The sequence below is a fragment of the Micrococcus sp. 093350064-1 genome (assembly GCF_053627955.1).
In genome coordinates this window covers 223,556-278,064 of the sequence record NZ_JBSEYU010000002.1, presented here as the reverse complement: position 1 = coordinate 278,064, position 54,509 = coordinate 223,556, and the positions used below count along the sequence as shown (strand labels likewise).

General features: G+C 70.6%; 63 protein-coding genes, 1 tRNA gene and 1 pseudogene (2 of these 65 running past the window's edge). 7 read left to right on the top strand and 58 right to left on the bottom strand.

Going from position 1 to position 54,509, the window contains the following annotated elements:
• The 6 genes from ACUW6W_RS03415 to galE all read right to left on the bottom strand — a co-directional run.
• Positions 1 to 477, bottom strand: the beginning of a protein-coding gene (locus tag ACUW6W_RS03415; RefSeq protein ID WP_101967420.1) for an NAD(P)H-hydrate dehydratase. Its footprint begins 1,101 nt before the window's first position; the window shows 477 of its 1,578 coding nt (coding positions 1-477); the start codon lies at positions 475 to 477; the stop codon falls past the left edge of the window.
• Entirely contained in the window at positions 474 to 854 is a 381-nt protein-coding gene (locus ACUW6W_RS03410; protein ID WP_010080417.1) for a holo-ACP synthase, read from the bottom strand. The genes ACUW6W_RS03415 and ACUW6W_RS03410 overlap by 4 nt, the downstream gene beginning before the upstream one ends.
• Positions 851 to 1,582, bottom strand: coding sequence for a hypothetical protein (locus tag ACUW6W_RS03405; RefSeq protein ID WP_101967419.1), 732 nt, complete (start codon positions 1,580 to 1,582; stop codon positions 851 to 853). The genes ACUW6W_RS03410 and ACUW6W_RS03405 overlap by 4 nt, the downstream gene beginning before the upstream one ends.
• Complete coding sequence (gene glgX, locus ACUW6W_RS03400; protein WP_063190075.1) at positions 1,579 to 3,708, bottom strand: glycogen debranching protein GlgX; 2,130 nt, start codon at positions 3,706 to 3,708, stop codon at positions 1,579 to 1,581. The genes ACUW6W_RS03405 and glgX overlap by 4 nt, the downstream gene beginning before the upstream one ends.
• Before the next feature lie 157 nt (positions 3,709 to 3,865).
• Positions 3,866 to 5,737, bottom strand: a complete 1,872-nt coding sequence (gene glmS / locus ACUW6W_RS03395) for a glutamine--fructose-6-phosphate transaminase (isomerizing) (protein ID WP_063190073.1) — start codon at positions 5,735 to 5,737, stop codon at positions 3,866 to 3,868.
• Positions 5,738 to 5,787: 50 nt separating this feature from the next.
• Positions 5,788 to 6,843 (bottom strand): UDP-glucose 4-epimerase GalE, encoded by a 1,056-nt coding sequence (galE, locus tag ACUW6W_RS03390; RefSeq protein ID WP_144825608.1) that lies wholly within the window; start codon positions 6,841 to 6,843, stop codon positions 5,788 to 5,790.
• Between the two features lie 74 nt (positions 6,844 to 6,917).
• Between galE and coaA the strand changes: the two genes are divergently transcribed.
• Genes coaA through mscL form a run of 3 tightly spaced genes read left to right on the top strand, consistent with a single transcriptional unit; the run spans position 6,918 to position 9,157 of the window.
• On the top strand, positions 6,918 to 7,928 hold the full coding sequence (gene coaA, locus ACUW6W_RS03385) for a type I pantothenate kinase (protein ID WP_036383009.1): 1,011 nt from the start codon (positions 6,918 to 6,920) through the stop codon (positions 7,926 to 7,928).
• Between the two features lie 3 nt (positions 7,929 to 7,931).
• Entirely contained in the window at positions 7,932 to 8,675 is a 744-nt protein-coding gene (locus ACUW6W_RS03380; protein ID WP_186313104.1) for a M15 family metallopeptidase, read from the top strand.
• A gap of 59 nt (positions 8,676 to 8,734) precedes the next feature.
• Positions 8,735 to 9,157, top strand: a complete 423-nt coding sequence (gene mscL, locus ACUW6W_RS03375) for a large conductance mechanosensitive channel protein MscL (RefSeq protein WP_063190071.1) — start codon at positions 8,735 to 8,737, stop codon at positions 9,155 to 9,157.
• 94 nt (positions 9,158 to 9,251) lie between these two features.
• Here mscL and ACUW6W_RS03370 read toward each other — a convergent pair whose 3' ends face one another.
• Both ACUW6W_RS03370 and glmM read right to left on the bottom strand, forming a co-directional pair.
• Complete coding sequence (locus tag ACUW6W_RS03370; protein WP_010080407.1) at positions 9,252 to 9,479, bottom strand: hypothetical protein; 228 nt, start codon at positions 9,477 to 9,479, stop codon at positions 9,252 to 9,254.
• Positions 9,480 to 9,487: 8 nt separating this feature from the next.
• Positions 9,488 to 10,843 (bottom strand): phosphoglucosamine mutase, encoded by a 1,356-nt coding sequence (gene glmM / locus ACUW6W_RS03365; protein WP_029248315.1) that lies wholly within the window; start codon positions 10,841 to 10,843, stop codon positions 9,488 to 9,490.
• A 160-nt stretch (positions 10,844 to 11,003) separates the two neighbouring features.
• On the opposite strand from glmM, the gene ACUW6W_RS03360 reads away from it, so the two are divergent.
• Positions 11,004 to 11,804, top strand: coding sequence for a peptidoglycan recognition protein family protein (locus tag ACUW6W_RS03360; RefSeq protein WP_063190069.1), 801 nt, complete (start codon positions 11,004 to 11,006; stop codon positions 11,802 to 11,804).
• 71 nt (positions 11,805 to 11,875) lie between these two features.
• Here the strand turns inward: ACUW6W_RS03360 and ACUW6W_RS03355 are convergent.
• The 48 genes and pseudogenes from ACUW6W_RS03355 to ACUW6W_RS03120 form a co-directional block, all read right to left on the bottom strand.
• A pseudogene (locus tag ACUW6W_RS03355) lies at positions 11,876 to 12,828 on the bottom strand (polyphosphate kinase 2).
• 140 nt (positions 12,829 to 12,968) lie between these two features.
• Positions 12,969 to 13,457, bottom strand: coding sequence for a 30S ribosomal protein S9 (gene rpsI / locus ACUW6W_RS03350; protein WP_036381561.1), 489 nt, complete (start codon positions 13,455 to 13,457; stop codon positions 12,969 to 12,971).
• A gap of 41 nt (positions 13,458 to 13,498) precedes the next feature.
• Positions 13,499 to 13,942: a 50S ribosomal protein L13 gene (rplM, locus tag ACUW6W_RS03345; protein WP_002857519.1), complete on the bottom strand. Its 444-nt coding sequence runs from the start codon at positions 13,940 to 13,942 to the stop codon at positions 13,499 to 13,501.
• A gap of 276 nt (positions 13,943 to 14,218) precedes the next feature.
• Entirely contained in the window at positions 14,219 to 15,112 is an 894-nt protein-coding gene (locus tag ACUW6W_RS03340; protein ID WP_454179799.1) for a tRNA pseudouridine synthase A, read from the bottom strand.
• A gap of 114 nt (positions 15,113 to 15,226) precedes the next feature.
• The gene (gene rplQ, locus ACUW6W_RS03335; protein WP_041103274.1) at positions 15,227 to 15,955 is read right to left on the bottom strand and encodes a 50S ribosomal protein L17, sunset domain variant; all 729 of its coding nucleotides are present in this window, start codon (positions 15,953 to 15,955) and stop codon (positions 15,227 to 15,229) included.
• Between the two features lie 75 nt (positions 15,956 to 16,030).
• The gene (locus ACUW6W_RS03330) at positions 16,031 to 17,029 is read right to left on the bottom strand and encodes a DNA-directed RNA polymerase subunit alpha (protein WP_041103317.1); all 999 of its coding nucleotides are present in this window, start codon (positions 17,027 to 17,029) and stop codon (positions 16,031 to 16,033) included.
• A gap of 132 nt (positions 17,030 to 17,161) precedes the next feature.
• The gene (rpsK, locus tag ACUW6W_RS03325) at positions 17,162 to 17,566 is read right to left on the bottom strand and encodes a 30S ribosomal protein S11 (RefSeq protein ID WP_002857513.1); all 405 of its coding nucleotides are present in this window, start codon (positions 17,564 to 17,566) and stop codon (positions 17,162 to 17,164) included.
• A gap of 83 nt (positions 17,567 to 17,649) precedes the next feature.
• Entirely contained in the window at positions 17,650 to 18,018 is a 369-nt protein-coding gene (gene rpsM / locus ACUW6W_RS03320) for a 30S ribosomal protein S13 (protein ID WP_017487821.1), read from the bottom strand.
• 274 nt (positions 18,019 to 18,292) lie between these two features.
• Entirely contained in the window at positions 18,293 to 18,406 is a 114-nt protein-coding gene (gene rpmJ / locus ACUW6W_RS03315; RefSeq protein WP_002857509.1) for a 50S ribosomal protein L36, read from the bottom strand.
• A 35-nt stretch (positions 18,407 to 18,441) separates the two neighbouring features.
• Positions 18,442 to 18,663, bottom strand: coding sequence for a translation initiation factor IF-1 (gene infA, locus ACUW6W_RS03310; RefSeq protein ID WP_010080397.1), 222 nt, complete (start codon positions 18,661 to 18,663; stop codon positions 18,442 to 18,444).
• Between the two features lie 204 nt (positions 18,664 to 18,867).
• Positions 18,868 to 19,710: a type I methionyl aminopeptidase gene (map, locus tag ACUW6W_RS03305; RefSeq protein WP_036381552.1), complete on the bottom strand. Its 843-nt coding sequence runs from the start codon at positions 19,708 to 19,710 to the stop codon at positions 18,868 to 18,870.
• Between the two features lie 4 nt (positions 19,711 to 19,714).
• On the bottom strand, positions 19,715 to 20,332 hold the full coding sequence (locus tag ACUW6W_RS03300) for an adenylate kinase (RefSeq protein WP_036381548.1): 618 nt from the start codon (positions 20,330 to 20,332) through the stop codon (positions 19,715 to 19,717).
• A 51-nt stretch (positions 20,333 to 20,383) separates the two neighbouring features.
• On the bottom strand, positions 20,384 to 21,691 hold the full coding sequence (secY, locus tag ACUW6W_RS03295; RefSeq protein ID WP_036317778.1) for a preprotein translocase subunit SecY: 1,308 nt from the start codon (positions 21,689 to 21,691) through the stop codon (positions 20,384 to 20,386).
• 165 nt (positions 21,692 to 21,856) lie between these two features.
• On the bottom strand, positions 21,857 to 22,309 hold the full coding sequence (gene rplO / locus ACUW6W_RS03290) for a 50S ribosomal protein L15 (protein WP_036317776.1): 453 nt from the start codon (positions 22,307 to 22,309) through the stop codon (positions 21,857 to 21,859).
• Positions 22,302 to 22,526: a 50S ribosomal protein L30 gene (rpmD, locus tag ACUW6W_RS03285; RefSeq protein WP_002857502.1), complete on the bottom strand. Its 225-nt coding sequence runs from the start codon at positions 22,524 to 22,526 to the stop codon at positions 22,302 to 22,304. The genes rplO and rpmD overlap by 8 nt, the downstream gene beginning before the upstream one ends.
• A 3-nt stretch (positions 22,527 to 22,529) precedes the next feature.
• A complete protein-coding gene (gene rpsE / locus ACUW6W_RS03280; RefSeq protein WP_002857500.1) occupies positions 22,530 to 23,279 on the bottom strand; it encodes a 30S ribosomal protein S5 in 750 nt (249 codons plus the stop codon).
• Positions 23,276 to 23,650 (bottom strand): 50S ribosomal protein L18, encoded by a 375-nt coding sequence (gene rplR, locus ACUW6W_RS03275; RefSeq protein ID WP_002857498.1) that lies wholly within the window; start codon positions 23,648 to 23,650, stop codon positions 23,276 to 23,278. Before rplR ends, rpsE begins: the two co-directional genes overlap by 4 nt.
• Positions 23,650 to 24,183, bottom strand: a complete 534-nt coding sequence (gene rplF / locus ACUW6W_RS03270; RefSeq protein WP_036381545.1) for a 50S ribosomal protein L6 — start codon at positions 24,181 to 24,183, stop codon at positions 23,650 to 23,652. The genes rplR and rplF overlap by 1 nt, the downstream gene beginning before the upstream one ends.
• Positions 24,184 to 24,213: 30 nt before the next feature.
• Positions 24,214 to 24,612, bottom strand: a complete 399-nt coding sequence (gene rpsH / locus ACUW6W_RS03265) for a 30S ribosomal protein S8 (protein ID WP_002857494.1) — start codon at positions 24,610 to 24,612, stop codon at positions 24,214 to 24,216.
• Between the two features lie 73 nt (positions 24,613 to 24,685).
• Positions 24,686 to 25,261, bottom strand: a complete 576-nt coding sequence (rplE, locus tag ACUW6W_RS03260) for a 50S ribosomal protein L5 (protein WP_036317773.1) — start codon at positions 25,259 to 25,261, stop codon at positions 24,686 to 24,688.
• A complete protein-coding gene (gene rplX, locus ACUW6W_RS03255; RefSeq protein ID WP_036317770.1) occupies positions 25,261 to 25,602 on the bottom strand; it encodes a 50S ribosomal protein L24 in 342 nt (113 codons plus the stop codon). The genes rplE and rplX overlap by 1 nt, the downstream gene beginning before the upstream one ends.
• Positions 25,603 to 25,606: 4 nt before the next feature.
• A complete protein-coding gene (rplN, locus tag ACUW6W_RS03250; RefSeq protein ID WP_002857487.1) occupies positions 25,607 to 25,975 on the bottom strand; it encodes a 50S ribosomal protein L14 in 369 nt (122 codons plus the stop codon).
• 342 nt (positions 25,976 to 26,317) lie between these two features.
• A complete protein-coding gene (gene rpsQ, locus ACUW6W_RS03245; RefSeq protein WP_036317768.1) occupies positions 26,318 to 26,599 on the bottom strand; it encodes a 30S ribosomal protein S17 in 282 nt (93 codons plus the stop codon).
• A complete protein-coding gene (gene rpmC / locus ACUW6W_RS03240) occupies positions 26,596 to 26,865 on the bottom strand; it encodes a 50S ribosomal protein L29 (RefSeq protein ID WP_036317766.1) in 270 nt (89 codons plus the stop codon). Before rpmC ends, rpsQ begins: the two co-directional genes overlap by 4 nt.
• Before the next feature lie 4 nt (positions 26,866 to 26,869).
• Positions 26,870 to 27,286: a 50S ribosomal protein L16 gene (gene rplP / locus ACUW6W_RS03235; protein ID WP_036317764.1), complete on the bottom strand. Its 417-nt coding sequence runs from the start codon at positions 27,284 to 27,286 to the stop codon at positions 26,870 to 26,872.
• Positions 27,286 to 28,104 (bottom strand): 30S ribosomal protein S3, encoded by an 819-nt coding sequence (gene rpsC, locus ACUW6W_RS03230; protein WP_002857479.1) that lies wholly within the window; start codon positions 28,102 to 28,104, stop codon positions 27,286 to 27,288. The genes rplP and rpsC overlap by 1 nt, the downstream gene beginning before the upstream one ends.
• A gap of 2 nt (positions 28,105 to 28,106) precedes the next feature.
• Entirely contained in the window at positions 28,107 to 28,472 is a 366-nt protein-coding gene (gene rplV, locus ACUW6W_RS03225) for a 50S ribosomal protein L22 (protein WP_017487837.1), read from the bottom strand.
• Between the two features lie 51 nt (positions 28,473 to 28,523).
• Entirely contained in the window at positions 28,524 to 28,805 is a 282-nt protein-coding gene (rpsS, locus tag ACUW6W_RS03220) for a 30S ribosomal protein S19 (protein WP_002857475.1), read from the bottom strand.
• 15 nt (positions 28,806 to 28,820) lie between these two features.
• Positions 28,821 to 29,660, bottom strand: coding sequence for a 50S ribosomal protein L2 (gene rplB / locus ACUW6W_RS03215; RefSeq protein ID WP_010080386.1), 840 nt, complete (start codon positions 29,658 to 29,660; stop codon positions 28,821 to 28,823).
• Between the two features lie 37 nt (positions 29,661 to 29,697).
• Positions 29,698 to 30,003 (bottom strand): 50S ribosomal protein L23, encoded by a 306-nt coding sequence (rplW, locus tag ACUW6W_RS03210; RefSeq protein WP_002857471.1) that lies wholly within the window; start codon positions 30,001 to 30,003, stop codon positions 29,698 to 29,700.
• Positions 30,000 to 30,635: a 50S ribosomal protein L4 gene (rplD, locus tag ACUW6W_RS03205; RefSeq protein ID WP_041103272.1), complete on the bottom strand. Its 636-nt coding sequence runs from the start codon at positions 30,633 to 30,635 to the stop codon at positions 30,000 to 30,002. The genes rplW and rplD overlap by 4 nt, the downstream gene beginning before the upstream one ends.
• A gap of 4 nt (positions 30,636 to 30,639) precedes the next feature.
• The gene (gene rplC / locus ACUW6W_RS03200; RefSeq protein WP_036317759.1) at positions 30,640 to 31,290 is read right to left on the bottom strand and encodes a 50S ribosomal protein L3; all 651 of its coding nucleotides are present in this window, start codon (positions 31,288 to 31,290) and stop codon (positions 30,640 to 30,642) included.
• Positions 31,291 to 31,310: 20 nt separating this feature from the next.
• The gene (gene rpsJ, locus ACUW6W_RS03195; protein WP_002857463.1) at positions 31,311 to 31,619 is read right to left on the bottom strand and encodes a 30S ribosomal protein S10; all 309 of its coding nucleotides are present in this window, start codon (positions 31,617 to 31,619) and stop codon (positions 31,311 to 31,313) included.
• A gap of 326 nt (positions 31,620 to 31,945) precedes the next feature.
• A complete protein-coding gene (locus ACUW6W_RS03190) occupies positions 31,946 to 32,413 on the bottom strand; it encodes a DUF3817 domain-containing protein (RefSeq protein ID WP_041103558.1) in 468 nt (155 codons plus the stop codon).
• Positions 32,410 to 32,550 (bottom strand): hypothetical protein, encoded by a 141-nt coding sequence (locus tag ACUW6W_RS03185; RefSeq protein ID WP_162833779.1) that lies wholly within the window; start codon positions 32,548 to 32,550, stop codon positions 32,410 to 32,412. The genes ACUW6W_RS03190 and ACUW6W_RS03185 overlap by 4 nt, the downstream gene beginning before the upstream one ends.
• A 128-nt stretch (positions 32,551 to 32,678) precedes the next feature.
• Positions 32,679 to 33,869, bottom strand: coding sequence for an elongation factor Tu (gene tuf, locus ACUW6W_RS03180; protein WP_036317754.1), 1,191 nt, complete (start codon positions 33,867 to 33,869; stop codon positions 32,679 to 32,681).
• A 281-nt stretch (positions 33,870 to 34,150) separates the two neighbouring features.
• Positions 34,151 to 36,265 carry an elongation factor G gene (gene fusA, locus ACUW6W_RS03175; protein ID WP_036381535.1) on the bottom strand — a complete coding sequence of 705 codons (2,115 nt, stop codon included), beginning with the start codon at positions 36,263 to 36,265 and terminating at the stop codon, positions 34,151 to 34,153.
• Positions 36,266 to 36,383: 118 nt separating this feature from the next.
• Entirely contained in the window at positions 36,384 to 36,854 is a 471-nt protein-coding gene (rpsG, locus tag ACUW6W_RS03170; RefSeq protein WP_010080379.1) for a 30S ribosomal protein S7, read from the bottom strand.
• Positions 36,854 to 37,228: a 30S ribosomal protein S12 gene (gene rpsL, locus ACUW6W_RS03165; protein WP_002854787.1), complete on the bottom strand. Its 375-nt coding sequence runs from the start codon at positions 37,226 to 37,228 to the stop codon at positions 36,854 to 36,856. The genes rpsG and rpsL overlap by 1 nt, the downstream gene beginning before the upstream one ends.
• A 310-nt stretch (positions 37,229 to 37,538) precedes the next feature.
• Entirely contained in the window at positions 37,539 to 41,435 is a 3,897-nt protein-coding gene (locus ACUW6W_RS03160) for a DNA-directed RNA polymerase subunit beta' (RefSeq protein WP_036317751.1), read from the bottom strand.
• 83 nt (positions 41,436 to 41,518) lie between these two features.
• Positions 41,519 to 45,025 carry a DNA-directed RNA polymerase subunit beta gene (gene rpoB / locus ACUW6W_RS03155; protein ID WP_036317750.1) on the bottom strand — a complete coding sequence of 1,169 codons (3,507 nt, stop codon included), beginning with the start codon at positions 45,023 to 45,025 and terminating at the stop codon, positions 41,519 to 41,521.
• A 285-nt stretch (positions 45,026 to 45,310) separates the two neighbouring features.
• Positions 45,311 to 45,700, bottom strand: coding sequence for a 50S ribosomal protein L7/L12 (gene rplL / locus ACUW6W_RS03150; protein WP_036317747.1), 390 nt, complete (start codon positions 45,698 to 45,700; stop codon positions 45,311 to 45,313).
• Positions 45,701 to 45,769: 69 nt separating this feature from the next.
• Entirely contained in the window at positions 45,770 to 46,291 is a 522-nt protein-coding gene (rplJ, locus tag ACUW6W_RS03145; protein WP_002854782.1) for a 50S ribosomal protein L10, read from the bottom strand.
• Between the two features lie 344 nt (positions 46,292 to 46,635).
• A complete protein-coding gene (gene rplA / locus ACUW6W_RS03140; RefSeq protein WP_036317746.1) occupies positions 46,636 to 47,343 on the bottom strand; it encodes a 50S ribosomal protein L1 in 708 nt (235 codons plus the stop codon).
• Between the two features lie 77 nt (positions 47,344 to 47,420).
• Complete coding sequence (gene rplK, locus ACUW6W_RS03135) at positions 47,421 to 47,852, bottom strand: 50S ribosomal protein L11 (protein WP_010080374.1); 432 nt, start codon at positions 47,850 to 47,852, stop codon at positions 47,421 to 47,423.
• 132 nt (positions 47,853 to 47,984) lie between these two features.
• The gene (gene nusG, locus ACUW6W_RS03130; protein ID WP_036317744.1) at positions 47,985 to 48,869 is read right to left on the bottom strand and encodes a transcription termination/antitermination protein NusG; all 885 of its coding nucleotides are present in this window, start codon (positions 48,867 to 48,869) and stop codon (positions 47,985 to 47,987) included.
• A 104-nt stretch (positions 48,870 to 48,973) separates the two neighbouring features.
• Positions 48,974 to 49,225, bottom strand: coding sequence for a preprotein translocase subunit SecE (secE, locus tag ACUW6W_RS03125; RefSeq protein ID WP_036317743.1), 252 nt, complete (start codon positions 49,223 to 49,225; stop codon positions 48,974 to 48,976).
• 80 nt (positions 49,226 to 49,305) lie between these two features.
• Positions 49,306 to 49,378 (bottom strand) — tRNA-Trp (locus ACUW6W_RS03120).
• A 173-nt stretch (positions 49,379 to 49,551) separates the two neighbouring features.
• Here ACUW6W_RS03120 and ACUW6W_RS03115 point away from each other — a divergent pair.
• The gene (locus tag ACUW6W_RS03115; RefSeq protein ID WP_049146289.1) at positions 49,552 to 50,760 is read left to right on the top strand and encodes a pyridoxal phosphate-dependent aminotransferase; all 1,209 of its coding nucleotides are present in this window, start codon (positions 49,552 to 49,554) and stop codon (positions 50,758 to 50,760) included.
• Between the two features lie 47 nt (positions 50,761 to 50,807).
• Here the strand turns inward: ACUW6W_RS03115 and ACUW6W_RS03110 are convergent, their stop codons facing one another.
• Together ACUW6W_RS03110 and ACUW6W_RS03105 are read right to left on the bottom strand one after the other, a co-directional pair.
• Complete coding sequence (locus ACUW6W_RS03110; RefSeq protein WP_454179796.1) at positions 50,808 to 51,506, bottom strand: LuxR C-terminal-related transcriptional regulator; 699 nt, start codon at positions 51,504 to 51,506, stop codon at positions 50,808 to 50,810.
• A complete protein-coding gene (locus tag ACUW6W_RS03105; RefSeq protein WP_036317738.1) occupies positions 51,503 to 52,762 on the bottom strand; it encodes an ATP-binding protein in 1,260 nt (419 codons plus the stop codon). Before ACUW6W_RS03105 ends, ACUW6W_RS03110 begins: the two co-directional genes overlap by 4 nt.
• Positions 52,763 to 52,858: 96 nt before the next feature.
• Between ACUW6W_RS03105 and ACUW6W_RS03100 the strand changes: the two genes are divergently transcribed.
• Both ACUW6W_RS03100 and ACUW6W_RS03095 read left to right on the top strand, forming a co-directional pair.
• Positions 52,859 to 53,923, top strand: coding sequence for a PspC domain-containing protein (locus ACUW6W_RS03100; RefSeq protein WP_041103563.1), 1,065 nt, complete (start codon positions 52,859 to 52,861; stop codon positions 53,921 to 53,923).
• An 89-nt stretch (positions 53,924 to 54,012) separates the two neighbouring features.
• On the top strand, positions 54,013 to 54,509 hold the 5' portion of the coding sequence (locus tag ACUW6W_RS03095) for a 6-phosphofructokinase (RefSeq protein WP_036317733.1). 535 nt of this gene lie beyond the right edge of the window; 497 of the gene's 1,032 nt are visible here — the first part of the coding sequence; its start codon is at positions 54,013 to 54,015; the stop codon falls past the right edge of the window.

The following is a 54,509-nucleotide window of genomic DNA, read 5'->3' as shown; positions in this document are numbered from 1 at the left end:
GTCGCACGCCAGCACGAGCGCCTCCGCCGGCAGCGCGCGCGCCGCAGCGGGCAGCTCATACTCGCCGGTGAAGCCCGTGCCGAGCACGCCGTCCACCACGAGCGCGGCCTCGGGCGGCACCGCGTCGGCGCGGCGTCCCCCGGCCGCTCGCAGCGCAGCCCAGCCCTCGGCGTGCCAGCGCGGGGCGCCGTCGTCGTCCCGGCGGACGGGCACGGCGACCGCGGCCACGCCCCGGCCGCGCAGGAAGGCGAGGGCGAACAGCGCGTCCCCGCCGTTGTTGCCGGGCCCGACGAGGGCGGCCACGGTCGCCCCGGCCACCGGGCCGCGCTCACGCAGCAGGGCGGCGGCGTGCTCGGCCAGGGCCCAGGCGGCGGCGCGCATCAGCTCCGGGCCGCGGCCGGCCGTGAGCAGGGGCTCCTCGGCCGTGCGCACGGCCGAGCCGGTCACGGCGATGCGGGTCAGGTCATCGGCGGTCATGCGGACTCCTCCTCGGCCGCGCGGCGTTCGGCGACCACGTAGGCGGTGGCGACGTCCCCGTCATGACTGAGGGAGAGGTGCCAGTGGGTGATGCCCAGGGCCTCGGCCTGGGCCTGGACGGTGCCGGTCAGGTGCACGGTGGGGCGGCCGTCGCCGTGGTCCGGGCGCGGGATCCAGCAGTGGTGCCACATCATCCCGGGCGGGGCGCCCATGGCCTTGGCGATCGCCTCCTTGGCGGCGAAGCGCGCGGCCAGCGAGCGCAGCGGCAGGTCCCGCTCGTCCTCGGTGAACAGGCGTGCGCGCAGCGCCGGCGTGCGCTCGAGCTGCGCCCGGAACCGCGGGACGTCCACCACGTCCACCCCCACGCCGACGATCACGTCGCCCCCGCCCGCCGAGCGCCCACGACGACGGCGCCGGCCTCGTCCCCGACGGGCTGCCCGCGCAGTCGCTTGGCCAGGTCCAGCGGCCACTGCAGCACGCCGGGCAGCTGCTGGTCACAGCCCGGCGTGAGCATCGCCTTCCCGTAGGCCAGCACGCCGTAGACGCCGTGCTGCAGGCGGCCGAGCCGGTCGAAGCCGGCGTCGAACGCGTACAGGGACACACGGCCCTCCTCGGGGGTGAAGCACCGCTCCGCCAGCAGCCGCGCGCGCTCCACGTGCTGGTGGAAGGTGAGCACGCCCAGGTGGTGCAGGCCGAGCTCGCGCATGCGGTCGCCCGCGTGGATGACCTCGCCCTGGGTGGTCACCGGATCGGGCGCGAAGCACTCGACGGTGACGCCGGCCAGCCGCGGGTCGCGCTCCTCCGGGCCGCCGCACAGCTTCTCGTGCCCGTCCGGCCCCAGGTACGCGGAGACGAAGAGCCGGTCGGTGAGGCCGGACGCGGCGAGCTCGATCGCGGCGTCGTAGACGCGGGGCTGGCTGTAGAGGACGAGGAGGGCGTCCACACGCGGTGCGTCGTCCGGGTGCGGGTCCGTCACGGCGTGCGTGGCCCACCCCGCGCCGAAGGCCAGTGCCAGCGCCGCCAGGGTGGCCACGGTGGCGCAGAGGGCCCGCGCCCACCGCGGCAGGCCACGGCGGACGCGCCCCCGGTCGACCCGCTCGTTCATGCGCCCTCGGGCACCTGCCGCAGCACGACGGTGGAGCGGGCCGGGAGCTCAAGCACGTCCCCGGCACGCACGCGGGGGCGGGTGCCGTCCGGGGCGACGTGGGACGAGGTGTCCACGACGACCTCCCACTCCGCCGGGAACGTGGGCCCGGGCAGGGTGTACGGCACGGGCTCCCACCACGCGTTCATGAGGACGTAGAAGTCCCGGTAGGGCTCCTCCCCTTCCTCGTCCCCGCGGGTGAGCATGTGCCCGTTGAGGTAGAAGCCGATCGACCGGGCCTCGGCGCCCCAGTCGTCCTCCGTCTTGGCGGTCGCGTCCGGCTCGAGCCACACGATGTCCGGCAGGGGCGCCTCGACGTCGCGGGCCGCGGGGCGACCGTCGAAGTGGTGGCGACGGCGGAACACCGCGTGGTCACGGCGCAGCGCGATCAGGTCGCGGGTGAACGCCACGAGCGAGTCGTCCATGGCGGACCAGTCGATCCACGAGATCTCGTTGTCCTGGCAGTAGACGTTGTTGTTGCCGCCCTGGGTGCGGCCCAGCTCGTCGCCGTGGCTGATCATGGGCACGCCCTGGCTGATCAGCAGGGTGGCCAGGAAGTTGCGGCGCTGGCGGGCGCGGAGCGTCACGACCTCGGGGTCGTCGGTCTCCCCCTCCACGCCGCAGTTCCACGAGCGGTTGTGCGCCTCACCGTCGTTGTTGTCCTCGCCGTTGGCCTCGTTGTGCTTCTCGTTGTAGGAGACGAGGTCGCGCAGCGTGAAGCCGTCGTGGGCCGTGACGAAGTTCACGGACGCACCGGGGCCGCGCCCGTCCCCCTCATAGAGGTCGGCCGAGCCGGTCAGGCGGGTGGCGAACTCGCCGAGGGTGCCGGGCTCGCCGCGCCAGAAGTCGCGCACCGTGTCCCGGTACATGCCGTTCCACTCGGACCAGAGGCCGGGGAAGTTGCCCACCTGGTAGCCGCCCCAGCCCACGTCCCACGGCTCGGCGATGAGCTTGACGGTGCGCAGCACCGGGTCCTGGCGGACCACGTCGAAGAACCCGGAGAACATGTCCGGGCCCTGCTCCCCCTCCACCCGGGTGAGGGTGGTGGCCAGGTCGAACCGGAAGCCGTCCACGTGCATCTCGGTGACCCAGTAGCGCAGGGAGTCCATGACCAGCTGGAGGGCCTTGGGGCTGGAGAGGTCCACCGAGTTCCCGGTGCCCGTGTAGTCCATGTAGTGCCGCTCGTCGCCCTCGACGAGGTGGTAGTAGCCGGCGTTGTCCAGCCCGCGCAGGCTGAGCATGGGGCCCTTGTCGTTGCCCTCGGCCGTGTGGTTGTAGACCACGTCGAGGATCACCTCGAGACCAGCGGCGTGCAGGTCCTTCACCATCTGCTTGAACTCGCGGACCTGGCCGCCCACCTCCGAGGAGGAGGCGTAGGCGGCGTGCGGGGCGAAGAAGCCGAGCGTGTTGTAGCCCCAGTAGTTGCTCAGCCCCTTCTCCTGCAGGGTGGCGTCGTTGACGAACTGGTGCACGGGCATCAGCTCGACGGCGGTCACCCCGAGCTCGGTCAGGTGGCGGACCACCTCCGGGTGGGCCATGCCCGCGTAGGTGCCGCGCAGCTCCTCGGGGACGGCGGGGTGCAGCTTGGTCATGCCCTTGACGTGGGTCTCGTAGATCACCGTGTCCGTGAGCTCGACGGCGGGTGGGGCGTCATCGCCCCAGTCGAAGTCCTCGGCGACGACGACGCCGAGCATGCTCGTGCCCAGGTTGTCCGAGGTGTCGATGCGGTCCGGCTCGTCGAAGTCGTACGAGTGGTGCTGCTGGCCCCACTCGTAGTCGCCGGTGAACGCCCGCGCGTACGGGTCCACGAGGATCTTGGCCGGGTTGTGCCACAGGCCGCGGGCGGGGTCCCAGGGGCCGTGCACGCGGTAGCCGTAGCGCTGCCCGTGGCCGATGCCCGCCACGTGGGCGTGCCATGTGGTGCCGTGCCGCTCCTCGAGAGGGATGCGCGTCTCCGTGCCGTCGTCGGCGACGAGGCACAGCTCGACCGCCTCCACCTCGCGGGAGACCGCGAGGGCGAAGTTGGTGCCGGTCTCGTCCACGGTGGCCCCGAGGGGGTACGGCTGGCCGATCTCCACTGTGTGCATGGCTCTCCGGGGTCTCGTCGTGCGGCCCGCCGGGTGCGGCGGGCCTCCTCGGGGAGTCTACTGGGGCGGGAGGACACCGTCCCGGACGCGTCGCGGGCCCGGCCGCTGTGTGGCGGCCGGGCCCGGCAGGAGAGGTCTCGGTGGCCTCAGCGGCGGATCACTCCACCGTGACGGACTTGGCGAGGTTGCGCGGCTGGTCCACGTCGTAGCCCTTCGCCGTGGCGAGCTCGAGGGCGAAGATCTGCAGCGGGACCGTGGTCAGCAGCGGCATGAGCATCGGCTGGGTCTCGGGGACCTCGAAGACGACCTCGGCCTGGCCGCGCACGGCCGCGTCGCCGCGCTCGGCGACGGCGAAGGTGCGGGCGCCGCGGGCGCGGACCTCCTGGATGTTCGAGACCACCTTGGCGTGCAGCGAGTGACGGTCCAGGGGCGAGGGCATGACCACGAAGACCGGCTGGCCGTCGTCGATCAGGGCGATCGGGCCGTGCTTGAGCTCGCCCGCGGCGAAGCCCTCGGCGTGGATGTACGCGAGCTCCTTGAGCTTGAGCGCGCCCTCCATGGCCACCGGGTAGCCGACGTTGCGGCCGAGGAACAGGACGGAGGTGGCGTCGGCCATCGAGCGGGCGAGCTCCTTGACCTGGTCCTTGGCGGCGAGGATCTCCTCGATCTTGTCGGGGATCGCCCCGAGGTCCGCCAGGATGTCCTTGATCTGGCCGCTGAACAGCTTCTTGTTCAGCTGGGCCAGGTACAGGCCCAGCAGATAGGCGGCGGTGATCTGCGCCAGGAACGCCTTGGTGGAGGCGACGGCGATCTCGGGGCCGGCGTGCGTGTAGAGCACGGCGTCCGACTCGCGCGGGATCGTGGAGCCGTTGGTGTTGCAGATGGACACGGTGCGGGCGCCCTGCTCCTTGGCGTAGCGGACCGCCATGAGGGTGTCCATGGTCTCGCCGGACTGGGAGATGGACACCACGAGGGTGTGCGGGTCGATGATCGGGTCGCGGTAGCGGAACTCGTGGGAGAGCTCCACCTCCACGGGGATCCGGCACCAGTGCTCGATGGCGTACTTGGCCACCGTGCCCGCGTAGGCGGACGTGCCGCACGCCAGGACGATGATCTTGTCGACGGCCTTGAGCTCCTCGGGGTCGATCCGCAGCTCGTCCAACATCAGGGCGCCGGCGGCGTCCGTGCGGCCCAGCAGGGTGTCCTGCACGGCCTGGGGCTGGTCGTGGATCTCCTTCTCCATGAAGGTCTCGAAGCCGCCCTTCTCCGCGGCCGAGGCGTCCCAGTCCACGGTGAAGCGCTTGCCCTCGGCGGGGCCGCCCCGGAAGTCCGAGATCTCGACGGCGTCGGCCGTGATCGTCACGACCTGGTCCTGCTCGAGCTCGATGGCCTCGCGGGTGAAGTCGATGAAGCCGGAGACGTCCGAGCCCAGGAAGTTCTCCCCCTCGCCCAGGCCGACGACGAGCGGCGAGTTGCGGCGCGAGGCCACCACGCGGTCGGGGTGGTCCACGTGCACGGCCAGCAGGGTGAAGGCACCCTCGAGGCGCTGGGAGGCCAGCTGCATGGCGCGGGTCAGGTCCTGGCCGGCCGCGTGCCGGTAGACGTCGGCGAGGAGGTGGGCGGCCACCTCGGTGTCCGTCTCGGAGAGGAACTCGACGCCCTTGGCGAGCAGCTCCTCGCGCAGCTCGGCGTAGTTCTCGATGATGCCGTTGTGGATGAGCGCCAGCCGGCCCTCGTCCGCCACATGCGGGTGGGCGTTGCGGTCGGTGGGGCCGCCGTGGGTGGCCCACCGGGTGTGGCCGATCCCGACGAGGCCGGTGGGGATGGGGTGCTCGGCGAGCTCCTCGGCGAGGTTGGCGAGCTTGCCCGCCTTCTTCCGGTGGTACAGCTGACCGCCGTCCACCACGGCCACACCGGCGGAGTCGTATCCGCGGTATTCAAGACGACGCAGGCCCTCCATCAGGACGTCGAGAGCGCCGTGCTCACGATCCGACTGGGGCTGGCCGATGTATCCGACGATTCCGCACATGCGCACGAGAATACCGGGCCGGACCCGACTTCGGCGCACGGCGGGCCGGGTCACTCCGTCCGGGACGAGAACCCCGCGGGGTTGGCCTCCTGCCAGGCCCAGAGGTCCCGCACCATCGCGGTCACATCGCGTCGGGCGTGCCAGCCCACCTCGGCGCCGATCGCGTCCACGGCGGCGCACGACTCGGCGATGTCCCCGGGCCGGCGCTCGACCACGCGGTAGGGGATGCGGCCGCCCGTGACCGCCTCGAAGGCGCGCACCATCTCGAACACGGTGACGCCCTCACCCCGGCCGATGTTCCAGACCCGGGTCGTCGTACCGCCCCCGGTCGCCACCCGGGCCGCGAGCCATTCGAGCCCGGCCACGTGCGCCTCCGCGAGGTCCATCACGTGGATGAAGTCGCGCACGGCGCTGCCGTCGCGCGTGTCGAAGTCCGCGCCGAACACCCGCAGCTCGGGGTACGCGCCGGAGGCCACCCGCGCCACGAAGGGCATGAGGTTCGCCGGCACCCCGCTCGGGTCCTCGCCCAGCCGCCCGGAGGGATGCGCGCCGACCGGGTTGAAGTAGCGCAGCATCGCCAGCCCGCCGCCGTCGATCATGGCGCAGACGTCGCGCAGCACCTGCTCCGCCATGAGCTTGGAGTGCCCGTAGGGCGAGACCGGGTCTGTGGCGGCGTCCTCGGCGACCGGCACCGGCGCGCGGTCGCCGTACACGGTCGCGGAGGAGGAGAACAGGACCGTGCGGGCGCCGGCCGCGAGCGCGGCCTCGGCGACGGCGGCCGTGCCGCCCACGTTCACGTCGTAGTAGGCGGCGGGGCGGGTCATCGACTCGGTGGGCGACTTCAGCCCGGCGAAGTGCACGAGTGCGGCCGGGCCGAAGTCCGCGAGCGCCCCGCGGTAGTCCTCGGGGCGGCGGATGTCGGCCACGTGCAGGCGCAGCCGCGACCCGCCCAGACGCGTCCCGGCGAGCTCGGCGACGCGCTCGAGCGCCGTCGTCGTCGCCGTGACCAGGCTGTCCAGGACGAGGACGTCGTGGCCCGCCTCGAGCAGCGTGAGCACGGTGTGGGATCCGAGGTATCCGGCACCGCCGGTCACGAGAACGCGCATGGGCCGATCCTATCCGGGCCCTGTGACGTCACGCGGGGGCCCGCTCCGGGCGGGCCGCGGCCATAATGGATCGGGTGACCTACACCCCCCCGACCTCCGAGCTGCCCCTCGTGGGCCCCGAGGAGCCCGCGGACGCCGTGCCCGACGGCCACCAGCGCTCCCCCTTCGTGGAGCTGGACCGCCAGACCTGGGCCCGTCTCGCCTCGGAGATGGCGCAGCCCTTCGACCAGGCGGACGTGGAGCGTCTGCGCGGCCTCGGCGAGCATCTGTCCCTGCGCGAGGTTGCCGAGGTCTACCTTCCGCTCTCGCGCCTGCTGAGCATCAACGTGGAGGCCTCCGCGGCCCTGCGCAGCGCGACCAACGCGTTCCTCGGCGAGCGGACGGGGCGCACCCCGTACGTGATCGGGGTGGCCGGGTCGGTCGCCGTCGGCAAGTCGACGACGGCGCGTGTGCTCCAGGAGATGCTGCGCCGCTGGCCGACGACGCCGCGCGTCGAGCTGGTCACCACGGACGGCTTCCTGCACCCCAACGCGGTGCTGCACGAGCGCGGCATCCTGTCCCGCAAGGGCTTCCCCGAGTCCTACGACCGCCGCGCGCTGCTGCGCTTCATGGCGGACGTCAAGTCCGGGGCGCAGGAGGTGCGCGCGCCCGTGTACTCGCACATCACCTACGACATCGTGCCGGGCGAGGAACAGGTGGTGCACCGTCCCGACGTGCTGATCGTGGAGGGACTCAACGTGCTGGCCCCGCCGCGCACCCGGGCCGACGGCACCGCCGGGCTCTCCGTCTCCGACTTCTTCGACTTCTCGGTGTACGTGGACGCGCGCGCGTCCTGGATCCGGTCCTGGTACATCGACCGGTTCATGGGTCTGCGCTCGGGGGCCTTCGCCGACCCGCGCAGCTACTTCCACCGGTACTCCTCCCTGTCGGACGCCGAGGCTCAGGCGACGGCCGAGTCCATCTGGGACTCCATCAACGGCCCGAACCTCGAGCAGAACGTGCGCCCGACCCGCGGGCGCGCCCGGCTGGTGCTCACGAAGAACGCGCAACACGAGGTGACCCGCGTGCTGCTGAGGAAGGTCTGATCCATGCGTCGCACCCTCCCTCTCGCCGCGCTGGCCGCGCTCGCGCTGCTCGTGGCCGGTTGCGGCACGCCCGCCGCGGGCCCGTCCTCGGCGACGCCGGCTTCCGGCTCCGCGAGCGCGGCCGCGTCGTCCCGCGCCGCCTCGAGCACGGCGCCGTCGTCGAGCACGCACGCCGACCCGGCCGCCCTCGACGTCGTCGTGAACAAGACCCGCCCCGTGGCTCCGCCCGACTGGGCGCCCTCGGATCTGGTGGCCGTGCCCGGCAGCGAGCTGTCCCTGCGGGCGGAGGCCGCGACGGCGGCCGGTGACCTGCTGGATGCCGCCGCGGCGGCGGGCCACCGCCTCACCACCCTGAGCGCCTACCGCTCGTACGACTACCAGGTCCGGACGTACGGCCACTGGGTCGACGAGCTGGGCCGCGCCGAGGCCGACCGCGTCTCGGCGCGTCCGGGGTACTCCGAGCACCAGACCGGCCTGGCCTGGGACGTGGGCGACGCCGCGACCCCCGCGTGTGACCTGGAAGCGTGCTTCGGCGACACCGCCGCGGGCCGCTGGGTGGCCGCGCACGCCGCCGAGCACGGGTTCGTCATCCGCTACCCCGGCGGGGCCGAGGACGTGACGGGCTTCGCCCACGAGCCCTGGCACCTGCGCTATGTCGGGTCCGCGGAGGCGGCCCGGGTCGAGGCGGTCGGCGGCGTCCTCGAGACCGCATGGGGCCTGCCTCCGGCGCCGGACTACGCGGACTGAGACGCACGGCTCGCTCGACGCTGTACCGCGCCGCCTTCGTCACACGTAGGATTCTCGCCATGCTCCAGGGATTCAAAGACTTCATCATGAAGGGCAACGTCCTCGACCTCGCCGTCGCCGTCATCATCGGCGCCGCCTTCGGCAAGATCGTGAACGCGCTCGTCGAGGCGGTCCTCATGCCGCTCATCGCCGCCGCCGTGGGCTCGCCGAACTTCGACTCGTTCGCCGTGCTGACGGTCAACGGCAACGACGTGAAGTTCGGTGTGCTGCTCACCGCCATCGTCAACTTCCTGCTCATCGCCGCGGCCGTGTACTTCGCCATCGTGATGCCGATGAACAAGATGGTCGAGGCCCGCAACCGCCGCCTCGGCATCGACCCCGCCGAGGAGGAGGTGCCCGCCGACGTCGCCGTGCTCACCGAGATCCGCGACCTGCTCGCCGAGCGCCGCGGCGGCCCCACCTCCGGGACCACCGCCCTCTGATCTCCCCCTGTCCGACGCCGAAGGGCCCGGGACGACTCACGCGAGTCGCCCCGGGCCCTTCCTTCATGCCCTCGGCGGCACCGGGGCCGTGCCCTCAGGGCCGCGACGTCGTCCGGTCCGCGCTGGACCCGGCGTCCGGGGCGACCTCCGAGTCCTGCCGGTCCGGATCCAGGCACGGCAACCACTCCACGGGGGCGCTCTGCCGCGCACACACGGGCGCGTCCACGGCGAGGAACGCGGCCGACCACAGGACCGCCAGCCCCGCGAGCAGCCCCGCGAACAGGGTCCAGCGGCGGGGCCGGGGGGCCGCGTCCGACGTCATCGGTCCGGTCAGTCGTGCAGGCGCAGCTCGCGCTGCACGACGTCGGCCAGCACCTGGGCCTCCCGGCCGGCGGTCTCCTCGTCCGGGGCCTCGACCATGACGCGCACGACCGGTTCCGTGCCCGACGGGCGCAGCAGCACGCGGCCGGTCTCGCCGAGGCGGGCCTCCGCCTCGGCGACCGCCGCCTGGACGGCCTCGTCCTCGGCGGCGCGGGACTTGTCCACGCCGCGCACGTTCACGAGGACCTGGGGCAGCCGGTCCATCACCGCGGCCAGCTCGGAGAGCGGGGTGCCGGTCTCGGCGACGCGCGAGGCGAGCTGCAGGCCGGTGAGGACACCGTCACCGGTGGTGGCGTGGTCCGAGAAGATCACGTGGCCGGACTGCTCGCCGCCGAGCGAGTAGTCGCCGAGCTTCATGCCGGCCAGGACGTAGCGGTCGCCCACCTGGGTCTCGACGAGCTGGACGCCCTCCCGGCCCATGGCCAGCTTCAGGCCCAGGTTGGACATGACGGTCACGACCAGGGTGTCGTCCCGCAGGACGCCGCGGTCCTTGAGGGCCACGGCCATGACGCCCATGATCTGGTCGCCGTCGACGACCTCGCCGCGCTCGTCCACGGCGAGGCACCGGTCGGCGTCGCCGTCGTGCGCGATGCCGAGGTCCGCGCCGTGCTCGCGCACGGCCGCCTGGAGCTTCTCGAGGTGGGTGGAGCCGTAGCCGTCGTTGATGTTGAGCCCGTCCGGGGACGCGCCGATCACGACGACCTCCGCGCCGGCGGCGCGGAACGCCTCGGGCGAGCAGCCGGCGGCCGCACCGTGTGCGCAGTCCAAGACGACCTTGAGCCCGTCCAGCCGGTGCGGGAGGGTCTGCAGGAGGTGGAGGACGTAGCGGTCCTCGGCGTCCGCGAAGACGCGCACGCGGCCCACGTCCGCGCCCTGGGGCCGCCGCGGCGTCACGCCCTCGAGGTGACGGATGATCTCGTCCTCCTGCGCGTCGGTCAGCTTCTCGCCGCCGCGCGCGAGGAACTTGATGCCGTTGTCCGGGGCCGGGTTGTGGGAGGCGGAGATCATCACGCCGAAGTCGGCGTCCAGGTCCCCCACGAGATAGGCGGCGGCGGGGGTCGGCAGCACGCCCGCATCCCACACGTCCACGCCCGAGGACGCCAGGCCCGCCTGCACGGCGGCCGCGATGAACTCACCGCTGATGCGCGGGTCCCGGGCCACGACGGCGACCGGGCGTCGGCCGGCGTCGAAGGCCTCCGCGCCGAGGACGGGCGAGGCGGCCTGGGCCAGCTGGACGGACAACTCCACGGTGAGGGTCTCGTTGGCCAGGCCACGGACGCCATCGGTTCCGAACAATCTCGACATGATCAGTCAGTGTAGGGGCCGCCCCTGCGGCCTGCATCACGGGAGGGTCACGAAACGGGCCGGGGGGCGGTAGCATCGGACCGGTCGAGCCCCCGCGGCCGCGCCCGTCCGCTCACATCCGCCCGGGAGGCCCCGCCCCGAACCCGAAGGACCTCGATCCATGCCCGACGTGACCCCGCCCCCGCCCTCCCGTTCCTGGACGCGCCGCAGCGTGCTGGGCGGCACGGGCCTGGCGATCGCCGCCGGCGTGGCCGGCTGCGGGCGTGATGAGCAGGCCGAGCAGAGCTCGGAGGGCGACGAGCAGGCCACCCGCCTGCCCGCCCCGGACATCATCACCACCGCGCAGTGGGGCGCCATGCAGCCCAACTACTACCTGCAGACCCTGAACGAGCGCCCCTCCTACCTGGTGATCCACCACACCACCACTCCGAACGTCACGGACGGCTCCCGGGAGGCGGCGGAGAGCATCGCGCAGGTGATCCAGAACGCGCACATGGGCTCCGCGAACGACTGGGGCGACACCGGGCAGCACTTCACCGTCTCCCGCGGCGGCTTCGCGATGGAGGGCCGCCACGGCTCCCGGCACGCGCTCGAGGGCGGACAGACGTTCATGCTCGGCGTCCACGCGCTCGGTTTCAACGCGTATGCGCTCGGCATCGAGTGCGAGGGGCTGTACATGCTCAACCCGCCGCCGCAGAGCCTCTACGCCGGCCTGGTGCCGCTCGCCGCCTACATCTGCCAGCAGTACGAGCTGCCGCCGTCCCGCATCATCGGCCACCGCGACGTCACCGCCACCAGCTGCTGCGGCGACGCGTTCTACGCCAAGCTGCCGATCCTGCGCGAGGACGTCCGCCTCTCCCTGGCCTCGGGCGAGTACCACGTCTCGGAGGACTTCGGGGCGGACAACCTCTTCGACGACGCACACGTCACCCCGGAGTACCTGGAGGAGGAGCGCGGCTGAACCCGCACCCGCCCCCGCACACGACGGCGCCCCTCACCGGAAGATGAGGGGCGCCGTCGTGTGCGGCCCGGTCAGCGCACGCGCGGGAACGATCCGCCGAAGACCTCCCCGTACTCGGCCAGCTCGTTGGCCGGGCCGCAGACCTGCGGGGCGGGGCGGTGGACGATGCGCTCGTCCTTGTCCGGGTAGGGCAGCGTGTGCCGCACATGGCGGATGGCCTCGAGGCGGGCGCGCTTCTTGTCTTTCGACTTCACGACGGTCCACGGGGCGTCGGCCGTGTGCGTGTAGAAGAACATGGCCTCCTTCGCGTTCGTGGAGTCGTCCCACTTGTCCAGGGAGGCCAGGTCGGTGGGCGAGAGCTTCCAGCGACGCACGGGGTCGGTCTCCCGCGCGGCGAAGCGGTTGAGCTGCTCACGCTGGGACACGGAGAACCAGAACTTGATGATGTGCACGCCGGAGTTGACGAGCATGCGCTCCAGCTCAGGGGTCTCGCGCATGAACTCGAGGTGCTGGATGTAGCGCTGGAAGTACCACTGCGGGGCCTCCTCCTCCGTGGGCTTCTCCAGGGTCACGGTCCGGGCGCCGCGGGGGTTGAGGTGCTCGTTGAAGCGCTTGATGGCGCCGCCCTTGCCGGCGGCGTCGCGGCCCTCGACGATGATCAGGACCTTCTGGCCGGTCTGCTTGACCCAGAGCTGCATCTTCAGCAGCTCGATCTGCAGCTCACGCTTGTGTCGCTCGTCGCTCTTGAGGCTGAGCTTGGGCTTGTACGGGTAGCCCTCACGCCAGGCCTGCGGGTCCGGGGTGGGGTCTTCTTCTCCCCGCCGAGCTTGCGGCCGAGCTCCCGGATCTCGTCCACCTCGGCGGCGTCGTCACGGGTCACGGCGAAGGGGGCCTGCGCGGTGTGCTCCGTGCCGTGCTCGCCACGGGTGCGGGGGTCGGGCGTAGGACTCGTGTTCTCGGCCACGGCGGCTCCTGAGGGTGTCTTCGACCGGACCGCGCACCGGACGGGCGAGCGGCCCGTCATGGCGTCGTCGCCATGCGTCTTCATATTACCTCTGGGTCAGGTGCCGCCGGCCCACGGAGACCGCGGACGCCCCGCCCCGCTCGTGAGGAGCGGGACGGGGCGTCGGCGGGGGCACGGTGGGGACACCGTGCGGCGCAGGATCAGCGCTTCGAGAACTGCGAGGCCTTGCGGGCCTTCTTGAGGCCGGCCTTCTTGCGCTCGATGACGCGCGCGTCGCGGGTCAGGAAGCCGGCCTTCTTGAGCGCCGGGCGGTTGTGCTCGCGGTCGATCTCGTTGAGGGCGCGGGAGATGCCCAGGCGCAGCGCACCGGCCTGGCCGGAGGGGCCGCCGCCGTGGATGCGGGCGATCACGTCGTAGGCGCCGGTCAGCTCCAGCAGCGTGAAGGGGTCGGAGACCTCCTGCTGGTGCAGCTTGTTCGGGAAGTAGTTCTCCAGGGCGCGGCCGTTGATGGTCCACTGGCCGGAGCCGGGGACGAGGCGCACGCGGGCCACGGCCTCCTTGCGGCGGCCGACGGCGGAGCCGGGCACGGTCAGGGCCGGGCGCTCGGAGGCGGCGGGGGCCTCGGCGGTGGCGGTGGACTCAGAGGTGTAGCTCGTCAGCTCCACGTCGTCGTTCTCGTTGATGCTCATGGTTCTCCTCAGGGAAGGTCTGCGTCAGTGGCCCGCCGGGGTCACTGGGCGACCTGGCCGATCTCGAAGGTCTGGGGCTGCTGGGCGGTGTGCGGGTGCTCGGCGCCCTTGTACACCTTCAGCTTGGAGAGCTGCTGGGCGGCCAGCGAGTTCTTCGGGAGCATGCCCTTGACGGCCTTCTCCACGGCGCGGACCGGGTTGGTCTCGAGCAGCTCGGCGTAGGACTGCGACTTCAGGCCGCCCGGGTAGCCCGAGTGGCGGTAGGCGCGCTTCTTCTCGAGCTTGGCGCCGGTGAGGGCGACCTTCTCGGCGTTCACGATGATGACGTAGTCGCCCATGTCCATGTGGGGGGCGAACGTCGGCTTGTGCTTGCCGCGCAGGAGGGTGGCGGTGTGGGAGGCCAGGCGGCCGAGGACGACGTCGGTGGCATCGATGATGTGCCACTGACGGTCGGCGTCGCCAGGCTTGGGAGAGTACGTACGCACGTTGTCTGCCTTCAGGGTCGGTGGTGGTCCACAGCACCTGCCCGCCGGGTCGTGATTCCGGCGCGCTCGCGCTGTCAGTTCTCCGTGCGCGCCGGTCCCCCAGGTGAGGGCTGGAAGGCGTCCGGGCCCGATGCCCCGGGGGTGCGGCGCGAGCTGAAGGCCATGCAACTGAGCCACTCGCGGCACGACGCATCCGGGTGCGGGCATGCGCAACGTCCACCCATCCTACCGAACGCGGGCCCCGGAGCCAAAAGCCGCCACCGCGGGCCACCCGGCTCACAGGGTCCGCTTCGCCCGGGTGTCCTCGGCGCGCCGGCGCAGCTCCTTCTCCTCGTCGGGATAGCCGACGGCGTGCAGCGTCAGCCCCCCGGGCGGGGCGAGGCGCACCTCGGAGTCGCGGGCCGGCCTCGCCACCCGGTGCGCGAGCCAACCGGGCTCGCGTGCCCCCTCCCCCACCTGGAGCAGCGCCCCGACGATCGCCCGGACCATGTTGTGGCAGAACGCGTCGGCCCGGATCCGGACGCGCACGACGCCGTCCTCATCGCGTCGCACCTCCAGGTGCTGGACCTCGCGGATGGTCGTGGCACCCGCGCGGGGCCGGCAGAAGGACAGGAAGTCGTGCAGTCCGAGGACGGCGTCGGCCTCCAGCGCCATGAGGCGATCGTCCAGGGCGGCGCCGTGCCAGTGGGTGAAGCCCCGCGTGCGCGGATCACGCGCGGCGGGTGCGTCGTCGATCCGGTACTCGTACTCGCGCCACAGCGCGCTGAACCGCGCGTCGAAGCCCCCGGGGGCCCGCCGCGCCCCGTGCACGACGACGGCCCCGCCCCACCCGGAGAGCACCCCGCCGAGGCGTCGGGTGAGGGAGGTGGCCGGCTCCAGGCCGGGCCGGCCGCGGGTCAGGCCCGCCCACTCCGCCTCGGTCAGGTCGAGGTGGACGACCTGGCCGCGCGCGTGCACCCCCGCGTCGGTGCGTCCGGCGACCACCGTGCGCACGGGCCGGCGCAGGATCCGCTCGAGCCCGTCCTCCAGCGCACCCTGGACCGAGTCGAGACCGGGCTGGCGGGCCCAGCCGTGGAAGGTGCCGCCGTCGTAGGCCAGGTCCAGGCGGACTCGCACGGACGCGGGTTCCCCGGGCGCCGACGGGGCGTCCGGGCGGTGCTGCTCGCTCATGCTGCTCCTCTCAGCGGGGCGGGGCCGGGGACGGCGAAGGGCCGCCCACCGAGTGGTGGACGGCCCTTCGCCGATGCGTCGTCACGGGGACGGACGCGGACTCCCGCGATGGCGTCAGGCCATCTTCTGGGCGGCCTCGCCACCGGCGGGCTCGAAGCCCGCGGCCTTGGCCTCCTCGACGGTGGAGAACCAGACCTCGGCGGTGGTCTGGTCGTACCAGCGCGAGCCGGGGACGTGGTACTTCTTCGAGCTGGCGTTGCCCTTGATGGTGGCCTCGGCCGGAGCCGAGCCGTCCTCGTTGGTGGGCACGGCGCCGTCGATCTCGGCGGCGGCCTCCTGCGACTCGGCCACGGTGACCTCCTCGGTGGCGGCCGGGTCGACGGCCTCCACCGGGGTGGACTCGGCCGGCGCGGCCGGCGCGGACGCGGCGGCCTGCTCGGCCTCACGCACCACGGCCTGCTTGCCGGAGATCGGGTCCATGATCAGCTCGATCACGGCCATGGGCGCGTTGTCGCCCTGGCGGTTGCCGATCTTGGTGATGCGGGTGTAGCCGCCGTTGCGCTCGGCCATCGCCGGGCCGATCACGGTGAACAGCTCGTGCACGACCGCCTTGTTGGTGCGGTTCTTGGCGGCGATGAGACCCTGCACCTTGCGGCGGGCCGGCAGATCGCCCTTCTTGGCGAAGGTGATCAGGCGCTCGGCGTACGGGCGCAGGCGCTTGGCGCGGGTGAGCGTCGTGGTGATCGACTTGTGCTCGAACAGCTGGGCGGACATGTTCGCCAGCATGATGCGCTCGTGGGCCGGGCTGCCGCCCAGACGCGGACCCTTGGTGGGGGTAGGCATGGTGTTTCTCCTCGGGTGGGACCCTGCAGCCGGCTGCGGCGTCGGGTCGAAGATGTCAGGTGGTGCGGAATCGGCTCAGTAGTCCGAGAACGGGTCGTCGTCCATCTGGCGCGCGTGCGCCTGCGGGTCGTAGCCGGCCGGCGAGTCCTTGAAGGACAGGCCCAGCTCCTGGAGCTTCTCCTTGACCTCGTCGATGGACTTCGCGCCGAAGTTGCGGATGTCCATCAGGTCGGCCTCGGAACGGCCCACGAGCTCGCCCACGGTGTGGATGCCCTCGCGCTTGAGGCAGTTGTACGAGCGCACGGTGAGCTCGAGCTCCTCGATCGGCTGGGCCAGGTCGGCGGAGCCCTCGACGACCTCGGGCTCGTCACCCAGGTCGATGCCCTCGGCCTCGACGTTGAGCGAGCGGGCCAGGCCGAACAGCTCGACCAGGGTGGAGCCGGCAGAGGCCACCGCGTCACGCGGCAGCATGTTCTCCTTGGTCTCCACGTCCAGGATCAGACGGTCGAAGTCGGTGCGCTGCTCCACACGGGTGGCCTCGACCTTGAAGGTCACCTTGAGGACCGGGGAGTAGATGGAGTCGACCGGGATGCGGCCGATCTCCGCGTCCGCGGACTTGTTCTGGGCGGCGGTCACGTAGCCGCGACCGCGCTCGATGGTCAGCTCCATGTCGAACTTGCCCTTCGCGTTCAGGGTCGCGATGTGCAGGTCCGGGTTGTGGATCTCGACGCCGGCCGGCGCGGTGATGTCCGCGGCGGTGACGACGCCGGCCCCCTGCTTGCGCAGGTAGGCCACCACGGGCTCGTCGTTCTCCGAGGAGACGGAGAGCTTCTTGATGTTGAGGATGATCTCGGTGACATCCTCCTTGACTCCGTTGACGGTGCTGAACTCGTGCAGCACGCCGTCCACGCGGATGCTGGTCACGGCAGCACCGGGGATCGACGAGAGCAGAGTGCGGCGCAGGGAGTTGCCGAGGGTGTAGCCGAAGCCGGGCTCCAGGGGCTCGATGACGAACCGGGAACGACGGTCGGAGACGACCTCTTCGGTCAGCGTGGGGCGCTGTGCAATGAGCACGGACATTTCCTTTCGGCGAGCGTCCGCCATATGACGCACGCGGTGGGTGGAAACGAGGACGGGGTGGGGGCAGGTCCGCAGACCTGTCCGCGTCCGCCCCGGGCGGGGGCGGACGCGGACACAGCGCTCAGGTCAGACGCGGCGGCGCTTCGCCGGGCGAGCGCCGTTGTGGGCCATGGGGGTGACGTCCTGGATGGACCCCACCTCGAGGCCGGCGGCCTGCAGGGAGCGGATGGCGGTCTCGCGGCCCGAGCCCGGACCCTTCACGAAGACGTCCACCTTCTTCATGCCGTGCTCCTGCGCACGCTTGGCGGCCTGCTCGGCGGCCATCTGCGCGGCGTACGGGGTCGACTTGCGCGACCCCTTGAAGCCGACCTCGCCGGACGAGGCCCAGGAGATGACGGCACCCGTGGTGTCCGTGATGGACACGATGGTGTTGTTGAACGTGCTCTTGATGTGGGCCTGGCCCACGGTGATGTTCTTGTTGGCCTTGCGACGCGGCTTGCGGGCAGCCGATGCGCGAGTCTTGGGGGGCATGTGATTCTCCTCCGGGAAAGCTGCTGGTGCTGATGCTGCGGGCGGGGCGTCCGGACGTGGACGCGGTCACCGCCGGTGCAGGATCACTTCTTCTTGCCGGCGACCGTCTTCTTGGGGCCCTTGCGGGTACGGGCGTTGGTCTTCGTGCGCTGGCCGCGCACCGGCAGGCCGCGGCGGTGGCGCAGGCCCTCATAGGAGCCGATCTCCACCTTGCGACGGATGTCGGCGGCCACCTCGCGGCGGAGGTCGCCCTCCACCTTGTAGCTGCCCTCGATGTGGTCGCGCAGCTGCACCAGCTGCTCGTCGGAGAGGTCCTTCACGCGGATGTTCGGGTCGATGCCCGTGGCGGCGAGGGTCTCCTCAGCGCGGGTCTTGCCCACACCGTAGATGTACGTGAGTGCGATGATCACGCGCTTCTCGCGCGGAATGTCAACGCCTGCAAGACGAGCCATGTGGCCGTCCTCCTGTTCTTCTGCAGCAGGGGTCTGCACCAGAGACGTCCCGCACGACGCGGCACTGGGCCTCGCGGACCCGTCGTCGCGGCGCCGGGGAAGATCCGGCGTGCTCCGCGGCGGGCGTCCGCCGTCGTCGGTCTCCGGCCCCTGCGGCCGGAGGTGGGGGCCCTCCCCTCACGGGGTGGACCGCTGTCCCTGCTGTTCGGCCCGATGGCCGGTGGGTGGTGTGGTCAACGCGACGGCGTCGCTCCCCGGGCTCCCGGGGAGGCGATCAGCCCTGGCGCTGCTTGTGGCGCGGGTTCGAGCAGATCACCAGCACGCGGCCCTTACGGCGCACGACCTGGCACTTGTCACAAATCCGCTTCACGCTCGGCTGAACCTTCACGGCTCTTCCTCCTGCGCTCGCTTGGACGGGGGTTCTTACTTGTATCGGTACACGATCCGACCCCGGTTGAGGTCGTACGGGCTAAGCTCCACCACGACGCGATCCTCGGGGAGGATGCGGATGTAGTGCTGACGCATCTTTCCGGAGATCGTGGCGAGCACGACGTGCTCGTTCTGCAGACGGACCCGGAACATCGCGTTCGGCAATGCCTCCGACACCGTGCCCTCGACCTCGATGACACCTTCCTTCTTAGCCATGTCCTCCACAATCGTCATGCCCCGGGCACGGCCGCGGAGGGCCGGGTGACGGGGCGGGAACGGGTCTGCTCGCCGGCGCACACGAGTGCGCGCACACGAACAACGTTCGATGATACCGCATTCTCGGTCTGAGAACCAGCACAGACGACGACGGCCGCCCGGTCCGCCGGACGGGCGGGACGGACGGCCGACAGCTCGGGCCGCTCACTCCCCCGGCGGGACCGGGACCACGCCGAACCGGGCGAGCTCGGAGGCGCCGCCGTCGGGCGCGGTGAGCACCCACACACCGCCGTCGTGCCGGCAGACCGAGTGCTCCCACTGGCTGGCGCGGGCGCCGTCGAGGGTCACCACGGTCCAGTCGTCCGCGAGCACCTTCGTGTCGATGGAGCCACGCACCAGCATCGGCTCGATGGCGAGTGCCAGACCGGGGCGGATCTTGGGCCCCCGGTGGCCGGTGCGGTAGTTGAACACGTCCGGCGGCAGGTGCATGGCCGAGCCGATGCCGTGCCCCACGTACTCCTCGAGGATGCCGAGCTCCTCGCCCGGCTGCGCGGAGACGAAGTCGTCGATGGCGTCCCCGATGTCCCCGACGTGGGTGGCGGAGGCGAAGGCCGCGATGCCGACCCAGAGTGCCTCCCGCGTGATCGCCGAGAGGCGCTCGTCGGCCGGGTCCGCGGTGCCGGCCGCGGAGGAGCCCAGGATCACCGTGCGGGCCGAGTCGGCGTGCCAGCCGTCCACGATCGCGCCCCCGTCGACCTTCAGCACGTCGCCGGTCTGCAGGACCCGGTCCCCGGGGATGCCGTGCACGACCTCGTCGTTGACCGAGGTGCAGATCGAGGCCGGGAAGTCGTAGTAGCCCAGGAAGTTGGACGTGGCACCGCGCTCGGCCAGCACGCCCGCGAACACGGCGTCCAGCTCCGCGGTGGTGACGCCCGGCGCGGCCGCGGCCAGCGTGGCGTCCAACGCCTCGGACAGGACCACCCCCGCGCGCTGCATGGCCTGCAGCTGGGGGGCGGTCTTGAGCTCGAGCGAGCGGCGGCCGATCACGGGGTCAGGACTCCGCGCCCGGCTGGATCACGGGCAGGGAGCCCGTGGCGGCACGCACGGAGTACACGGCCTGCAGCAGGCGCTCGGTGACGTCGTCGATCTGCCCGGTGCCGTCCACGCGGGCGACGATGCCGCGCTCCACGTACTCCTGGATGACGGACTCGGTCTCGCGGTGGTACAGGTCCAGGCGGTGCTCGATGACCTCCTGGGTGTCGTCCGCGCGGCCCTCGATCTCGGCACGCTTGAGCAGACGCTCCACGAGCTCCTCGTCGGGCACCTCCAGCTCGACGACGGCGGACAGCGACTGGCCGGACTCGGCGAGCATGGCGTCCAGCGCCTCGACCTGGCCCTTCGTGCGCGGGTAGCCGTCCAGCAGGAAGCCGTGCTCCGCGTCGGCCTGGGCGATGCGGTCCGCGACCATGCGGTTCGTGACCTCATCGGGGACGAAGTCGCCGTTGTCGATGTACTTCTTGGCCTCGACGCCGAGCGGCGTCATCGACTTCACGTTGTGGCGGAAGATGTCACCGGTGGAGATCGGGACGATCCCCATCTTGTCGGCGATCCGGGTGGCCTGGGTGCCCTTGCCGGAACCGGGAGGGCCCATGAGCAGCATGCGGGTCATCGTGTGTTCCTCACTGTCGATACGGACGGCGTTGCGGGATCGGGTCGGGGCTCAGCGCAGCAGGCCCTCGTAGTGGCGCTGCTCCATCTGTGCGCTGACCTGCTTCACGGTCTGGAGGCCGACGCCCACCATGATGAGGATGGACGTGCCGCCGAGCGGGAAGTTCTGGCTGGTGCCGATCACCGCGAAGGCGATCAGCGGGATCATGGCCACGATACCGAGGTAGAGGGCGCCCACGAGCGTGATGCGGCTGATGACGTACTGCAGGTAACGCTCGGTGGGCCGGCCGGCGCGGACGCCGGGGATGAAGCCGCCGTAGCGCTTCATGTTGTCCGAGATCTCCACCGGGTTGAACGTGATGGACACGTAGAAGTACGTGAAGCCGATGATGAGCAGGAAGTACAGGGCCATGTACACCGGGTGGTCGCCGGGGCCGAAGTACCGGCTCAGCCACGTGATCCACGGGGCCGGCGCACTGCCGTCCTGCGGCGTGTTGAACTGGATGAGGATGCTCGGGAGCATCAGCACGGAGGAGGCGAAGATGACCGGGATGACGTTGGCCATGTTCACCTTGACCGGGATGTAGGTGCTCGACCCGCCCACGGTCCGCGAGCCGATCTGCCGCTTGGCGTACTGGACCGGGATCCGGCGCTGCGACTCCTCCACGAAGACGATGGCCAGCATGGTGAGCAGGCCGATCCCCATGACGATCGCGAACACGCGCCAGCCCTGCGTCTGGACCACCTGGCCGAGGCCGGCCGGGAAGCCCGCCGCGATGGAGGTGAAGATGAGCAGGGACATGCCGTTGCCCACGCCGTTCTCGGTGATCCGCTCGCCGAACCACATGACGATGAGACAGCCGGTGGTCAGGGCGATGACCACGAGCAGCACCGTGAGGATGGAGCCGTCGCGCAGCAGCGGCAGGCTGCATCCGAGCAGGGCCCCGGTGCGGGCCAGCGAGGCCATCGTGGTCGCCTGCAGCAGGGCGAGGGCGAGGGTCAGGTAGCGGGTGTACTGCGTCAGCGTCGCCTGGCCCTGCGGGCCCTCCTGGTGGAGCTGCTCGAAGCGCGGGATCACCACGCGCAGCAGCTGCACGATGATCGACGCCGTGATGTAGGGCATGATGCCGAGCGCGAAGACGGACACCTGCAGGAGCGCCCCGCCCGAGAACATGTTCACGAAGGAGTACAGGCCGCCCTGGGCGTTGCCCGCCGCGAGACACTGCTGCACCGCCGGGTAGTCCACCCCGGGGGCCGGTACGAAGGCGCCCATCCGGTAGACGGCGATGAGCGCGAGCGTGAAGGCGATCTTCCGCAACAGGTCAGGCGTCCGGACGATCCGGGCGATGGCCTTGAGCACGAGTCCTCCTGCGGTGGTCCTGTGGGGCGCGCGCCGGCCGCGGGGCGGGGCACGAGACGGCGGCCACACCGGGGCGGCCGCTGTGCGAGTCTACACGGACGGACCGAGGGCCCTGGTCCGGAGCGGCTGCTCCGGGCCAGGGCCCTCGGTGGATGGGTCGGCGTGTCAGAGGGTCTCGGTGGACCCGCCGGCGGCCTGGATCTTCTCCACGGCGGACGAGGAGAAGGCGTTCGCCTTCACCTGCACGGCCGAGGTGATCTCCCCCGTGCCCAGCACCTTCACGGGCTGACCGCGACGGACGAGGCCCTTGGACACGAGCGCGTCCACGGTGACCTCACCGCCCTCGGGGAAGTGCGCGGAGAGCTTGTCCAGGTTCACGACCTGGTACTCCGTGCGGAACGGGTTCTTGAAGCCGCGGAGCTTCGGCAGACGCATCTGCAGGGGCAGCTGGCCGCCCTCGAAGCCCGCACGGACCTGGTAACGGGCCTTGGTGCCCTTGGTGCCGCGACCGGCGGTCTTGCCCTTCGACGCCTCACCGCGACCCACACGGGTCTTGGCGGTCTTGGCACCGGGGGCCGGACGCAGGTCGTGGACCTTGATGGCGTCGTTGTCAGCCATTGTTGACCTCCTCCACGGACACCAGGTGCGGCACGGTGTTGACCATGCCGACCGTCACCGCGTCGGCCTTGCGGGTGACCTGGTGGCCGATCCGCTTCAGGCCCAGCGAGCGCAGGGTGTCCCGATGGTTCTGCTTGGAGCCCGTGACGCCGCGGGTCTGGGTGATGACCAGGGTGGCGTCCGAGGGCTGGATGTTCTTGCGAGTGGGCTCAAACACGGCTCACGCACCTGCCTTCGCGCTCTTCTGGGCGCGATCGTTCTCCATGGTGCGCAGCATCGCATGGGGGGCGATCTCGTCCAGGGCCTTGCCGCGGCGGGCGGCGACGGCCTGGGGCTCTTCCAGCTTCTTGAGTGCGTCCACGGTGCCGCGCACGATGTTGATCGCGTTCACGGAGCCCATGGACTTGGACAGCACGTCGTGGATGCCGGCGCACTCGAGCACGGCGCGCACCGGACCGCCGGCGATCACGCCGGTACCCGGGGAGGCCGGGCGGAGCAGCACGACGCCGGCGGCGTCCTCACCCTGCACCAGGTGCGGGATGGTGGAGCCGACGCGGGGGACGCGGAAGAAGGACTTCTTGGCCTCCTCCACGGCCTTCTGGATCGCGGCGGGGACCTCCTTCGCCTTGCCGTAGCCGACGCCGACGGTGCCGTCGCCGTCACCCACCACCACGAGGGCGGTGAAGGAGAAGCGGCGGCCGCCCTTGACGACCTTGGAGACGCGGTTGATGCCCACGACGCGCTCGAGGAACTGGTCCTTCTCGTCGTCCTGGGCGCCACGACGGTTGCGGTCGTCGCGACGGCCGCCACGACGATCGCCGTCACGGCCACCGCGGCCGCCGTCGCGACCGCCGCGGCCACCGGTGGCGCGCTCGGTGGTCTGGCTCGCCGAGCCCGACCCGGTCTCGGAGACGGTGGTCTCGGTGCTCTCGGTCACCTGAGTGTCCTTCTGGTTGATGTTCTCGGTCACAGCTGCAGCCCACCCTCTCGCGCACCGTCGGCCACGGCCGCGACGCGCCCGTGGTACTTGTTGCCGCCGCGGTCGAAGACCACGGCCTCGATGCCGGCCGCCTTGGCACGCTCGGCGACGAGCTCGCCCACGCGCTTGGCCTTGGCCGTCTTGTCGCCCTCGAGCGCACGCACGTCGGCCTCCATGGTGGAGGCGTACGCGAGCGTGCGGCTCTGCGTGTCGTCCACGACCTGCACGAACATGTGCCGTGCAGAGCGGTTGACGACGAGGCGGGGACGGACGGTGGTGCCGGAGATCCGCTTGCGCACCCGGAGGTGGCGGCGGGTGCGGGCGTTGAACTTGCCCTTGCCCTTCACCTTCAGAGTAGACATCACTTACCTGCCTTTCCGGCCTTGCGGCGGATCTGCTCGCCCGCGTAGCGCACGCCCTTGCCCTTGTACGGGTCGGGGCGGCGCAGCTTGCGGATGTTGGCGGCGGTCTCGCCGACCTGCTGCTTGTCGATACCGGCGACGGTGACCTTGTTGCCCTCCACCGTGAAGGTGATGCCCTGGGGCGCCTTCACCGGGACGGGGTGGGAGTAGCCCAGGGCGAACTCGAGGTCCTGGCCCTTGGCCTGCACGCGGTAGCCGGTGCCGACGACCTCGAGCTGCTTGGAGAAGCCGTTGGTCACGCCCTCGACCATGTTGCTGATGAGGGTGCGGGTCAGACCGTGCAGGGAGCGGGACTCACGCTCGTCGTCGGGGCGGGCCACGGTGACCTGCCCCTCCTCGAGGGTGGCCGTGATGGGCGTGGGCAGCGAGTGCTCGAGCTGGCCCTTGGGGCCCTTCACGGAGACGCGGTCGCCGTCGATGGTCACATCGACGCCGGCGGGGATGGTGATCGGGAGACGTCCGATTCGAGACATGTCAGTTCAGCCTTTCTTCCGTCTTGCCCGTCACCAGACGTAGGCGAGGACTTCTCCGCCCACGCCCTTCTTGGCGGCCTGCTGGTTCGTGAGGAGACCAGAGGAGGTGGACAGGATGGCGATGCCGAGGCCGCCCAGCACGTGGGGCAGGTTCGTGGACTTCGCGTACACGCGCAGGCCCGGCTTGGAGATGCGGCGCAGGCCGGCGATCGCACGCTCACGCTGCGGGCCGAACTTCAGGTCGATGGTCAGCTTCTTGCCGACCTCGGCCTCCTCCTCGCGCCAGTCCTGGATGTAGCCCTCGGCCTTGAGGATCTCGGCGACGCGAGTCTTCAGCTTCGAGGACGGCATGGACACGGTGTCGTGGTAGGCCGAGTTTGCGTTGCGCAGACGGGTCAGCATGTCTGCGACGGGATCGGTCATGGTCATGTGGGCTTCACGCCCTTTCTCGCCGTGGTTTCCGCCACCGGTTCACCGGTGGAGGACCTGTGGCGTGGAGGTCTTACTGGTCGGTCTTGAACGGGAAGCCCAGCGCCTTGAGCAGCGCGCGGCCCTCGTCGTCGTTCTTGGCGGTCGTCACCACGGTGATGTCCATGCCGCGCACGCGGTCGATCTTGTCCTGATCGATCTCGTGGAACACGGTCTGCTCGGACAGGCCGAAGGTGTAGTTGCCGTTGCCGTCGAACTGGCGGTCGGACAGGCCGCGGAAGTCACGGATGCGCGGCAGCGCGAGCGTGACCAGGCGGTCCAGGAACTCCCACATGCGGTCGCCACGGAGCGTGGCGTGCGTGCCGATGGGCATGCCCTCACGCAGCTTGAACTGCGCGATGGACTTGCGGGCCTTGGTGATCATCGGCTTCTGGCCGGTGATGGCGGTGAGGTCGGCGACCGCGCCGTCGATGATCTTGGAGTCCTTGGCGGCCTCCCCGACGCCCATGTTGACGACGACCTTCACGAGACCCGGCACCTGCATGACGTTCCCGTACTGGAACTGCTCCTGCAGGGCGCCGCGGATCTCGTCGCGGTACTTGGTCTTCAGACGCGGGGTGACCTTCTCGGTCTGCTGCACCTCGGTCATCACAGCTCCTTCCCCGAGGCCTTGGCGAAGCGGACCTTCACGGTCTTGCTCACGCCGTCCTTCTCGACGGTCTCGAAGCGGTAGCCCACACGGGTCGGCTTCTTGGTCTCCGGGTCCACCACGGCCACGTTCGAGATGTGGATCGGGGCCTCGACGACCTGCAGGCCGCCCTCGGTGGAACCGTTGTTGTCCTGGCCGGCGCGCAGGTGCTTGGTCACGCGGTTCACGCCCTCGACGAGCACGCGCTCATCCGCCGGGAACACGCGCAGGACCTTGCCCTGCTTGCCCTTGTCCTTGCCACTGATGACCTGGACGAGGTCGTCCTTCTTGATCTTGGCCATGAGGTCAGATCACCTCCGGGGCGAGCGACACGATCTTCATGAACTTCTTGTCACGCAGCTCGCGACCCACGGGGCCGAAGATGCGCGTGCCACGGGGCTCGCCGTCGGTCTTCAGGATGACCGCCGCGTTCTCGTCGAACTTGATGTACGAGCCGTCGGGACGGCGGGACTGCTTGCGGGTGCGGACCACCACGGCCTTGACGACGTCGCCCTTCTTGACGTTGCCGCCGGGGATGGCGTCCTTCACGGTGGCGACGATGGTGTCGCCGATGCCTGCGTAGCGGCGTCCGGAACCGCCGAGAACACGGATGGTCAGGATTTCCTTCGCACCGGTGTTGTCGGCGACCTTGAGCCGCGACTCCTGCTGGATCACTTGTCTCTCCTAGCGTCGCGCCGGTTCTCCCCCACGATGGGCGAGCCTTGCGGAACGGTTGAACGGGCATCCCGGGACGCTTACCCCTCCCCCGAGGCGGGCCGCCCGCCGTCGTCCCCCGGCGACGCGTGTTCAGACAGCGTCGGGGAGGTCGAGAGCGGAGGGGCGCGCAGGGCAGGGCCGAGGCGGATCCGGGATCGGCGTGCGCGGCCCTCGGCACACAGGATGGATGGTCCTGCCAACGAGAGGGCGCACGAATATCAGAGTCTAACGCACAAGGCCGCCCCGTGCCAGTGCACGGGGCGGCCCTCTGCGTCGCCGGCCCTCAGGGGGCCGGGTCGATCACTTGGCGCGCTCGACGATCTCCACCAGACGCCACCGCTTGGAGGCGGACAGCGGGCGGGTCTCGGCGAGGCGGACGCGGTCGCCCACGCCGGCGGTGTTGTCCTCGTCGTGCGCCTTCACGCGCTTCGAGGTCTTCAGCACCTTGCCGTAGAGCGAGTGCTTCTTGCGGTCCTCGACCTCGACGACGATGGTCTTGTCCATCTTGTCGGAGACGACGATGCCACGGAGGGCCTTGCGGTAGCCGCGCTCCTCGGAGACGGCCGGGGTCTGCTCGGTCACTTGGCAGCCTCCTCGTTCTTCTCGGCCTGCGCCTCGGCGGCGACATCGCCGCGGATGCCCAGCTCGCGCTCGCGCAGGATCGTGTAGATGCGCGCGATGTCACGCTTGACGGCCTTCAGCCGGCTGGCGTTGTCCAGCTGACCGGTGGCGGCCTGGAAGCGCAGGTTGAACAGCTCCTCCTTGGAGGACTTCAGGGCCTCCAGCAGGCGGGCGTTGTCCATCCCGTCCAGGGACTCGACGTTCAGATCCTTGGTGCCGATCGCCATGGGATCACTCACCACCCTCTCGACGGATGATACGGGCCTTCAGCGGCAGCTTGTGGATGGCCAGGCGGAGCGCCTCGCGGGCGACGTCCTCCGTGACACCCGACAGCTCGAAGAGCACGCGTCCGGGCTTGACGTTGGCGACCCACCACTCCGGCGAGCCCTTGCCGGAGCCCATGCGGGTCTCGGCGGGCTTCTTGGTGAGCGGACGGTCCGGGTAGATGTTGATCCAGACCTTGCCGCCACGCTTGATGTAGCGGGTCATGGCGATACGGGCGGCCTCGATCTGACGGTTGGTCACATAGGCCGGCGTGAGCGCCTGGATGCCCCACTCGCCGAACGTCACGGTGGTGCCGCCCTTGGCGGCGCCGGAACGCTTGGGGTGGTGCTGCTTGCGGTGCTTGACGCGACGGGGGATCAGCATCAGGCGTTGCCTCCTTCAGCGGGAGCGGCGGCCGGGGTCTCGGCGCCGGCGCCGGCGTTCTCCTGGCGGGGAGCACGCTCGGCGCGATCGTTGCGACGACGACGCTCACCGCCGCCGCGGCGCTCGCCGCCACGGCCACGGCCGGAGGGCTGCGCGGCCTCCTTGGCCGCGAGCTCCTTGGCGGTCAGGTCGCCCTTGTAGATCCAGACCTTCACGCCGATGCGGCCGAAGGTGGTCTTGGCCTCGAACTTGCCGAAGTCGATGTTCGCGCGGAGGGTGTGCAGCGGCACGCGACCCTCGCGGTAGAACTCCGAGCGGCTCATCTCGGCGCCGCCGAGGCGGCCGGAGCACTGGATGCGGATGCCCTGCGCGCCGGCGCGCATGGCGGACTGGATCGCCTTCTTCATCGCGCGGCGGAACGCCACGCGCGAGGCGAGCTGCTCGGCCACACCCTGCGCCACCAGCTGGGCATCGGTCTCGGGGTTCTTGACCTCGAGGATGTTCAGCTGGATCTGCTTGCCGGTGAGCTTCTCGAGCTCACCGCGGATGCGGTCGGCCTCGGCGCCGCGGCGGCCGATCACGATGCCCGGACGCGCGGTGTGGATGTCCACGCGCACGCGGTCACGGGTGCGCTCGATCTCCACCTTGGAGATGCCGGCGCGCTCCATGCCGGTGGTCATCAGCTCGCGGATCTTGACGTCCTCCTTGAGGAAGTCAGCGTAGCGCTGGCCCTCCTTGTGGGAGTCCGCGAACCAGTGCGAGACGTGGTCGGTGGTGATGCCGAGGCGGAACCCGTTGGGGTTGATCTTCTGGCCCATTGTCAGTTCCCACCCTTCTCGTCCTTGGACGCGACGACCACGGTCACGTGGCTCGTGCGCTTGTTGATGCGGTACGCGCGGCCCTGAGCACGGGGCTGGAACCGCTTCATGGTCGGGCCCTCGTCCACGAAGGCCTCGGTGATGTAGAGGGCGTCCTCGTCGAAGGCCTGGCCCTCGCGGTCCGCCTTGACGCGGGCGTTCGCCACCGCGGAGGCCACCAGCTTGTACACCGGCTCCGAAGCGCCCTGCTGGGCGAACTTCAGGATGGCCAGTGCTTCGGTGGCCTGCTTGCCACGGACCAGGTCGACGACGCGCCGGGCCTTCATCGGCGTCACGCGCAGGTGGCGCGCAATTGCCTTGGCTTCCATTGCTTCTCTCTTTCGATTCTCGAGAAGGTCAAGCGTGCTGTGCCCTCAGGCTCAGCGGCGCTTGCCCTTCTTGTCGTCCTTCACGTGGCCGCGGTAGGTCCGGGTCGGGGCGAACTCGCCCAGCTTGTGACCCACCATGGACTCGGTGACGAACACCGGGACGTGCTTGCGTCCGTCGTGGACCGCGATGGTGTGACCCAGCATGTCCGGGATGATCATCGACCGGCGGGACCAGGTCTTGATGACGTTCTTGCTGCCCTTCTCGTTCTCGGCCAGAACCTTCAGGTAGAGGTGCTGATCGACGAAGGGGCCCTTCTTCAGGCTGCGAGGCATGTCTTCCCTGCTCCCTTATCGCTTGTTCTTGCCGGTACGACGGCGACGCACGATGAGCTTGTCGCTTTCCTTGTTCGGACGACGCGTGCGGCCCTCGGGCTTGCCGTTCCGGTTGACGGGGTGACGACCGCCGGAGGTCTTGCCCTCGCCACCGCCGTGCGGGTGGTCGACCGGGTTCATGACGACGCCGCGGACGGTCGGGCGGACGCCCTTCCAGCGCATGCGGCCGGCCTTGCCCCAGTTGATGTTCGACTGCTCGGCGTTGCCGACCTCGCCGATCGTGGCGCGGCAGCGCACGTCGACGTTGCGGATCTCACCGGAGGGCAGGCGCAGCTGGGCGTACTTGCCCTCGCGGGCGACCAGCTGCACGGACGCGCCGGCGGAGCGGGCCATCTTGGCGCCGCCGCCGGGGCGCAGCTCCACCGCGTGGATGGTGGTGCCCACGGGGATGTTGCGCATCGGCAGGTTGTTGCCGGGCTTGATGTCGGCGTTCGGGCCGGCCTCGACCACGTCGCCCTGCTTCAGCTTGGCCGGGGCCAGGATGTAGCGCTTGGCGCCGTCCGCGTAGTGCAGCAGCGCGATGCGGGCGGTGCGGTTCGGGTCGTACTCGATGTGCGCGACGGTGGCGGGCACGCCGTCCTTGTCGTGGCGACGGAAGTCGACCAGGCGGTACTGGCGCTTGTGGCCGCCGCCCTTGTGACGGGTGGTGATGCGACCGGTGTTGTTGCGGCCGCCGGTCTTGTGCAGCGGACGGAGAAGGGACTTCTCCGGCGTGGACCGGGTGATCTCTGCGAAGTCGGCCACGGACGAGCCACGCAGGCCCGGGGTGGTCGGCTTGTACTTACGGATAGCCATGTGTCAGTTCCTCGATTAAGTGGTCTCCGCACGCCGATCAGGCGAGCGGACCTCCGAAGATGTCGATGGTCCCGTCCTTGAGCGTGACGATGGCACGCTTGGTGGACTTGCGCTGGCCCCACCCGAAGCGGGTGCGACGGCGCTTGCCGGAACGGTTCAGGGTGTTGACCGAGGCCACGTCGACGTTGAAGATGCGCTCCACCGCCTGCTTGATCTCGGACTTGTTGGAGCGCGGGTCGACCAGGAAGGTGTACTTGCCCTCGTCGATCAGACCGTAGCTCTTCTCCGACACGACGGGAGCGATGATCACGTCGCGGGGATCCTTGTTGATGGAGCCGCTCACTGGGCATCCTCCTTCTTGGCGCCGGAAGCCTGGGCCACGTACGCCTCGTAGGCCGCCTGGGTGAACACGACGTCGTCGGAGACGAGCACGTCGTAGGTGTTCAGCTGGTCGGCGTACAGGGTGTGGACCGCGGGCAGGTTGCGGGCGGACAGGGCGGCGACGTCGTCGGCCCGGTCGATCACCAGCAGCACGTTCTTGCGGCCGGTGTTCAGGGACGCGAGGCCCGCCTTGGCGGCCTTGGTGGACGGGGTGGTCCCGGACACGAGGGCCTCGATGACGTGGACGCGGCCGTTGCGGGCGCGGTCCGACAGGGCACCGCGCAGGGCGGCGGCCTTCATCTTCTTGGGGGTGCGCTGCGAGTAGTCACGCGGGGTCGGGCCGTGGACGACGCCACCACCGGTCATGTGCGGGGCGCGGATGGAGCCCTGACGTGCGCGGCCGGTGCCCTTCTGCTTGAACGGCTTGCGACCGGCACCGGACACCTCGCCGCGGCGCTTCGTCTTGTGCGTGCCCTGACGGGCGGCGGCGAGCTGGGCGACGACGACCTGGTGCATGAGCGGCACGTTGGACTGCACGTCGAAGAGCTCGGCGGGCAGATCGACCTGGACGGTCTTCACGGAGTTCTCAGCCATGGTCTCAGGCTCCCTTCACGGCGCTGCGGACGAGCACGACCTGGCCCTTGGAGCCGGGCACCGCGCCCTTGATCAGCAGGAGGTTGTTCTCCACGTCGATGCCGTGGAGGGTCAGGTTCATGGTGGTCTGGCGCACGGCGCCCATGCGACCGGGCATGCGCTGGCCCTTGAACACGCGGCCGGGGGTGGACGCGCCGCCCACGGAGCCGGGCTTGCGGTGGTTCTTGTGCTGGCCGTGCGAGGCGCCCACACCGGCGAAGCCGTGGCGCTTCATGGCGCCGGCGAAGCCCTTGCCCTTGGTGGTGCCCACGACGTCGACCTTCTGGCCGGCCTCGAAGACCTCCACGGTCACGTCCTGGCCGAGCGAGTACTCGGCGGCGTCGGCGGTGCGCAGCTCGACGAGGTGGCGACGCGGGGTCACGCCGGCCTTCTCGAAGTGACCGGCCAGGGGCTTGGTCACGCGGCGGGGATCGATCTGGCCGTAGGCGATCTGCACGGCGGTGTAGCCGTCGGTCTCCTCGGAGCGCAGCTGGGTGACGACGTTCGGGTCTGCCTTGACCACGGTCACAGGGATGAGCTTGTTGTCCTCATCCCAGACCTGGGTCATGCCGAGCTTCGTGCCCAGCAGGCCCTTGATGTTCTGGGTGTTGGTCATAGTCTCTCAGCACCTCCCTCTCAGAGCTTGATCTCGATGTTGACGTCCGCGGGCAGGTCCAGTCGCATGAGCGAGTCGACGGCCTTCGGGGTCGGGTCGATGATGTCGATGAGCCGCTTGTGGGTGCGCATCTCGAAATGCTCGCGGCTGTCCTTGTACTTGTGGGGAGAACGGATAACGCAGTACACGTTCTTCTCCGTCGGCAGCGGCACGGGGCCGACCACCGTCGCGCCTGCGCGCGTGACCGTGTCAACGATCTTGCGGGCCGAGACGTCGATGACCTCGTGGTCGTACGACTTCAGCCGGATGCGGATCTTCTGTCCCGCCATGGCGTCACGCCTCTCTCGTCGGGTGTGCTGTTCCTGTCCCTGTGCGGCGGATCGTGCCCGCCTTCTTGTCCTCCACCCGCGCGGGGCGAATCCGGTCGGACCGGGTTCCTCGCCGCCGCCGGACTCCGGTCCACGCGGTCGGGCGTGTCGCATTCCTGGGAGGGCACACGCCTGTGGCGGGTCGGAGTGGTGACGTCACATCTGGGCCGAGCTGCCGCCGCGAGACACACGACGACAGCGCAATGGCGCTTGAGCAACCGAATCAGTATAGACAGAAGCGGGCCCAGTCCGCCAATCGGCGGGCCGGGCCCGGCGGTCCCCCGGGCTCAGCGGCCCCACTCGGTGGGCGGGCCGGCATTGAGTAGCAGGGTGAAGACGACGGCGACCACGGCGACCGCCAGGAGCGCGCTGACCACCGGATGGCGCAGCACCACGACGAGAAGCCGTTCGAGGGGCCCCCGCTCCCCCGGCGCGCGGTCCACGACCTGCCACCGCGACGCCGGCTCGCCGCGCCGCCGCTGGGCCCGCTCGAACGGGACCGTCATGAACGGGACGATCGTCGAACCGAGGCCGAGGAGTCCGCGGGCCACGGGCCACCGCCCATCGATCCACACGGCGACCGTCACCACGAGGTAGCAGAGGAACACGAAGCCGTGGACGCCGCCGGCGATCGGCACCATCCGCTCCGTGACTCCGCCGTACTTGAGGCCCATGGCGATCAGCAGACCGGCCCAGGTGAACATCTCGGCCATCGCCGTGACGGCGAAGAGGCGGCGCGGGCCGGGCAGGCTCATCGCTCCAGCTCCCCGCCGCGGTTCGCGCGCCGGATGCGCCGGGCACGGTCGATCTCGGGACGGAAGGTCCGCAGCGCCCAGCGCACGGCCACGACGGCCACGGCGAGCACCACGATGAGGATGAGCAGTTCAGGCATGCTCCCCAGCCTAGCCGCCGCCGCCGCGCCGTCGTCGGACACGGCGACGCCCCCGCCTCCGGGGGACCCGGAGACGGGGGCGTCGCGCGTCAGCGGCTCAACGGAGCCACGAGACGGGATGCGTCAGATCACTTGGTGATCTTGGTGACGCGGCCGGAGCCCACGGTGCGGCCACCCTCGCGGATGGCGAAGCCGAGGCCCTCCTCCATGGCGATCGGCTGGATGAGCTCGACCGACATCTCGGTGGTGTCGCCGGGCATGACCATCTCGGTGCCCTCGGGCAGCGTGATGACGCCGGTGACGTCGGTGGTGCGGAAGTAGAACTGCGGGCGGTAGTTCGAGTAGAACGGGTTGTGACGGCCACCCTCGTCCTTGGACAGGATGTAGACGTTCGCCTCGAAGTTGGTGTGCGGGGTGATGGAGCCCGGCTCCACCACGACCTGGCCGCGCTCCACGTCGTCGCGCTTCAGGCCGCGCAGCAGCAGACCGCAGTTCTCGCCGGCCCAGGCCTCGTCGAGCTGCTTGTGGAACATCTCGATGCCGGTGACGGTGGTCTTCTGCACGTCGCGGATGCCGACGATCTCGACCTCGGAGTTGATCTTCAGGGTGCCGCGCTCGGCGCGACCGGTCACCACGGTGCCACGACCGGTGATGGTGAAGACGTCCTCGATCGGCATCAGGAACGGCTTGTCCTTGTCGCGGACCGGGTCCGGGATGAACTCGTCCACGGCCTCCATGAGGTCCTCGACGGACTTGACCCACTGGGGGTCGCCCTCGAGGGCCTTCAGACCGGAGGTGCGGATGACCGGGGCCTCGTCGCCGTCGAAGTCCTGGGAGGACAGCAGCTCGCGGACCTCCATCTCGACGAGCTCGAGGAGCTCCTCGTCCTCGACCATGTCCGACTTGTTCAGGGCCACGAGCAGGGCCGGCACGCCGACCTGGCGGGCCAGGAGCACGTGCTCACGGGTCTGGGCCATCGGGCCGTCGGTGGCGGCGACCACGAGGATCGCGCCGTCCATCTGAGCGGCGCCGGTGATCATGTTCTTGATGTAGTCGGCGTGACCGGGGGCGTCCACGTGGGCGTAGTGACGCTTCTCGGTCTGGTACTCCACGTGGGAGATGTTGATGGTGATGCCGCGCTGACGCTCCTCGGGGGCGGAGTCGATCGTCGCGAAGTCACGGGCCTCGTTCAGGTCCGGGTACTTGTCGTACAGGACCTTCGAGATGGCGGCGGTCAGCGTGGTCTTGCCGTGGTCAACGTGGCCGATGGTGCCGATGTTGACGTGCGGCTTCGTCCGCTCGAACTTTGCCTTTGCCACTAGTTCCTCCTAAGAACTGGTTCATCGTCAAGAAGACTGCTCAGCCGCCTGCGACGTGCTGACAACTTGACTGAGTCTACTCGGATGGTGCGGGGTTGGGGAAATCCCGGCCTCACGAGGGCCAGTCCGGTTCCAGGCCGTCGGGACCGCCGGAAGCGGACCGGACCTGACCCGTCCTGATCGCGGACCGCCGCGCCGGGGAGGGCGGTCCGGTCGCCCCGGGCCGGCCGCGGCTGCGGCGGCCGACCCGGGGCAGGTCGTTCAGAGCAGGTGACCTGCGGTCACTCGCCCTGGGACTTCTGGATGATCTCGTCCGCCACGGCCTTGGGGACCTCGGCGTAGGAGTGGAAGGTCATCGAGTACACCGCGCGGCCCTGCGTCTTGGAGCGCAGGTCGCCGATGTAGCCGAACATCTCCGACAGCGGCACGAGGGCGTTGACCACCTTCACGCCGGTGGCGTCCTCCATGGACTGGATCTGGCCGCGGCGGGAGTTCAGGTCGCCGATGACGTCGCCCATGAACTCCTCGGGGGTGCGGACCTCCACGGCCATCAGCGGCTCGAGGATGATCGGGTTGGCCTTGCGGACACCCTCCTTGAAGGCCTGGGAGCCGGCGATCTTGAACGCCATCTCCGAGGAGTCGACGTCGTGGTACGCGCCGTCGAGCAGGGTGGCCTTCACGCCGACCATCGGGTAGCCGGCCAGCACGCCGAACTGCATGGCGTCCTGGATGCCCGCGTCCACCGAGGGGATGTACTCGCGGGGCACGCGACCGCCGGTGACGGCGTTCTCGAACTCGTAGACCTCGCCCTCGGCGGTGTCCAGGGGCTCGAAGGACAGCTGCACCTTGGCGAACTGGCCGGAGCCGCCGGTCTGCTTCTTGTGCGTGTAGTCGACCTTGTCGACCTTGCGCTTGATGGTCTCGCGGTACGCGACCTGGGGCTTGCCCACGTTGGCCTCGACCTTGAACTCGCGCTTCATACGGTCCACGAACACGTCCAGGTGGAGCTCGCCCATGCCGCCGATCTCGGTCTGGCCGGTCTCCTCGTTGAGGTTCACGCGGAACGTGGGGTCCTCGGCGACGAGCTTCTGGATGGCGGTGGAGAGCTTCTCCTGGTCACCCTTGGTCTTCGGCTCGATGGCCACGGAGATCACGGGCTCCGGGAAGGTCATCGACTCGAGGATGATCGGGTTCGCGGGATCGCACAGGGTGTCGCCCGTGGTGGTGTCCTTGAGGCCGATCACGGCGTAGATGTGGCCGGCGACCACCTCGTCCACCGGGTTCTCCTTGTTGGCGTGCATCTGGAACAGCTTGCCGATGCGCTCCTTCTTGCCCTTGGTGGCGTTGAGGATCTGCGCACCGGACTCCAGGCGGCCGGAGTACACGCGGATGAAGGTCAGCGTGCCGAAGAAGGGGTGCGTGGCGATCTTGAAGGCGAGCGCCGAGAACGGGGCCTCCTTCGACGCCTCGCGCTCCAGCACCTCCTCCTCGTCGTTCACGGCGTGGCCCTTGACGGAGCCGGCGTCCAGCGGGTTCGGCAGGTAGGCGACCACGGCGTCCAGCATCGGCTGCACGCCACGGTTCTTGAACGCGGAGCCGCAGAACACCGGGTAGGCCTCGGCGTTCACGGTCAGCTGGCGCACGCCGGCCTGGATCTCCTCGACGGTGAGCTCCTCGCCCTCGAGGTACTTCTCCATGAGCTCCTCGGAGGTCTCGGCGACGGCCTCGACGAGCTCGTTGCGGTACTCCTCGGCCTTCTCCTGGAGCTCGGCGGGGATCTCGCGGGTCTCATAGGAGGCGCCCATGGTGACGTCGCCCTTGGCGTCACCCGGCCACACGAAGGCCTTCATGGAGAGCAGGTCGACGACGCCCACGAAGTCGTTCTCGGCGCCGATCGGCAGCTGCATCACGAGCGGACGCGCGCCGAGGCGCTTCACGATGGTGTCGACGGTGAAGTAGAAGTCCGCGCCCAGCTTGTCCATCTTGTTGACGAAGCAGATGCGCGGGACGTTGTACTTGTCCGCCTGGCGCCACACGGTCTCCGACTGGGGCTCCACGCCCTCCTTGCCGTCGAACACGGCGACGGCGCCGTCGAGCACGCGCAGCGAGCGCTCCACCTCGACCGTGAAGTCCACGTGGCCGGGGGTGTCGATGATGTTGATCTGGTGGTCGTTCCAGAAGCAGGTCACCGCGGCGGAGGTGATGGTGATGCCGCGCTCCTTCTCCTGCTCCATCCAGTCCGTCGTCGCGCCGCCGTCGTGGGTCTCGCCCAGCTTGTGGTTGACACCCGTGTAGAACAGGATGCGCTCGGTGGTGGTGGTCTTGCCGGCATCGATGTGGGCCATGATGCCGATGTTGCGGACCTTGTGCAGGTCGGTCAGCACGTCCTGTGCCACGGTGTCTCCCTTGGTCGGGTGGAATGGGGGGGCTCGTGAGGTGGATGCGGTGGGTGGCCCGTCCGAGAGGACGCACCTGCGGCCCGAGGCGCGGATCGCGCGCCCCGGGCCACACGGATCACCAGCGGTAGTGGGCGAAGGCCTTGTTGGCCTCGGCCATCTTGTGGGTGTCCTCGCGACGCTTCACGGCGCCGCCCAGGCCGTTCGAGGCGTCCAGGATCTCGTTCATCAGACGCTCGGTCATGGTCTTCTCACGGCGGGCCTTGGAGAAGCCGACCAGCCAGCGCAGGGCCAGGGCCGTGGAGCGGCCCGGCTTGACCTCGACGGGCACCTGGTAGGTGGCGCCGCCGACGCGGCGGGAGCGCACCTCGAGGGCCGGCTTGATGTTGTCCATGGCCTTCTTGAGGGTGGCCACGGGATCGGCGCCGTTCTTGGCACGGGCGCCCTCGAGCGCGCCGTACACGATGCGCTCGGCGGTGGACTTCTTGCCGTCGACGAGCACCTTGTTGATCAGCTGCGTGACCAGCGGGGAGCCGTAGACGGGATCGACGACGAGGGGGCGCTTCGGCGCAGGACCCTTACGAGGCATTACTTCTTCTCCTTCTTGGCGCCGTAGCGGGAGCGGGCCTGGCCGCGGTTCTTCACGCCCTGGGTGTCGAGGGCGCCGCGCACGATCTTGTAGCGCACGCCGGGCAGGTCCTTCACACGACCGCCGCGGACGAGCACGATCGAATGCTCCTGCAGGTTGTGGCCCTCGCCGGGGATGTAGGCCGTGACCTCGATGCCGCCGTTCAGGCGCACACGGGCGACCTTGCGCAGCGCCGAGTTCGGCTTCTTGGGCGTGGTGGTGTACACACGGGTGCACACGCCACGACGCATGGGGTTCCCCTGCAGGGCAGGGGCCTTCGTATTGACGACCTTGGGTGAGCGGCCCTTGCGGACCAGCTGCTGAATCGTAGGCACTCTTCAGCCTTCCTGTGTTTCGGTGATCGCTGACGTGATCGACCGGCGCCCGGGGCGCCGGCTGCTCGTTCCTCTGCTCTGCCTCTCCCTGTGGGGGCTCGCAACGAGCAGACGTCCGCAGGCGTGCAAAAGTGTGGCATCTGCCGCGCAATGACCCCGCGACCCGGACAGCGTCCAATTTGCCACACGAAAAACAATCCTTGACAGCATAGCACGCCCCGGCGCCGTCGACGAGCCGGCCCCGCACGCCAAGGGGCCCGCCGCTCCCCCGCGTGAGCGGCGGAACGGCGGGCCCCCTGGGGGACGGGGATCAGGCGCGGAAGTCGCCCCCGCGGTCGTAGTCGTCCAACGAGACGGCGTGGAAGTCGTTCTCGCCGAGCGACTGGTCCAGACCCGGGTAGTCGAAGTCCGCGAAGCCGGCCGGCGAGGCGAACAGGTTGGCCTTCGCCTCCTCCGTCGGCTCCACGACGGTCTTCGTGTAGCGGTCCAGGCCCGTGCCGGCCGGGATCAGCTTGCCGATGATCACGTTCTCCTTCAGGCCCAGCAGCGGGTCGGACTTGCCCTCCATGGCCGCCTGCGTCAGGACGCGGGTCGTCTCCTGGAAGGACGCGGCCGACAGCCACGAGTCCGTGGCCAGCGAGGCCTTCGTGATGCCCATCAGCTCGTCGCGGCCGGAGGCCGGCTGGCGGCCCTCAGCGACGGCGGCGCGGTTGGCGGCCACGAAGCGCGCCCGGTCCGTGAGCTCGCCCGGCAGCAGGTCGGTGTCACCGGACTCGATGACGGTGATGCGACGCAGCATCTGCCGGACGATGACCTCCACGTGCTTGTCGTGGATGCCCACGCCCTGGGACTGGTACACGTTCTGCACCTCGTCCACGAGGAACCGCTGCGCGGCCCGCGGGCCGAGCACGCGCAGGACCTGCTTCGGGTCCACGGCGCCGGCCACGAGCTGCGTGCCCACCGGCACGTGCTCGCCGTCGGCCACGAGGATGCGCGCACGGCGCAGCACCGGGTAGGCGATCTCCTCGGAGCCGTCGTCCGGCGTGAGCAGCAGGCGCACGGACGCCTCGGTGTCCTCGATGGTCACGCGGCCGGCGACCTCGGAGATCGGGGCCACGCCCTTCGGGGTGCGGGCCTCGAAGAGCTCCTGGATGCGGGGCAGACCCTGCGTGATGTCGTCGGCCGAGGCCACACCGCCGGTGTGGAACGTGCGCATGGTGAGCTGGGTGCCCGGCTCACCGATCGACTGGGCCGCGATGATGCCGACGGCCTCGCCGATGTCCACCAGCTGGCCGGTGGCCATGGAGCGGCCGTAGCACTTCGCGCAGGTGCCCACGGCGGACTCGCAGGTCAGGACCGAGCGGACCTTGATCTCCGTGACGCCGGCGGCCACCAGCTCGCCGATCAGCACGTCGCCCACGTCCGCACCGGCCGAGGCCAGCACCGTGCCGTCCTCGCCCGTGACGTCCTGGGCCAGCGTGCGGGCGAAGGCCGAGTTCTCGACCTGCTCGTGGGCCACCAGCTCGCCGTCGGCGTTCGGGGCGGCGATCGTGACGGACAGGCCGCGCTCGGTGCCGCAGTCGTCCTCGCGGACGATGACGTCCTGGGACACATCGACGAGACGACGGGTCAGGTAGCCCGAGTTCGCGGTCTTCAGCGCGGTGTCCGCGAGGCCCTTGCGGGCGCCGTGGGTGGCGGAGAAGTACTCGAGCACGGACAGGCCCTCGCGGTACGAGGACTTGATCGGACGCGGGATGATCTCACCCTTCGGGTTGGCCACGAGGCCGCGGATGCCCGCGATCTGGCGCACCTGGAGCCAGTTGCCTCGCGCACCGGAGGACACCATGCGGTTGATGGTGTTGAGCTCCGGCAGGCCGTCCTTCATGGCCGCGGCGACCTCGTCGGTGGCCTTGTTCCAGATGTCGATCAGCTCGGAGCGACGCTCGTCGTCCGCGATCAGGCCCTTGTCGTACTGCTGCTGCACGCGCTGGGCCTGCTCCTCGTAGCCCTCCATGATGGCGGCCTTGTCGAAGTCGGAGGTGATGTCCGAGATCGCCACGGTCACACCCGACCAGGTGCCCCAGTGGAAGCCGGCGTCCTTGAGGTTGTCCAGCGTCTGCGCGGTGACGACCATCGGGTAGCGCTCGGCCAGGTCGTTGACCAGCTGACCGAGGGTGCCCTTGGTCGCCTGCTTGTCCAGCCACGGGTAGTCGTCCGGCAGCAGCTCGTTGAACAGCACCTTGCCCAGGGTGGTCTCGATGAGGGCGATCTCGCCCTCGGACCAGCCCTCGGGGGCCGGCACGTCCGCCGACGGCACGAAGCCCTCGACGCCGATCCGCGCGGGCGCGTTCAGGTGCAGGTCGCCGCCGTCGAACGCCATGATGGCCTCGCCGACGGTCGCGTACAGGTTGCCCGCGCCGACCTCGTCCGGACGCACCGTGGTGAGGTGGTTCAGTCCGATGATCATGTCCTGGGCCGGCACGGCGACCGCACGGCCGTCCGAGGGCTTCAGGATGTTGTGGCTCGAGAGCATGAGCAGGCGCGCCTCGGCCTGGGCCTCCGGCGACAGGGGCAGGTGGACCGCCATCTGGTCGCCGTCGAAGTCCGCGTTGAACGCGGAGCAGACCAGCGGGTGCAGCTGCAGGGCCTTGCCTTCCACGAGCTGCGGCTCGAAGGCCTGGATGCCCAGACGGTGCAGGGTGGGGGCGCGGTTCAGCAGGACCGGGTGCTCGGTGATGACCTCCTCGAGCACGTCCCAGACCTGCGGACGGAAGCGCTCCACCATGCGCTTGGCGGACTTGATGTTCTGCGCGTGGTTCAGGTCCACGAGACGCTTCATCACGAACGGCTTGAACAGCTCCAGCGCCATCTGCTTCGGCAGGCCGCACTGGTGCAGCTTGAGCTGGGGACCCACCACGATGACCGAGCGGCCCGAGTAGTCCACGCGCTTGCCGAGCAGGTTCTGACGGAACCGGCCCTGCTTGCCCTTGAGCATGTCGGAGAGTGACTTGAGCGGGCGGTTGCCCGGGCCGGTCACCGGCCGGCCGCGGCGGCCGTTGTCGAACAGCGAGTCCACGGCCTCCTGCAGCATGCGCTTCTCGTTGTTGACGATGATCTCGGGCGCGCCGAGGTCGAGCAGCCGCTTCAGGCGGTTGTTGCGGTTGATCACGCGACGGTACAGGTCGTTGAGGTCGGAGGTCGCGAAGCGGCCGCCGTCCAGCTGCACCATCGGACGCAGCTCCGGCGGGATCACCGGGACGGCGTCCAGGACCATGCCCTCGGGCGAGTTGTCCGTGGTCAGGAACGCGTTGACGACCTTCAGGCGCTTCAGGGCGCGGGTCTTGCGCTGGCCCTTGCCCGTCTTGATGGTCTCACGCAGCATCTCGGACTCGGCCTCGAGGTCGAAGGTCTGCAGGCGACGCTGGATCGCCTCCGCGCCCATCGAGCCCTCGAAGTACTGGCCGTACTTGTCCCGCATGGCGCGGTACAGACCCTCGTCGCCCTCGAGGTCGGCGACCTTGAGGTTCTTGAAGCGGTCCCAGACCTGCTCCTTGCGGTCCAGGTCCGCGTCCGCGCGCTTGCGGATCTGCGCCATGGTCTTGTCCGCGGCGTCGCGGGCCTTCTTCTTCTCGGCGGCCTTGGCGCCCTCGGACTCCAGCTTGGCCAGGTCCTTCTCGAGGTCGGCGGCCACCGCGGCGATGTCGGAGTCACGCTGGTCGGCCAGGACACGGGTCTCCTGGTCGTACTCGGCCTGGAGGTTGGCCAGGTCGCGGTGCCGGGCCTCCTCGTCCACCGAGGTGATCATGTACGCCGCGAAGTAGATGACCTTCTCGAGGTCCTTCGGCGCCAGGTCCAGCAGGTAGCCCAGGCGCGAGGGCACGCCCTTGAAGTACCAGATGTGGGTGACCGGCGCGGCCAGCTCGATGTGGCCCATGCGGTCGCGGCGCACCTTCGAGCGGGTCACCTCGACGCCGCAGCGCTCGCAGATGATGCCCTTGAAGCGCACGCGCTTGTACTTGCCGCACGCGCACTCCCAGTCACGGGTGGGGCCGAAGATCTTCTCGCAGAAGAGTCCGTCCTTCTCCGGCTTCAGGGTGCGGTAGTTGATGGTCTCCGGCTTCTTGACCTCGCCGTAGGACCAGCGGCGGATGTCCTCCGCCGTGGCCAGGCCGATGCGCATCAGGCCGAAAGAGTTGTCAGTGGACATGCTGTTCACGCTCATGCTCCGGTGAACTCCCTTGGTTCAGTGGTTCTCAGGTGACGTCTTGTGGATGCGGGATCGGGCCCGGCTCAGACTTCCTCCACCGAGCTGGGCTCGGCGTGGGAGAGGTCGATGCCCAGCTCCTCGGCGGCGCGGTAGACCTCGTCCTCCGCGTCGCGCATCTCGATGGCCTGGCCGTCGGCGGAGAGGACCTCCACGTTCAGGCAGAGGGACTGCATCTCCTTGATGAGCACCTTGAAGGACTCGGGAACACCCGGCTCCGGGATGTTCTCGCCCTTGACGATGGCCTCGTAGACCTTCACGCGGCCGTGGATGTCGTCGGACTTGATGGTCAGCAGCTCCTGGAGGGTGAACGCCGCGCCGTACGCCTCGAGCGCCCACACCTCCATCTCGCCGAAGCGCTGGCCGCCGAACTGGGCCTTACCGCCCAGCGGCTGCTGCGTGATCATCGAGTACGGGCCCGTGGAACGGGCGTGGATCTTGTCGTCCACCAGGTGGTGCAGCTTGAGCATGTACATGTAGCCCACGGACACCGGGTCCGGGAACGGCTCGCCGGTGCGGCCGTCGAACAGCTGCGCCTTGCCGCTGTCGCTCATGAGACGGTCGCCGTCGCGGGTCACGTTCACGTGGCCGAGCAGGCCCGTGATCTCGTACGCCTCGGCGCCGTCGAACACCGGGGTGGCCACGTTGACCGGACCGGACTGCCGCGGGAAGTTCGGCAGGTCCTTGATCCACTCCGGCTCGCCCTGGATGTCCCAGCCGCGCGAGGCGGCCCAGCCCAGGTGCAGCTCCATGACCTGGCCGAGGTTCATGCGGCCGGGGACGCCGAGCGGGTTCAGCACGATGTCCACCGGGGTGCCGTCCGCCAGGAACGGCATGTCCTCGAGCGGCAGGATCTTCGAGATGACGCCCTTGTTGCCGTGGCGGCCGGCCATCTTGTCGCCGTCGGTGATCTTGCGCTTCTGCGCCACGTAGACGCGCACCAGCTGGTTCACGCCCGGGGGCAGGTCGTCGTCCTCGTCGCGGTCGAAGATGCGCACGCCGATGACGGTGCCGGACTCGCCGTGCGGCACCTTCAGGGACGTGTCGCGGACCTCGCGGGACTTCTCGCCGAAGATCGCGCGCAGCAGGCGCTCCTCCGGGGTCAGCTCGGTCTCGCCCTTCGGGGTCACGCGGCCGACCAGGATGTCGCCGGCCTCCACCTCGGCGCCGATGTGGATGATGCCGCGCTCGTCGAGCTGCGAGAGCACCTCCTCGGACACGTTGGGGATGTCGCGCGTGATCTCCTCGGCGCCCAGCTTGGTGTCGCGGGCGTCGACCTCGTGCTCCTCGATGTGGATCGAGGTGAGGACGTCCTCCGAGACCATGCGCTGGGACAGGATGATCGCGTCCTCGTAGTTCAGGCCCTCCCAGGGCATGAACGCGACGAGGAGGTTCTTGCCGAGCGCGAGCTCGCCGTTGTCCGTGGCGGGACCGTCGGCGATGATGCTCAGCGGCTCCACCCGCTCGCCCTCGGAGACGCGCACCCGCTGGTTGTAGGCGTTGCCCTGGTTCGAGCGGGCGAACTTCATGATCGGGTAGTGCGTGGTGGTGCCGTCGTCGTTCATGACGGTCACCAGGTCCGCGGCCACCTCGGTCACGACGCCGCCCTGGGTGGCCGTCACGGAGTCGCCCGCGTCCACGGCCACGTACTTCTCCATGCCGGTGCCCACGTAGGGGGCCTCGGAGCGGAGCAGCGGCACGGCCTGACGCTGCATGTTCGCGCCCATGAGCGCGCGGTTGGCGTCGTCGTGCTCGAGGAACGGGATCAGGGCGGTGGCCGCCGACACCATCTGGCGCGGGGACACGTCCATGTAGTCGATCTCGTCCACGGTCGAGAGCACGGGCTCGCCGTCGCCGCCGCGCTGGCGGCAGAGCACGAACTCCTCCTCGAACCGGCCGTCCTCATCCACCGGGGCGTTCGCCTGGGCGATCTGGAAGGCCAGCTCGTCGTCGGCGGTCAGGTAGTCCACGGTGTCCGTGACCCGGCCGTCGACCACGCGGCGGTACGGGGTCTCGATGAAGCCGAAGGAGTTGATCCGGCCGAAGGTCGCCAGCGACCCGATGAGGCCGATGTTCGGGCCTTCCGGGGTCTCGATGGGGCACATGCGGCCGTAGTGCGACGGGTGGACGTCACGGACCTCCATGCCGGCACGGTCGCGGGACAGGCCGCCCGGGCCGAGCGCGGACAGGCGACGCTTGTGCGTCAGGCCGGCCAGCGGGTTGTTCTGGTCCATGAACTGGGACAGCTGCGAGGTGCCGAAGAACTCCTTGATCGCCGCCACCACGGGGCGGATGTTGATCAGGGTCTGCGGGGTGATCGCCTCGACGTCCTGGGTGGTCATGCGCTCGCGCACGACGCGCTCCATGCGGGACAGGCCGGTGCGGATCTGGTTCTCGATCAGCTCGCCCACCGCACGGATGCGACGGTTGCCGAAGTGGTCGATGTCGTCGATCTCCACGCGCACATCCACCGGCTCGCCGTCGCGCGTGCCCTTGATGACGGTCTCGCCGGCGTGCAGCGCGGCGATGAAGTGCACCATCTGGACGATGTCGTCCTCGGTGAGCACAGACGCGTTGGGGTCGCCGAGGTGCACGTCCACGCCGAGCTTGCGGTTGAGCTTGTAGCGGCCCACCTTGGCGAGGTCGTAGCGCTTCGGGGTGAAGTACAGGTTGTTCAGCAGCGTCTGCGCGGCGTCGACGGCGGCCGGCTCGCCCGGGCGCAGCTTGCGGTAGATGTCGAGCAGGGCCTCGTCCTGGTCCGCGGTGCCGTCCTTCTCGAGGGTGGCGCGGATGGAGTCGTAGTGGCCGAACTCCTCCAGGATGCGGGACTCGGTCCAGCCCATGGCCTTGAGCAGCACCGTCACGGGCTGCTTGCGCTTGCGGTCGAGGCGGACGCCGACCTGGTCACGCTTGTCCACCTCGAGCTCGAACCAGGCGCCGCGCGAGGGGATGATCTTCGCGGAGAAGATCTCCTTGTCCGAGGTCTTGTCCGGGGTGCGCTCGAAGTAGGCGCCCGGGGAGCGGACCAGCTGGGAGACGACGACGCGCTCGGTGCCGTTGATGATGAACGTGCCGTTGCGGGTCATCAGCGGGAAGTCGCCCATGAAGACGGTCTGCTGCTTGATCTCGCCGGTCGTGTTGTTCATGAACTCGGCCTTGACGTACAGCGGGGCGGAGAAGGTCGCGTCGCGATCCTTGCACTCCTCCTCCGTCATCTTCGCGTCGGCGAACTCGGGCTCGGCGAAGGACAGGGACATGGTGCCCTGGAAGTCCTCGATCGGGGAGATCTCCTCGAAGATGTCCGTCAGTCCCGAGGTGACGGGCACGGAGTGGTCGTCGGCGGCCAGGGCGGCGTCCACGCGCGCGGCCCACCGCTCATTGCCGATCAGGCGGTCGAACGACTCGGTCTGCAGCGCCAGCAGGTCCGGCACGTCCAGCGGCTCGGAGATCTTGGCGAAGGAGACGCGTCCGGCGGAGGCGCCGGATCGCGGGGAGACGGTAGCGGTTTCGTTGGAGGTGCTCGAGGCGACCACGTAGGATCCTTCCACAGGCCTTCTGGGTTCCGTTCGCTCCCCTGCCGCGAGACGGCGGCGCCGGCCCACCGCTATATGAAGGCCGTGCGGAACCGTGCGGGCCACGGCGGGACGCGAGGTCCTGCGGGCGGCACGGAACAGGGGAGATGCAAAGATCCATCCTATCCGCGCCCGTCGCCCCTGTCCAGCCGGGGGTGCGTGACCCGGGACGCCACGAGGCCCCCGGTCCGCAGCGCGGGTCCGGGGGCCTCGTGAGGAGGCGTGATGCGGCTCAGGCCGCGATCATCACTTGAGGGTGACGGTGGCGCCGGCGCCCTCGAGCTGCTCCTTGGCCTTCTCGGCGGTCTCCTTGTTGACGCCCTCGAGGATGGGCTTGGGAGCGCCGTCCACCAGGTCCTTGGCCTCCTTCAGGCCGAGGGAGGTGAGGGCGCGCACCTCCTTGATGACGCCGATCTTCTTGTCGCCGGCGGCCTCGAGGACGACGTCGAACTCGTCCTTCTCCTCGGCGGCGGCGGCCTCGGCACCGCCGGCGGCACCGCCGGCGGCGGCCACGGCCACGGGGGCGGCGGCGGTGACGTCGAACTTCTCCTCGAACGCCTTGATGAACTCGGACAGCTCGATGAGGGTCAGCTCCTCGAACGCGGCGAGCAGCTCTTCGGTGGTCAGCTTGGCCATGATGGCTCCTTTACGGGTACGTCTTGACTACGTGTGAAGTGGTGGGCCGTGCAGCCCGGGGCGGACTGCTCAGGCAGCCTCGCCCTGCGCGGCGCGCAGCGCCTCGACCGTGCGGACGGTCTTGGACAGCGGCGCCTGGAACAGGGCGGCAGCCTTGGACATGCTGCCCTTCATCGCGCCGGCGAACTTGGCCAGCAGCACCTCGCGGGACTCGAGGTCCGCGAGCTTCTTGATGCCGGCCTCGTCCAGGGGCTGGCCATCCATGTAGCCGCCCTTGAGCACGAGCTTCTCGTGATCCTTGGCAAAGTCACGCAGGGCCTTCGCGACGTTGACCGGGTCCCCGGTCACGAACGCGATCGCGGTGGGACCGGACAGGTGAGCCTCGAGGCCCTCCAGACCGGCGTCCTTGGCCGCGATCTCGGCCAGCGTGTTCTTCGCCACGGCGTAGGTCGCGTCCTGACGGATGGAGTCGCGCAGCTGCTTGAGCTCCGTCACCGTCAGGCCACGGTATTCCGTCAGAACAGCGGCGCTGGACTCACGGAACAGGTCCGTGAGCTCAGCCACCGCCGACTCCTTCGCGGACGTCGCCATGGCACTCCTCTCGATGATGCGTGGGAACCGCCACCCCGAGACGAGAAAGCGCCCCGTGCAGATGCACGGGGCGCAGCAGGAGCATCGACGCGGCCGGACCCGGAGGGTCGACGTGCGGATGCGAGCGTGGCTCACGTTCACCTGCGCGGGCCGTCTCCGTCAGGGAGATCCTTCGGTGGGCTCTGCCCGGAGGCAGGGCACCACGACCGGCGGTCTTCGGTAGGCACCAGCGTACACGTCCGGGGCGGGCCCGCAAAATCGACCCGGGACGACGCCGGCCGGTCGTCCCCGCTGCGGGGACGACCGGCCGACGTCGTGGGCCCCGATCACCGGGGCCGCGTGGCTCAGAGCTCGGAGGAGTCCACCGAGGTCACGTTCGGGTCCATGGGCACGCCCGGGCCGAAGGTGGTGGCCACGGTGGCCTTGGAGATGTAGCGGCCCTTGGAGGAGGACGGCTTCAGACGCAGGACCTCCTCGAGGGCTGCGGCGTAGTTCTCCACCAGGGCCTTGGCCTCGAAGGAGGTCTTGCCGATGATGAAGTGCAGGTTGGAGTGCTTGTCGACGCGGAAGTCGATCTTGCCGCCCTTGATGTCGGCCACGGCCTTGGCCACGTCCGGGGTCACGGTGCCGGTCTTGGGGTTCGGCATCAGGTTGCGGGGGCCGAGCACCTTGCCCAGACGGCCGACCTTGCCCATGAGCTCCGGGGAGGCCACGGCGGCGTCGAAGTCCACCCAGCCCTCGGAGATCCGGGCGATCAGGTCGTCGTCGCCCACGACGTCCGCGCCGGCGGCGCGGGCGGCCTCGGCGCGGTCACCGGTGGCGAACACGACGACGCGGGCGGTCTTGCCGGTGCCGTGGGGCAGGCTCACGGAGCCGCGGACCATCTGGTCGGCCTTGCGGGGGTCGACCGAGAGGCGGAGGGCCACCTCCACGGTGGCGTCGGTCTTGGAGGGGTTGGTCTCCTTGGCGAGGCGGATCGCCTCCACCGGCGAGTACAGATCCTCGCCGATCGCGGCCTTGGCCGCCTTGTATGCCTTGCTGCGCTGTGCCATCTGCGTTCTTCTCCTTGTGCAGTCGTGGTCTGCGGACCGCGCTCGGCCCTGCCACTGGAAGGGGGTGGGGGTGGGCGTCAGCCCTCGACGGTGATGCCCATCGAGCGGGCGGTGCCCGCGATGATCTTGGCGGCGGCCTGGACGTCGTTGGCGTTCAGGTCCTCCATCTTGGTCTGGGCGATCTCCTCGCACTGGGCCTGGGTCAGCGTGCCGACCTTGGCCGTGTGCGGGGTGGCGGAGCCCTTGGCGACGCCGGCGGCCTTCTTGATGAGCTCGGCGGCCGGCGGGGTCTTGGTCACGAAGGTGAACGAGCGGTCCTCGTACACGGTGATCTCGACCGGGACCACGTTGCCGCGCTGCGACTCGGTGGCGGCGTTGTACGCCTTGCAGAACTCCATGATGTTCACGCCGTGCTGGCCCAGGGCGGGGCCGATGGGCGGGGCCGGGTTGGCGGCGCCGGCCTGGATCTGAAGCTTGATCAGACCGGTGACCTTCTTCTTGGGAGCCATGAGTGGATCCTTCTCTCACTGGGGGACCCTCGGCGCAGGAGCGCACCGGGGGCGGTGGCCGCCGTGGCGCGGCGGCCGGTGCCGCGTCCGGGCCGGCAGGCGGCCGGCCCGGTGCGGAAGCGTCGGGTGTCCTCAGATGGCCTTGGTCACCTGGTTGAAGGACAGCGTCACGGGGGTCTCGCGCTCGAAGATCGAGACGAGCACCACGAGCTGCTGGGCCTCCGGCTTGATCTCGGAGATCGTGGCCGGGAGGGTCTCGAACGGGCCGTCGTTGACGGTGACCGACTCGCCGACCTCGAAGTCCACGTGGATCGCGGGGGCGGCGGGCGCGCCGGACTCGGCCGCGGCGGGGACGGCCAGGCCGGCCTTCTCGGCGGCGCGGGCGGCCTCCTGGATCACGGACGGGGCGAGCATGTCGTACACCTCGTCCAGGCTGAGCGGCTGCGGGTGGTGGGCGTCGTTGCCCACGAAGCCCGTGACGCCCGGGGTGTGCCGTACGACGCCCCACGAGGCGTCGTCGAGGTCCATGCGGACGAGCACGTAGCCCGGGATGCGCACGCGCGAGACGATCTTGCGCGTGGTGTTCTTGATCTCCACGACCTCCTCCATGGGGACCTCGATCTCGTAGATCGAGTCCTCCATGTCCTGGGTCAGGATGCGGGCCTCGAGGTTCGTCTTCACGCGCTTCTCGTAGCCGGCGTAGGTGTGGACGACGTACCAGTCGCCGGGCTGGCGGCGCAGGCGGGTGCGCAGCTCCTCGGCGGGGTCCACGGCGGGCTCGTCGTCGGACTGCTCCTCGACGGGGGTCGGTGCGTCCTCGCCCTCGGCGACGGCCAGGTCGGCCTCCTGCACGGTGGCCTCGGCGGTCTCGTCACCGCTGCCGGCGACCTCGTCCAGGGCGTCCTCGACGGGCGTGCCGGCGTCCTGCGCGGTCTCGGCGGTCTCCTCGGCCACGGCGTCCTCCGACATCGGGACGGACTCCTCGGCGGGCTGACGATCCAGTTCCTGCTCGGACACGGTTCCTGCTTTCTGCTGACGGACGGCGGGCCCTGCCGTCGGGGAGGGCCCTCACGGGCGTGCGGGGGACGCGTCCTGCGACGTCGGGACCGTCCGCGCCGGGCTCAGAGGCCGCCGGCGCCGAACAGGAGACCCGCCACGGTGCCGAACACCCAGTCCAGCCCCATGACCAGCAGGATCATGAACGCCACGAAGGCGAGCACCACTCCGGTCGTGCGCAGCAGCTCCTCGCTCGTGGGGGTGACGACCTTGCGGAGCTCGTCCACCACCTGGCGCAGGAACAGCGCGATCCGCGCGAACAGCCCGCGACGCTGCCTGCTCGGCGTGGGGGCGGGCCCCCCGCCGTTCGCCGCCATCTCAGTCACGTGGCCTCACTCGTCGGATCGCCGAATCGCTTTCTACACGTCCGATGCCGAGCACGAGGCCCGGCATCGAGCAGGGCAGACAGGACTCGAACCTGCAACCTGCGGTTTTGGAGACCGCTGCGCTACCAATTGCGCCACTACCCTTCGAACCGACGGAGCCGACCGAACCCTCGCGGGATCGACCGCGAACGCGGTACCGGAGATCCAGGATACGCCATCGGGCGGCGGGAGTCGAACGGGCCCCGGGCAGTCAGTACCCTGGCAGGACGGAGCCCCGCTCCGCCCCGCCCTCCCCGTCGAGCTCGAAGAAGGTCCTCATGGCCGCGCCCGCCCGCCGCGTCTCCGCCCGTCTGTCCGCCATCGCGCCCTCCGCCACCCTCGCCGTCGACGCCCGCGCCAAGGAGCTCAAGGCCGCCGGGCGCCCGGTGATCGGCTTCGGCGCCGGCGAGCCCGACTTCCCCACCCCGGACTACATCGTGGAGGCCGCCGTCGCCGCGGCCCGGGACCCGAAGAACCACCGCTACTCCCCCGCCGCCGGCCTGCCCGAGCTGCGCGAGGCGATCGCGGCCAAGACGCTGCGCGACTCCGGCGTGTCCCTCGAGGCCGCCCAGGTGCTCGTGACCAACGGCGGGAAGCAGGCCGTGTACAACGCCTTCGCCGCCCTGCTGGACCCGCAGGACGAGGTGCTCGTCCCCGCCCCCTACTGGACCACCTACCCGGAGGCGATCCGCCTGGCCGGCGGCGTGCCGGTCGAGGTGTTCGCCGGCCCCGAGCAGGGCTACAAGGTCACCGTGGACCAGCTCGACGAGGCCGTCACGGACCGCACCAAGGTGCTCCTGTTCGTCTCCCCCTCCAACCCCACCGGCGCCGTGTACTCCCCCGAGGAGACGGCGGCGATCGGCCGGTGGGCACGGGAGCGGGGGCTGTGGGTGGTCACCGACGAGATCTACGAGCACCTGACCTACGACGGCATGCCGTTCACCTCGATCGTCCGCGCCGTGCCCGAGCTGGCGGAGCAGTCCGTGATCCTCAACGGCGTCGCCAAGACCTACGCCATGACGGGCTGGCGCGTCGGGTGGATGGCCGGCCCGCTGGACGTGGTCAAGGCCGCCACGAACCTGCAGTCCCACGCCACCTCGAACGTGGCCAACGTGTCGCAGCGGGCCGCGCTGGCCGCCGTCGCCGGCCCGTTGGACGCCGTGGCGGAGATGAAGACGGCGTTCGACCGCCGGCGCCGGGCCATGGTCGAAGCCATGGACGCCGTGCCGGGCTTCCACTGTCCCACCCCGCAGGGTGCGTTCTACGCGTACGTGGACGTGCGGGAGGCGCTCGGGAAGACCTACCGCGGCGGCGTCACCCCCACGACGTCGGCCGAGCTGGCCGCCTTCATCCTCGACGAGGCGGAGGTCGCCGTGGTCCCCGGCGAGGCGTTCGGCCCGTCCGGCTACCTGCGACTGTCCTACGCGCTGGGCGATGCGGACCTCGCCGAGGGCGTCGAGCGCATCCGCGCCCTGCTCAGCGCCTGAGCCGCACACCCCGCCCCTGAGCCCCGCGACGCCGCGTGCCGCGGGGCTCAGGCGTATCCGCGGCGCGCGGCCCAGCGGGTCAGCTCGTGGCGGTTGGAGAGCTGGAGCTTGCGCAGCACGGAGGACACGTGGGTCTCGACCGTGCGGTCCGAGATGAACAGCTCCGCCCCGGCCTCCCGGTAGGTGTAGCCGCGGGCAATCAGCCGCATGACCTCCCGCTCCCGTGCCGAGAGCCGGTCGAGGTCCTCGTCGGGGGCCGCAGCCCCGCTCGCCGCCGCGGCGGGGACGAGCGGGGGCGCGGGCGCCGTGCCGCGGAAGGCGTCGAGGACGAACCCGGCCAGCCGGGGCGAGAACACCGCGTCGCCGTCGGCCACGCGGACCGCCGCGTCCGCCACCTCCGCGCCGGAGGCCGTCTTGGTGATGTAGCCGCGGGCCCCCGCACGGATCACGGCGACGACGTCCTCGGCCGCATCCGAGACGGACAGGGCCAGGAACCGCTGCGCGGGTCGGCGCGCGAGGACGCGCTCGGCCACCTCCGCTCCCCCGCCGCCGGCCCCGCCGGGCAGGTGCACGTCCAGCAGCACCACATCCGGCGCCAGGTCCAGCACGGTGCGGACGGCCTCGTCCACGTCCCCGGCCTCGCCGACGGTGGCCAGTCGGTCCGGGTCCAGGTCGGCGCGCAGGCCGGAGCGGAAGATCGCGTGGTCGTCCACGATGACGGCCGTGCGCGGGGCGGGGTCGGTCATGGGTGCTCCTGTCCGGTGCGCGCTCGCGCACCCTCGGGCTCGGCCAGCGTCAGGTGGACCTCGGTGCCGCCCGGGCCGGACCGGATGCGGGCGGTCCCGCCGGCACGCTCCATGCGGCCGAGGATCGACTCCCGCACGCCGAGCCGGTCGGCCGGGACCGTGGGCAGGTCGAAGCCGGGGCCGCGGTCCCGGACGAACACCTCCGCGACGGTGCGGCCGCGGTCGTCCTCACCGGCCTCCGCGAAGACCTGCGCGTCGCCGGCGTGCCGGGCCGCGTTCTGCATGGCCTCGCGCGCCGCGGCCGCGAGCGGCTCGAGCCACGCCCCCGCGGCCCGCCCCACGGCCACGACCTCCACCCGGGCCCCGTGGGCGTCCTCGACGGCGGCGGCGTGCTGGTCGAGCGCCTCCGCCAGGGAGTGCGGGCCGCCGCGGGAGTCCAGGGCGAGGAACTGACGCAGCTCACGCTCCTGGGCGCGGGCCACCCGGGCCACCACGTCCGCGTCCTGGGCGCGCCGCTGGATGAGGGCGAGGGACTGCAGCACCGAGTCGTGCAGGTGCGCCGCGATCTCGGCGCGCTGGGCCTGCACCGCGAACGCGGTCCGCTCCGCGTCGCGTCGGCGCAGCCAGGCCAGGGCGTAGGGCATGGCCACCAGCGCCGCGCCGGCGAGCATCGCGACGGCGGCCAGCAGAGCCCGCCACAGCTCGCCCGAGCTCACGGCGCCCAGGACGATGGCCAGCACCGCCAGCAGCACGAGGGCCGTGCCGAGCACGAGGCGGACCAGTCGTCCGCTCCGCCCGGCCCGGGGCCCGCCCGCCAGGTCGAGCTGCATCCAGGCCAGGCCGAGGCCGATCACGAGGACGGCCACCGGGCCCACGAGCGCCCAGTCGACGGTGAGGCCGAGGCCGTCCGCGACGGTCAGCACGCCCACGCCGAGCACCACGGCGGCCAGCAGCACCGGCCAGCCGCCCTCGCGCACCCGCTCGAGCACCTCGGGGGCGCGACCACGCAGGGTGGGGGCGTCGGCGGCGGGGGCGCCGTCCGGACCCTCCTCCGGCATGAGCAGCCAGAGCCACACGTACAGGGCCAGGCCCGCGCCGCCCAGCAGGCTCAGCAGCGCCAGGGCCGCGCGGACGCGGCCGGCGGGCATCCCGAGGTGCCGGGCGAGCCCCGCGGCGACGCCGGACACCGGACGGTCGGCCCCGTGCCGCATCAACGGCGGACGCGGGGCCGGCGCGGGCGCGGACGGGGTGGGCATGCCCCCATCCTGCCGTGTCGGACGGGGCGGCACATCCGGGGAGGATTCCGGGAGTTCCCGGATGGGCGGGGGCCGCAGGCGGACGAGGATGGAGACATGACGAGCACACACGACCCGTTCACCGGCCCCGGCCCCCACGTCGCCCCCGACGGAGCCGCCTCGGGCGAGACCGGCCCCGACGGACTGGACGCCCTGCCGGGCTGGCTGCGCCGCGCCGTCCTGAGCTGGGGCGTGCGCCGCTCGCCGGCCTCGTGGGTCGGCGGGGTGCTCGGCGGGGTGGCCGAGCGCTACCGCATCGACCCGCTGCTCGCCCGCGGCGTGTTCGTCGCCGTGTGCATGGTCTCCGCGGGCCTGGGCCTGCTGGCCTACGCGGCCGCCTGGGCCGTGCTCCCCGACGCCGACGGACGCGTGCAGTTCGGCCGCCTGCGCCGCAGGGAGTGGCAGGACGCCACCGTGGCCATCGGCGTGATCGGGGCGATCGGCGCCCTCAACCTGCTGCTCGGCGCCGGGTTCACCCTCATCGCCCCGGCCGTGGGCGGCCCCGGCTCCCTCCTGGGCCTGGGCGCGCTGGCCGTGCTCGTCTGGTGGCTCGTGACCCGCTGGGACGGCCGGGCGCAGGCCCGCGTGGCCCCGGGCCGGGTCCCCGACGCCGACCAGCCCGCCCACGCCGTGCCGCGCCCGGCCTGGTACGTCGGCGGAGGTCCGCGCGAGCGGGCGGCCGAGGTCACCGACCCGCACGGCTTCCGCCCCGAGTGGATCGACCCCGCGACCGGCACCTGGCGCGACCACGTCCACTCCCGCGAGCGGCGAGCCGCGACGCGCCTGGCCGAGGAGGCCCCCCGGGCGGCCACCGCCCCGACCGGCTCGGGGTCCGCAGCCACGGCCGCGAAGCCGCGCCTCGGGCCGATCGCGCAGGCCGCCACCTACGCCGGGGCCGTCCTCGCCGCGCTCGCCGCCCTCGGGATCAGCCTGCTGCTCGGCGTCGGTCCGACCCCCACGCTGCTGGCGGTGCCCATGCTCGTCGCCGCGCTCGCGGTGATCGCCCCCGTCCTGCTGGGCGCTCTGCTCAGCGGCCGTCGTCCCGGCACCCTCGGCCCGGCGAGCGGCATCCTCGTGGGTGCGACGGCCCTCCAGGTCGCCGTCCTCGTGGCCCTCGGCTGACCCGCCGCCCGTCGCCCGTCCCCTGACGCGACGCGGCGGGCACGCCTAGGGTGGTGCCGACCCCCACGAGAACGCCCGAGAGGACCCCCATGCGCGTCGGAATGCTCACCTCCGGAGGCGACTGCCCCGGCCTCAACGCCGTCATCCGCTCCGCCGTCCTGCACGGCATCAAGTCGTACGACATGGAGATGGTGGGCATCCGCAACGGGTGGTCCGGCCTGATCGAGAAGGACGTCGAGGACCTGCCCCGCTCCCGCGTGCGCGGCCTGGCCCGCACCGGCGGCACCATCCTCGGCACCTCCCGCACGCACCCCTACAACGCGGAGGGCGGCGGCCCGGAGAACATGCTCCGCAACCTGCGCGAGCTGGACATCGACGCCGTCATCGCCATCGGCGGCGAGGGCACCCTGGCCGGCGCGAACCGCCTGGCCGCGGACGGGCTGCCGATCGTGGGCGTGCCCAAGACGATCGACAACGACCTGCAGGGCACCGACTACACGTTCGGCTTCGACACGGCCGTGCAGATCGCCACGGACGCCATGGACCGGCTGCGCACCACGGGCGAGTCCCACCACCGCTGCATGGT

Coding starts and splice junctions, on each gene's coding strand:
- rplX (WP_036317770.1), bottom strand. CDS start 25,602: ATGGCCAAGATCAAGAAGGACGACCTCGTCCAGGTCATCAGTGGCAAG.
- ACUW6W_RS03160 (WP_036317751.1), bottom strand. CDS start 41,435: ATGTCCACTGACAACTCTTTCGGCCTGATGCGCATCGGCCTGGCCACG.
- ACUW6W_RS03360 (WP_063190069.1), top strand. CDS start 11,004: ATGCCCGACGTGACCCCGCCCCCGCCCTCCCGTTCCTGGACGCGCCGC.
- rplA (WP_036317746.1), bottom strand. CDS start 47,343: ATGGCACAGCGCAGCAAGGCATACAAGGCGGCCAAGGCCGCGATCGGC.
- rplQ (WP_041103274.1), bottom strand. CDS start 15,955: ATGCCTACCCCCACCAAGGGTCCGCGTCTGGGCGGCAGCCCGGCCCAC.
- mscL (WP_063190071.1), top strand. CDS start 8,735: ATGCTCCAGGGATTCAAAGACTTCATCATGAAGGGCAACGTCCTCGAC.
- rplD (WP_041103272.1), bottom strand. CDS start 30,635: ATGGCTGAGAACTCCGTGAAGACCGTCCAGGTCGATCTGCCCGCCGAG.
- rplF (WP_036381545.1), bottom strand. CDS start 24,183: ATGTCTCGAATCGGACGTCTCCCGATCACCATCCCCGCCGGCGTCGAT.
- ACUW6W_RS03105 (WP_036317738.1), bottom strand. CDS start 52,762: ATGCCCACCCCGTCCGCGCCCGCGCCGGCCCCGCGTCCGCCGTTGATG.
- secE (WP_036317743.1), bottom strand. CDS start 49,225: ATGGCGGCGAACGGCGGGGGGCCCGCCCCCACGCCGAGCAGGCAGCGT.
- glgX (WP_063190075.1), bottom strand. CDS start 3,708: ATGCACACAGTGGAGATCGGCCAGCCGTACCCCCTCGGGGCCACCGTG.
- rpsG (WP_010080379.1), bottom strand. CDS start 36,854: ATGCCTCGTAAGGGTCCTGCGCCGAAGCGCCCCCTCGTCGTCGATCCC.
- rplE (WP_036317773.1), bottom strand. CDS start 25,261: ATGACCGAGGTGCAGCAGACCGAGAAGGTCACCCCGCGTCTGAAGACC.
- rpsM (WP_017487821.1), bottom strand. CDS start 18,018: ATGGCTCGTCTTGCAGGCGTTGACATTCCGCGCGAGAAGCGCGTGATC.
- rplV (WP_017487837.1), bottom strand. CDS start 28,472: ATGGAAGCCAAGGCAATTGCGCGCCACCTGCGCGTGACGCCGATGAAG.
- glmS (WP_063190073.1), bottom strand. CDS start 5,737: ATGTGCGGAATCGTCGGATACATCGGCCAGCCCCAGTCGGATCGTGAG.
- ACUW6W_RS03115 (WP_049146289.1), top strand. CDS start 49,552: ATGGCCGCGCCCGCCCGCCGCGTCTCCGCCCGTCTGTCCGCCATCGCG.
- rpsS (WP_002857475.1), bottom strand. CDS start 28,805: ATGCCTCGCAGCCTGAAGAAGGGCCCCTTCGTCGATCAGCACCTCTAC.
- rplR (WP_002857498.1), bottom strand. CDS start 23,650: ATGTCTACTCTGAAGGTGAAGGGCAAGGGCAAGTTCAACGCCCGCACC.
- rpsI (WP_036381561.1), bottom strand. CDS start 13,457: ATGAGCATCAACGAGAACGACGACGTGGAGCTGACGAGCTACACCTCT.
- ACUW6W_RS03300 (WP_036381548.1), bottom strand. CDS start 20,332: ATGACCCGCATGCTGCTCATGGGCCCTCCCGGTTCCGGCAAGGGCACC.
- infA (WP_010080397.1), bottom strand. CDS start 18,663: ATGGCTAAGAAGGAAGGTGTCATCGAGGTCGAGGGCACGGTGTCGGAG.
- rplL (WP_036317747.1), bottom strand. CDS start 45,700: ATGGCCAAGCTGACCACCGAAGAGCTGCTCGCCGCGTTCGAGGAGCTG.
- rplP (WP_036317764.1), bottom strand. CDS start 27,286: ATGCTGATCCCCCGTCGCGTCAAGCACCGCAAGCAGCACCACCCCAAG.
- rplC (WP_036317759.1), bottom strand. CDS start 31,290: ATGACCAACACCCAGAACATCAAGGGCCTGCTGGGCACGAAGCTCGGC.
- rpmC (WP_036317766.1), bottom strand. CDS start 26,865: ATGGCGATCGGCACCAAGGATCTGAACGTCGAGTCCCTGGACGGGATG.
- rpsK (WP_002857513.1), bottom strand. CDS start 17,566: ATGCCCCCCAAGACTCGCGCATCGGCTGCCCGCAAGCCGCGTCGCAAG.
- ACUW6W_RS03100 (WP_041103563.1), top strand. CDS start 52,859: ATGACGAGCACACACGACCCGTTCACCGGCCCCGGCCCCCACGTCGCC.
- ACUW6W_RS03405 (WP_101967419.1), bottom strand. CDS start 1,582: ATGAACGAGCGGGTCGACCGGGGGCGCGTCCGCCGTGGCCTGCCGCGG.
- rpsH (WP_002857494.1), bottom strand. CDS start 24,612: ATGACCATGACCGATCCCGTCGCAGACATGCTGACCCGTCTGCGCAAC.
- rplJ (WP_002854782.1), bottom strand. CDS start 46,291: ATGGCGACGTCCGCGAAGGAGTCGGCGGTGGCTGAGCTCACGGACCTG.
- rpsC (WP_002857479.1), bottom strand. CDS start 28,104: ATGGGCCAGAAGATCAACCCCAACGGGTTCCGCCTCGGCATCACCACC.
- glmM (WP_029248315.1), bottom strand. CDS start 10,843: ATGTCGAGATTGTTCGGAACCGATGGCGTCCGTGGCCTGGCCAACGAG.
- rplB (WP_010080386.1), bottom strand. CDS start 29,660: ATGGCTATCCGTAAGTACAAGCCGACCACCCCGGGCCTGCGTGGCTCG.
- ACUW6W_RS03110 (WP_454179796.1), bottom strand. CDS start 51,506: ATGACCGACCCCGCCCCGCGCACGGCCGTCATCGTGGACGACCACGCG.
- galE (WP_144825608.1), bottom strand. CDS start 6,843: ATGCGCGTTCTCGTGACCGGCGGTGCCGGATACCTCGGATCCCACACC.
- rpsJ (WP_002857463.1), bottom strand. CDS start 31,619: ATGGCGGGACAGAAGATCCGCATCCGGCTGAAGTCGTACGACCACGAG.
- rplK (WP_010080374.1), bottom strand. CDS start 47,852: ATGGCTCCCAAGAAGAAGGTCACCGGTCTGATCAAGCTTCAGATCCAG.
- ACUW6W_RS03370 (WP_010080407.1), bottom strand. CDS start 9,479: ATGACGTCGGACGCGGCCCCCCGGCCCCGCCGCTGGACCCTGTTCGCG.
- ACUW6W_RS03380 (WP_186313104.1), top strand. CDS start 7,932: ATGCGTCGCACCCTCCCTCTCGCCGCGCTGGCCGCGCTCGCGCTGCTC.
- rplO (WP_036317776.1), bottom strand. CDS start 22,309: ATGGCTGACAACGACGCCATCAAGGTCCACGACCTGCGTCCGGCCCCC.
- ACUW6W_RS03185 (WP_162833779.1), bottom strand. CDS start 32,550: ATGCCTGAACTGCTCATCCTCATCGTGGTGCTCGCCGTGGCCGTCGTG.
- ACUW6W_RS03190 (WP_041103558.1), bottom strand. CDS start 32,413: ATGAGCCTGCCCGGCCCGCGCCGCCTCTTCGCCGTCACGGCGATGGCC.
- ACUW6W_RS03340 (WP_454179799.1), bottom strand. CDS start 15,112: ATGAGCGAGCAGCACCGCCCGGACGCCCCGTCGGCGCCCGGGGAACCC.